The sequence below is a fragment of the Pseudomonas putida genome (genome assembly GCF_030159595.1).
Lineage (GTDB): Bacteria > Pseudomonadota > Gammaproteobacteria > Pseudomonadales > Pseudomonadaceae > Aquipseudomonas > Aquipseudomonas putida_AC.
Map to the genome: position 1 here is coordinate 223354 of NZ_BSKJ01000007.1, position 57042 is coordinate 280395.

Annotated in this window: 48 protein-coding genes and 1 pseudogene (2 of these 49 cut by a window edge); 22 read left to right on the top strand and 27 right to left on the bottom strand. The window is 63.2% G+C overall.

Features of this window, described 5'->3' with window-relative positions; translation table 11 throughout:
- Both QQL85_RS17480 and QQL85_RS17485 read right to left on the bottom strand, forming a co-directional pair.
- Positions 1-701, bottom strand: partial view of an MFS transporter gene (locus tag QQL85_RS17480; protein WP_284354632.1) — the 5' portion only. It extends 628 nt beyond the left edge of the window; only the first 701 of its 1329 coding nucleotides appear in the window; its start codon is at positions 699-701; the stop codon falls past the left edge of the window.
- Between the two features lie 163 nt (positions 702-864).
- Entirely contained in the window at positions 865-1878 is a 1014-nt protein-coding gene (locus QQL85_RS17485; RefSeq protein ID WP_284354631.1) for a GlxA family transcriptional regulator, read from the bottom strand.
- A 270-nt stretch (positions 1879-2148) separates the two neighbouring features.
- Between QQL85_RS17485 and QQL85_RS17490 the strand changes: the two genes are divergently transcribed.
- The 3 genes from QQL85_RS17490 (at position 2149) to QQL85_RS17500 (ending at position 5094) form a co-directional block, all read left to right on the top strand.
- Positions 2149-3072, top strand: coding sequence for a LysR family transcriptional regulator (locus QQL85_RS17490; RefSeq protein WP_284354630.1), 924 nt, complete (start codon positions 2149-2151; stop codon positions 3070-3072).
- Positions 3073-3245: 173 nt separating this feature from the next.
- Complete coding sequence (locus QQL85_RS17495; protein WP_284354629.1) at positions 3246-4481, top strand: aromatic ring-hydroxylating oxygenase subunit alpha; 1236 nt, start codon at positions 3246-3248, stop codon at positions 4479-4481.
- A gap of 121 nt (positions 4482-4602) precedes the next feature.
- Entirely contained in the window at positions 4603-5094 is a 492-nt protein-coding gene (locus tag QQL85_RS17500) for a GNAT family N-acetyltransferase (protein ID WP_284354628.1), read from the top strand.
- 13 nt (positions 5095-5107) lie between these two features.
- Here QQL85_RS17500 and QQL85_RS17505 read toward each other — a convergent pair whose 3' ends face one another.
- A complete protein-coding gene (locus QQL85_RS17505; protein ID WP_284354627.1) occupies positions 5108-6016 on the bottom strand; it encodes a LysR family transcriptional regulator in 909 nt (302 codons plus the stop codon).
- A 93-nt stretch (positions 6017-6109) separates the two neighbouring features.
- Between QQL85_RS17505 and QQL85_RS17510 the strand changes: the two genes are divergently transcribed.
- The 7 genes from QQL85_RS17510 (at position 6110) to QQL85_RS17540 (ending at position 11896) form a co-directional block, all read left to right on the top strand.
- Positions 6110-7057: a ketopantoate reductase family protein gene (locus tag QQL85_RS17510; protein WP_284354626.1), complete on the top strand. Its 948-nt coding sequence runs from the start codon at positions 6110-6112 to the stop codon at positions 7055-7057.
- Positions 7054-7452: a VOC family protein gene (locus tag QQL85_RS17515; protein WP_284354625.1), complete on the top strand. Its 399-nt coding sequence runs from the start codon at positions 7054-7056 to the stop codon at positions 7450-7452. Before QQL85_RS17510 ends, QQL85_RS17515 begins: the two co-directional genes overlap by 4 nt.
- A complete protein-coding gene (locus tag QQL85_RS17520) occupies positions 7449-7904 on the top strand; it encodes a MaoC family dehydratase (protein ID WP_284354624.1) in 456 nt (151 codons plus the stop codon). The genes QQL85_RS17515 and QQL85_RS17520 overlap by 4 nt, the downstream gene beginning before the upstream one ends.
- A complete protein-coding gene (locus QQL85_RS17525; protein WP_284354623.1) occupies positions 7901-9133 on the top strand; it encodes a CaiB/BaiF CoA transferase family protein in 1233 nt (410 codons plus the stop codon). Before QQL85_RS17520 ends, QQL85_RS17525 begins: the two co-directional genes overlap by 4 nt.
- A complete protein-coding gene (aroE, locus tag QQL85_RS17530) occupies positions 9130-9948 on the top strand; it encodes a shikimate dehydrogenase (protein ID WP_284354622.1) in 819 nt (272 codons plus the stop codon). Before QQL85_RS17525 ends, aroE begins: the two co-directional genes overlap by 4 nt.
- A 3-nt stretch (positions 9949-9951) precedes the next feature.
- Positions 9952-10389: a type II 3-dehydroquinate dehydratase gene (aroQ, locus tag QQL85_RS17535; RefSeq protein ID WP_284354621.1), complete on the top strand. Its 438-nt coding sequence runs from the start codon at positions 9952-9954 to the stop codon at positions 10387-10389.
- Positions 10390-10483: 94 nt separating this feature from the next.
- Positions 10484-11896: an MFS transporter gene (locus QQL85_RS17540; RefSeq protein ID WP_284354620.1), complete on the top strand. Its 1413-nt coding sequence runs from the start codon at positions 10484-10486 to the stop codon at positions 11894-11896.
- A gap of 16 nt (positions 11897-11912) precedes the next feature.
- Here the strand turns inward: QQL85_RS17540 and QQL85_RS17545 are convergent, their stop codons facing one another.
- Positions 11913-12680 carry a LysR family transcriptional regulator gene (locus QQL85_RS17545; RefSeq protein ID WP_284354619.1) on the bottom strand — a complete coding sequence of 256 codons (768 nt, stop codon included), beginning with the start codon at positions 12678-12680 and terminating at the stop codon, positions 11913-11915.
- Positions 12681-12802: 122 nt separating this feature from the next.
- Here QQL85_RS17545 and QQL85_RS17550 point away from each other — a divergent pair, with 122 nt between their 5' ends.
- The gene (locus QQL85_RS17550; protein WP_284354618.1) at positions 12803-13534 is read left to right on the top strand and encodes an SDR family oxidoreductase; all 732 of its coding nucleotides are present in this window, start codon (positions 12803-12805) and stop codon (positions 13532-13534) included.
- Between the two features lie 18 nt (positions 13535-13552).
- Here the strand turns inward: QQL85_RS17550 and QQL85_RS17555 are convergent, their stop codons facing one another.
- Both QQL85_RS17555 and QQL85_RS17560 read right to left on the bottom strand, forming a co-directional pair.
- On the bottom strand, positions 13553-14926 hold the full coding sequence (locus QQL85_RS17555) for an 8-oxoguanine deaminase (RefSeq protein WP_284354617.1): 1374 nt from the start codon (positions 14924-14926) through the stop codon (positions 13553-13555).
- Between the two features lie 118 nt (positions 14927-15044).
- Positions 15045-16439 (bottom strand): APC family permease, encoded by a 1395-nt coding sequence (locus QQL85_RS17560; RefSeq protein ID WP_284354616.1) that lies wholly within the window; start codon positions 16437-16439, stop codon positions 15045-15047.
- Positions 16440-16720: 281 nt separating this feature from the next.
- Here QQL85_RS17560 and QQL85_RS17565 point away from each other — a divergent pair, with 281 nt between their 5' ends.
- The 4 genes from QQL85_RS17565 (at position 16721) to QQL85_RS17580 (ending at position 23771) form a co-directional block, all read left to right on the top strand.
- Entirely contained in the window at positions 16721-17563 is an 843-nt protein-coding gene (locus tag QQL85_RS17565; RefSeq protein WP_284354615.1) for a helix-turn-helix domain-containing protein, read from the top strand.
- Positions 17564-17605: 42 nt separating this feature from the next.
- Positions 17606-18988, top strand: a complete 1383-nt coding sequence (locus tag QQL85_RS17570; protein ID WP_284354614.1) for an aspartate aminotransferase family protein — start codon at positions 17606-17608, stop codon at positions 18986-18988.
- Between the two features lie 105 nt (positions 18989-19093).
- The gene (locus tag QQL85_RS17575) at positions 19094-20587 is read left to right on the top strand and encodes an aldehyde dehydrogenase (protein ID WP_284354613.1); all 1494 of its coding nucleotides are present in this window, start codon (positions 19094-19096) and stop codon (positions 20585-20587) included.
- A 295-nt stretch (positions 20588-20882) separates the two neighbouring features.
- Positions 20883-23771, top strand: coding sequence for an HD domain-containing phosphohydrolase (locus QQL85_RS17580; RefSeq protein WP_284354612.1), 2889 nt, complete (start codon positions 20883-20885; stop codon positions 23769-23771).
- Between the two features lie 3 nt (positions 23772-23774).
- Here QQL85_RS17580 and QQL85_RS17585 read toward each other — a convergent pair whose 3' ends face one another.
- The 5 genes from QQL85_RS17585 to QQL85_RS17605 all read right to left on the bottom strand — a co-directional run bounded on the left by QQL85_RS17585 (position 23775) and on the right by QQL85_RS17605 (position 31097).
- Positions 23775-25565, bottom strand: coding sequence for a sigma-54-dependent Fis family transcriptional regulator (locus tag QQL85_RS17585; protein WP_284354611.1), 1791 nt, complete (start codon positions 25563-25565; stop codon positions 23775-23777).
- Between the two features lie 85 nt (positions 25566-25650).
- Positions 25651-26541 (bottom strand): transporter, encoded by an 891-nt coding sequence (locus QQL85_RS17590; protein WP_284354610.1) that lies wholly within the window; start codon positions 26539-26541, stop codon positions 25651-25653.
- A 62-nt stretch (positions 26542-26603) separates the two neighbouring features.
- Entirely contained in the window at positions 26604-27728 is a 1125-nt protein-coding gene (locus tag QQL85_RS17595; protein ID WP_284354609.1) for an NAD(P)-dependent alcohol dehydrogenase, read from the bottom strand.
- 18 nt (positions 27729-27746) lie between these two features.
- Positions 27747-29216 carry a benzaldehyde dehydrogenase gene (locus QQL85_RS17600; protein WP_284354608.1) on the bottom strand — a complete coding sequence of 490 codons (1470 nt, stop codon included), beginning with the start codon at positions 29214-29216 and terminating at the stop codon, positions 27747-27749.
- 168 nt (positions 29217-29384) lie between these two features.
- Complete coding sequence (locus QQL85_RS17605) at positions 29385-31097, bottom strand: FAD-dependent oxidoreductase (RefSeq protein ID WP_284354607.1); 1713 nt, start codon at positions 31095-31097, stop codon at positions 29385-29387.
- A 194-nt stretch (positions 31098-31291) separates the two neighbouring features.
- Between QQL85_RS17605 and QQL85_RS17610 the strand changes: the two genes are divergently transcribed.
- From QQL85_RS17610 to QQL85_RS17620, 3 genes are all read left to right on the top strand, one after another.
- Positions 31292-32068 carry an IclR family transcriptional regulator gene (locus tag QQL85_RS17610; RefSeq protein WP_110742318.1) on the top strand — a complete coding sequence of 259 codons (777 nt, stop codon included), beginning with the start codon at positions 31292-31294 and terminating at the stop codon, positions 32066-32068.
- A gap of 139 nt (positions 32069-32207) precedes the next feature.
- A complete protein-coding gene (locus QQL85_RS17615; protein WP_284354606.1) occupies positions 32208-33260 on the top strand; it encodes a Gfo/Idh/MocA family protein in 1053 nt (350 codons plus the stop codon).
- A gap of 30 nt (positions 33261-33290) precedes the next feature.
- Positions 33291-34106 carry a sugar phosphate isomerase/epimerase family protein gene (locus QQL85_RS17620; protein ID WP_284354605.1) on the top strand — a complete coding sequence of 272 codons (816 nt, stop codon included), beginning with the start codon at positions 33291-33293 and terminating at the stop codon, positions 34104-34106.
- A gap of 106 nt (positions 34107-34212) precedes the next feature.
- On the opposite strand, the gene QQL85_RS17625 is transcribed toward QQL85_RS17620, so the two are convergent.
- From QQL85_RS17625 to QQL85_RS17640, 4 genes and pseudogenes are all read right to left on the bottom strand, one after another.
- Complete coding sequence (locus tag QQL85_RS17625) at positions 34213-35502, bottom strand: MFS transporter (RefSeq protein WP_434482141.1); 1290 nt, start codon at positions 35500-35502, stop codon at positions 34213-34215.
- A gap of 233 nt (positions 35503-35735) precedes the next feature.
- Complete coding sequence (locus tag QQL85_RS17630) at positions 35736-35993, bottom strand: PAAR domain-containing protein (protein WP_284354603.1); 258 nt, start codon at positions 35991-35993, stop codon at positions 35736-35738.
- Entirely contained in the window at positions 35990-36880 is an 891-nt protein-coding gene (locus QQL85_RS17635) for a DUF6708 domain-containing protein (protein WP_284368775.1), read from the bottom strand. The genes QQL85_RS17630 and QQL85_RS17635 overlap by 4 nt, the downstream gene beginning before the upstream one ends.
- A gap of 2 nt (positions 36881-36882) precedes the next feature.
- A pseudogene (locus QQL85_RS17640) lies at positions 36883-37665 on the bottom strand (T6SS effector BTH_I2691 family protein); the annotation flags it as partial.
- A 437-nt stretch (positions 37666-38102) separates the two neighbouring features.
- On the opposite strand from QQL85_RS17640, the gene vasI reads away from it, so the two are divergent.
- The 3 genes from vasI to tssM are packed head-to-tail and all read left to right on the top strand — an operon-like array spanning position 38103 to position 43734.
- Complete coding sequence (gene vasI, locus QQL85_RS17645) at positions 38103-38660, top strand: type VI secretion system-associated protein VasI (RefSeq protein ID WP_284354600.1); 558 nt, start codon at positions 38103-38105, stop codon at positions 38658-38660.
- A complete protein-coding gene (gene tssA, locus QQL85_RS17650) occupies positions 38648-40111 on the top strand; it encodes a type VI secretion system protein TssA (protein WP_284354599.1) in 1464 nt (487 codons plus the stop codon). Before vasI ends, tssA begins: the two co-directional genes overlap by 13 nt.
- Positions 40108-43734, top strand: a complete 3627-nt coding sequence (tssM, locus tag QQL85_RS17655) for a type VI secretion system membrane subunit TssM (RefSeq protein ID WP_284354598.1) — start codon at positions 40108-40110, stop codon at positions 43732-43734. The genes tssA and tssM overlap by 4 nt, the downstream gene beginning before the upstream one ends.
- A 24-nt stretch (positions 43735-43758) precedes the next feature.
- Here tssM and QQL85_RS17660 read toward each other — a convergent pair whose 3' ends face one another.
- From QQL85_RS17660 to QQL85_RS17675, 4 genes are read right to left on the bottom strand one after another with little or no spacing between them, the layout of a single operon-like run.
- Positions 43759-45435, bottom strand: a complete 1677-nt coding sequence (locus QQL85_RS17660) for an FAD-dependent oxidoreductase (RefSeq protein WP_284354597.1) — start codon at positions 45433-45435, stop codon at positions 43759-43761.
- 42 nt (positions 45436-45477) lie between these two features.
- Positions 45478-45798, bottom strand: coding sequence for an NIPSNAP family protein (locus QQL85_RS17665; protein WP_284354596.1), 321 nt, complete (start codon positions 45796-45798; stop codon positions 45478-45480).
- On the bottom strand, positions 45783-47516 hold the full coding sequence (locus QQL85_RS17670) for an FAD-dependent oxidoreductase (protein WP_284354595.1): 1734 nt from the start codon (positions 47514-47516) through the stop codon (positions 45783-45785). Before QQL85_RS17670 ends, QQL85_RS17665 begins: the two co-directional genes overlap by 16 nt.
- A gap of 4 nt (positions 47517-47520) precedes the next feature.
- Positions 47521-48330 carry a shikimate dehydrogenase family protein gene (locus tag QQL85_RS17675; protein WP_284354594.1) on the bottom strand — a complete coding sequence of 270 codons (810 nt, stop codon included), beginning with the start codon at positions 48328-48330 and terminating at the stop codon, positions 47521-47523.
- A gap of 154 nt (positions 48331-48484) precedes the next feature.
- Between QQL85_RS17675 and QQL85_RS17680 the strand changes: the two genes are divergently transcribed.
- Positions 48485-49255 (top strand): IclR family transcriptional regulator, encoded by a 771-nt coding sequence (locus QQL85_RS17680; RefSeq protein WP_284354593.1) that lies wholly within the window; start codon positions 48485-48487, stop codon positions 49253-49255.
- Positions 49256-49399: 144 nt separating this feature from the next.
- On the opposite strand, the gene QQL85_RS17685 is transcribed toward QQL85_RS17680, so the two are convergent.
- The 8 genes from QQL85_RS17685 to QQL85_RS17720 all read right to left on the bottom strand — a co-directional run.
- Positions 49400-50644: an OprD family porin gene (locus QQL85_RS17685; protein WP_284354592.1), complete on the bottom strand. Its 1245-nt coding sequence runs from the start codon at positions 50642-50644 to the stop codon at positions 49400-49402.
- Between the two features lie 192 nt (positions 50645-50836).
- Positions 50837-51880, bottom strand: coding sequence for a polyamine ABC transporter substrate-binding protein (locus tag QQL85_RS17690; protein WP_284354591.1), 1044 nt, complete (start codon positions 51878-51880; stop codon positions 50837-50839).
- Positions 51877-53013, bottom strand: a complete 1137-nt coding sequence (locus tag QQL85_RS17695; protein WP_284354590.1) for an NAD(P)/FAD-dependent oxidoreductase — start codon at positions 53011-53013, stop codon at positions 51877-51879. Before QQL85_RS17695 ends, QQL85_RS17690 begins: the two co-directional genes overlap by 4 nt.
- Positions 53010-54368 carry an NAD(P)/FAD-dependent oxidoreductase gene (locus tag QQL85_RS17700; RefSeq protein WP_284354589.1) on the bottom strand — a complete coding sequence of 453 codons (1359 nt, stop codon included), beginning with the start codon at positions 54366-54368 and terminating at the stop codon, positions 53010-53012. The genes QQL85_RS17695 and QQL85_RS17700 overlap by 4 nt, the downstream gene beginning before the upstream one ends.
- Entirely contained in the window at positions 54365-54655 is a 291-nt protein-coding gene (locus QQL85_RS17705) for a (2Fe-2S)-binding protein (protein ID WP_016714352.1), read from the bottom strand. The genes QQL85_RS17700 and QQL85_RS17705 overlap by 4 nt, the downstream gene beginning before the upstream one ends.
- A 14-nt stretch (positions 54656-54669) precedes the next feature.
- The gene (locus tag QQL85_RS17710; RefSeq protein WP_016714351.1) at positions 54670-55464 is read right to left on the bottom strand and encodes an ABC transporter permease; all 795 of its coding nucleotides are present in this window, start codon (positions 55462-55464) and stop codon (positions 54670-54672) included.
- Between the two features lie 4 nt (positions 55465-55468).
- Complete coding sequence (locus QQL85_RS17715; RefSeq protein ID WP_284354588.1) at positions 55469-56338, bottom strand: ABC transporter permease; 870 nt, start codon at positions 56336-56338, stop codon at positions 55469-55471.
- Positions 56335-57042 carry the 3' portion of an ABC transporter ATP-binding protein gene (locus tag QQL85_RS17720; protein WP_284354587.1) on the bottom strand. 312 nt of this gene lie beyond the right edge of the window, so 708 of the gene's 1020 nt are visible here — the last part of the coding sequence; the start codon falls outside the window, past its right edge; its stop codon occupies positions 56335-56337. Before QQL85_RS17720 ends, QQL85_RS17715 begins: the two co-directional genes overlap by 4 nt.

Here is a 57042-nt window from a genome sequence, read left to right on the forward strand (position 1 = left end):
GCATTTTCCTCGGGCAGGTTGCGTAAGGAAAAGTCATTGCCGTACACCGCTTTGATCACCTGTTCCGCTTCTGCGTTACGGCCTTTGCTGAGTAGCCAACGTGGCGATTCGGGGGTGCCGATACGTATCACGAGCAGGGCCAGGCCGATGCTTGCGGAGCTGGCCAACACCAGGCGCCAGGCGTCCTCGGCCCCGCTGCGCAGCAGCAGCTCGCCAACGATGTAGGCCGCTGCGGCACCGGCAAACCACAGAATGGTGAGCATGGCCAGGCGAGGGCCGCGGTACTTCCTGGGCATGAACTCGACCAGCAGTGAGGTCGCGACCGGGTACTCGATGCCCACCGCAATGCCGATGACCAGCCGCAGCAGGAAAATGGCCAACGCCGAATCGGCCCAGAACTGCCCTAGCGATGCGACGATGAACAGCGTGGGGCCAACGAAGAACAAGCGCTTGCGGCCAAGGCGGTCGGTCAGCCAGCCGCCAAGGAACCCACCGAAGAAAATGCCGATCAGGGCCGAGGCAGCGATCAAACCCTCCCAGAAACTGTTCAATGACAAGGCAGTGCTGATGTGCGCCAGGGCGACGCCGATGATGCTCAGCACATAGCCATCGACGAACGAGCCGCCACCGGAGCGCAATGTGAGCAGTTTGTGGAACCTGTTTAGCGGTACATCTTCGACTGAAATAGTAGGACTTGTCATTCTTGTCTCCCGATAGGGTTTTCGAGCAAAGGGGCAGCGCGGCGCCCAAAACGGAGCCGTGAAGCCATCTCGAAAAACCCGTGATCGATGGCTATACGATTATTTTTATTGTGCGTGCCGGTGACGGCGTGTTCAGAAACCTTTCGCTCTCGCTCCTTGTCTTTCAGATTTCATAACGCACTTCTTTGGAAGGTGGGTGGCCGAAGAACGCACTGTATGACCTGCTGAAATGGGTGCACGACACAAAACCGCAGGCAATGGACACATCGAAGATCGATGCAGTGGAGTTCTGGATCAGGCGCCGCGCTTCGGTGATGCGCAGCTGGAAGTAGTATTTTTGCGGGGTGGTATCCAGCTGGTCCTTGAACAGCCGCTGGACCTGGCGTACGGACAAACCGACAGCCTGGCACAGTTGCCCGGGCGACAGCGGCTCCTCCAGGTTTGCCTCCATCAGCTTGATGATTTCGCGCAGGGGCCGGCTGACCTTGGGTTGCAGGGGCCGTTGAACGCTGCGGAACCTGCTTTGATCATGGTCCAGCGTGTCGAGTACCGCATCGGCCAGCGATTGACTGCAGCCGATGTTCAGCCACTGCAGCATCATTTCGAAGGCGCCAGCTGGCGAGGCGGCAGTCAGCCGGTCTCGATCGAGCACCAGGGCATCGTGGGTGACCACGGCGTGTGGCAGGCGCTCGGCCAAGGCAATGCGCTGTTCCGGGTGGATCGCGCAGCGGTAGCCATCGAGCAGGCCGGCACTGCCCAGGTACCAGGCGCCGTTCCATAAGCCGCCGAGCACCACGGGGAACCTGGCCAGCCGTTTCAGCAGCGCGGTCAGCCAGCCGGGCACTGTGCGAGCGGCACGCAGGCCTCCGCAGACCACCATGATGTCGAGGTCGCACAGGCGTACATCGGTCAGCGGCGTGTCCGGCCGGATGGGGATGGCCAGGTCGCTCATCACTTCGTTGTGGTTGTGGCTGAAGGTGTGAACGCGGATCGAGCCGGGGGCGATCAGGTTGGCAGTAACCAGCACATCCAGGGCCTGGGTGAAACTGGGCAGGGAGAAATTTTCCAACAGCAGAAAACCAACCCGTGAAGGTGCGGGCCGCGCCACCGATTGCGCCATGAAACCCAGGTTGCGCTCTTTGAATGTGTGGCTGAATGCTCTTGTCGTTATTGTCATGGGTCACCCAGGCGCTGGCGTACAGGTCGGGGCTAATGTAAGAGCGTGCTGGATATAAAGTCCAACGACATTTGTACAGTTTGAACAATAACTTCATGTTATTGCTGGGTTGGCGATTGCTCGCATAACCCAAGGTTATGCGTAAAGTAATTTAAGTGTGGATGTGTTTTTTCGGCTGTTGTGTACGATTCAATTGTCCAGTACGCGGAATGAGGAGCGCACATCAGGATGTCGCAGCGGCAAGTTGATCCCGATACCGTGTTACTTCGCATGCCTTCGTTGCGTGCTGTTAAAGCATTTGTTGCCGCTGCCAAGTACCAGAGTTTTACTCGGGCTGCAGAAGCGCTGTGCGTGTCGCAGGCGGCCATTAGCCGCCAGGTGCGCGAGCTGGAGACCCACCTGAGTGCCCGGTTGTTCGAACGCGTGGGCCGCACGGTTGAGCTGACGCCTGCCGGTTCGGTATTTTTCGAGGCGTCGCAGTTGTCGTTCGTGAATATTGCCCAGGCGGCGGAGCGCATTCGGCGTACCCCCCAGGAAAAACATGTGCTGACCATTTGTTGCTCCCCGGCGTTTTCCGCATTCTGGCTGTCACAGCACATCAATGCGTTTCGTGCCGACAACCCGGATATCGAACTTAACCTGATCACTACGCAGAACTTCCAGACGCGTGAGCCGGGTGTGGAACCGGACGTGATCATCTCCAAGTTCGCCAATGTGGGGGAGGCCTACACGCTCTACCCGTTGTGCCATGACGTGATTTACCCGGTGTGCACCCCTGAATACCTGCGGCAGCACCCCGAGATTGGCACGCTGGAGGGCCTGTGCAACAGCGCGTTGCTGGACTTGAGCCCCTACGGCCGGGCGGGTGTGGCCGAGCATGTGGACTGGCGTGTGTGGCTGGCCTTCCACAACGTGGATATCGGTGAGCGTGGTGCTGATAGCCCGCCGTTGTTCCACGCCAACGACTACAGCCTGATCATCAACATGGTGCTGGCCAACCAGGGTATAGCACTGGGCTGGAACCAGTTGGTAGCCGGCCTGGTCGACCAGGGCCGGCTGATCAGGCCGGTGCGTGAACACATGACGTTGCGCAACAGCCTGCATTACCTGGCCTGCCGGGAAAAAGCCGATGACGACGCCACTGTGCGGGTGCGGGACTGGATACTTTCAACGTTTGCCAGATCGGTACTTTGAAACGGCCACATTGATGCATGACTTTGCATTATGCGTTTGGTGTTGAAAATGTCGTTTGTCGTGGATGAGGGCGTGGCTTAACGTGCCGTGAAGTTGCTGGGCGTGAGTTAAAACAACAAAGGTTCGGTCATTGCCATCCATTGTCAAGAACCGTGGGTGGCTGGAGGATAATAATGAATAGCAATGAAACCGTCATGGGTCTGATCAAGCAGCGTAAGCCGCGACATGTTTTGCCGCGTGAATTGTATCTGGACCCTGAAGTGTATCGTCAGGACCTGGAGCAGATCTGGCACAAGGACTGGGTGTTCGCTGGCCATACGTTCGAGATCCCCAAGGCCGGCCAGTATTTCACCCTGCAGATTGGCGACTACCCGGTAGCGGTCGTACGTGGCAAGGATGGCGAAGTGCGCGCGTTCCACAATGCCTGCCGCCATCGCGGAGCCAAAGTGTGCGAGCACGCCAGCGGTAAAGTGGCCAAGCTGGTGTGCCCGTACCACAAGTGGACATTCGAGCTGGACGGCAACCTGATCTACGCCGGCAACATGGGCGCGGACTTCGACAAGACGCACTACAACCTCAAGCCCGTGCATGTCGAAGTCGTTCACACCTACATCTATGTGTGTGTGGCGCAACAGGCACCGGACTTTGGCAGCTTCCGCGCGGCGGTCAGCCCGTTTATCGCCCCGCACGGCCTGGAAAACTGCAAGGTTGCCTTCGAGTCCAACCTGATCGAGAAGGGCAACTGGAAGCTGGTGTTCGAAAACAACCGCGAGTGCTACCACTGCGACGGCACCCACCCAGAGCTGCTCAACTCGTTCGTCGAGAACCTGTCGGTGGCCGGCGTGGGCGGTGATGATGACCCAGAGCTGGTGGCCCACTGGACCCGCTGCGAGACAGCCGGAATGCCCAGCCGTCTGGTCATGGACCCGCTGGGGCGTTTCCGCATGACCCGCATTCCGCTCTCGGCTGGCGCCGTCAGTTACACCATGGACGGCAAGCCTGCCGTCAACGGGCGCCTGGACACGAGTGGTGAGGCGGATATCGGCGCGCTGCTGTATTTCAACTACCCGTCTACCTGGAACCACTTCTTGGGCGACCATGCATTGAGCTTCCGCGTGCTGCCGATTGGCCCCGCAGAGACGCTGGTAACCACCAAGTGGCTGGTGCCGGCGTCGGCAGTGGAAGGGGTGGACTACGACCTGGATCGCTTGACCAAGGTGTGGCTGGCGACCAACGACCAGGACCGCCGCCTGGTGGAGGGCACGCATGCGGGGGTGTCGTCGCCTGCCTATGAGCCAGGGCCGTTCTCGGAGAATGCCGAGAATGGGGTATGCCAGTTCGATGACTGGTATTGCGCGACCATGCTGGAGCGGATGAGTGGGCGTGTGCCGTTGAAATCGGTGGTTTGATCGTAAAACCGATGGGGCCGTAATGCGGCCCCATTGACCCATTCTGCCTCAGGCCCGATAACGCCAGTACACCTTCCTGATTTACCATGGCAGACGCTTTTACGTTTCCAAGGAATCAGCCATGAGTACCCCCCAGTTCCGTACCCCCACCGTCGCAGATGCAGAGCGCTGCTACGCCATTGAAACAGGCGCCTACGAAGGGGATGAGGCGGCCACCCTGGAGAAGATCCGCACCCGCATTGCACAGTATCCACAAGGCTTTCTCATCCTGGAAAACGCGGGTGAGATCGTCGGTTTCATCAACAGCGGTTGCGCCCACGAAGTTGTCATGTCTGATGAAGACTTCAAGGAACTGGTCGGCCATGACCCGGCAGCGCCAAACGTGGTGATCATGTCGGTGGTGGTGGACCCGGCACACCAGGGCAAAGGCTACGCCAAGCGGCTGATGGAGGAATTCATCGCCCGTATGAAAGCGTCGGGCAAGCAGACCATTCACCTGATGTGCAAAGAGCAGCACGTTGCGCTGTACCAGAAGCTGGGTTACCAGTATGTGCAGCCGTCACCATCAGAGCATGGCGGCATGGCTTGGCATGAGATGCTCATGACTCTGTAACCGCGCGCACGCCTCAGGCCTGGCGGCCGAACAGGCTGTGGATCACCTCCCGCAGCCAGCGGTTGCCACTGTCCTGGTGGTAGCGGGCGTGCCAGTGCTGCTTCACCGTGAAACCCTCAACCGCAAACGGGCAGTCGTGCACTTGCAGGTCGTGCATGTCGGCCAGGGTCTGACCGATATGCCGTGGCAGGGTTGCGACCAGGTCCGTGGTGCCGACGATCATCCCCAGCCCGAGAAACCCGGGTAGCTCCAGCACGATGCGACGTTCGATGCTGGCGCGGGCCAGCCCCGCTTCCAGCAACTTCTGCCCAGTCCCCGCGCTGATCTGCACATGGCCCTCAGCGTGGTAGCGGGCCACGTTCATGCCGCCTTCCAGCCGCGGGTGCTGGCGGTTGCTCAGGCATACCCAGTCCTGTTCGAACAGGACTTGCTGGTACATCCCGCCACCCAGCCAAGGCACAAAGCCGATGGCGAGGTCGGCTTCGCCCGACTCCAGCGCGCTTTCACTATTGCCATCGATGCGCACCGCCTCCAGGCGGATGCCCGGCGCATGGGTGCGCAGGTGGTTGAGGATGCTTGGCAGCAGGGTGATATGGCTGGCATCGCTGACACACAGGCGAAAGCGCCGTTGTGCAGTGGCGGGGATGAACTGCGGCTCCCAGGCGGTGAGCCGGCGCAGCGATTCGAGCACCTCGCGGCAGGGCCCGATCAACTGGTCGGCGCGCGGGGTTGGGGCCATGCCGCCGGGGGTGCGCACGAACAGAGGGTCGTTCAGTTGCTGGCGCAGGCGAGCCAGCCAGATGCTGATGGTCGGCTGGCTCTGGCCCAACTGTTCGGCGGCGCGGGTAACGCTGCGACAGTGGTAGAGCACATCGAACAATTGCAGCAGCTTGGGCTCGGGCAGGGCGTCGGCAGCGATCATTATTGCAAATCTCAATTAGCGTATTGCAGTCATTGTATAGCGCTAATGAGACCCGCTGCATAAGGTAATCGCAAACCACAGGAGGTCTGCGATTTGAAAATCTGCATTCTGGGAGCCGGGGCCTTGGGCTGCGCCATTGGCGCGGCGTTGAGCGAGGCCGGGCACGAAACCTGGCTGCTCAACCGTGGTCGCGCGCATGTCGACGCCATGAACCTGCACGGGTTGCAGGTGCAGGATGAACGCGGTGAGCGCCAGGTTAGCGTCAACGCCACCACCGACGCCAACGACGTGGGTGTGGCGGACCTGGTCGTGGTGCTGGTGAAGTCGTTCCACACCGCCGAAGCGATGGCCGGGGCCACCGCGCTGCTAGGGCCGCAAACGCTGGTGCTGTCGCTGCAGAACGGCTTGGGGCACGAGGACATTCTGGCTGAGGTGGCCGGACGGGAACGGGTGCTGGCGGGCAAGACCTATGTGGGCGGCGTACTGCTTGCACCGGGTTCGATTCGCGCTGGCGTGGCGGGCAAACACACTTACATCGGTGAGCTCGACGGGCAGCTTTCAGCGCGCGTGCAGGCCATCGCCGAGGCCTTCAACGCTGCCGGGCTGGCCACCACGGTCAGCGACAACATCCTCGGCACCATGTGGGACAAGCTGCTGGTCAATGTCGCCACTGGCGCACTCAGCGGCATCACCATGCTCAGCTATGGCCAGTTGTACAGCGAGCCGCTGCTGGCCAGCACCGCCAAGGCTGCGGTGGCCGAAGCCATTGCCGTGGCCGAGCGCGCCGGTATAAGCCTGAGCCTGACCAGCCCCAACGCAGCGTGGGCCTTGGCCGCCGAGGGCCTGCCACCGAGCTTCCGTACCTCGATGCTGCAAAGCCTTGAAAAAGGCTCGGTCACCGAAATCGACTTCATCAATGGCGCTGTCGTGCGCTGGGGCCAGCGCCACGGTGTCGCCACACCGGTCAACGCCACGTTGCTGGCCTGTATCAAGGGCATCGAACGCGCGATGGCCGATCATCAGAAGAGGGATACCCCATGAGCCAGTCAAAAGCCTACCTTGAACATGTGGCGTTCTGGGTGCAGGACATCCAGTGGCATATCCGCTTCTTCAGCGAAGTGTGCGGCATGACCATGCGCGAGGTGCAGGGCAGCGTCGAGCAACCGGCTCAGTACTGGACGCTGGGTGGCCTGCAGTTCATCCACCAGCCCGACTTTGCCGGCCCTGAGGGGCGCATGGCACACCTGGGCATCATGTGCGAAGACCTGGAGACTGTGCTGGCAACCGCCAAACGTTACGGCGTCATTGAAATGCCCCAAGGCCGCAACTGGCTGCGCCTGCCGGATGGTCTGGCGGTGGAGTTCATTCAGGCGTTGCCGGCGAAGTGTGTTGCCCAGGCACTGGCCATCGATCCGCGTGCAGAGGTGCAGGCATGAGCGTGGTGGAAAGATTCTGGGATGATGCCTGCGAAGGCGATGAGTGCGTCAGCCCGACCTACACCGTAACCCGCGAGCGCATTCTGGCCTACGCCGATCTCACGGGTGATCACACTCCGGTGCACGTTGACGAGGCCTACGCCAACGCCAGTCACTTCGGCTGCCTGGTTGCGCACGGCCTGTTCGGGCTGTCGATCGCCGATGGCCTGAAGACCCAGTGCGAGTACCGCTTCTTGCCGGGCATGTCGCTGGGCTGGACATGGGACTTCGTGTTGCCGATCAAGGTCAACGATGTGTTGCATGTACGCATGCGGGTGGGGGCGATGAGACCGAGCAACAGCCGACCAGGTTGGGGCATCGTGGTGCTGCCGTCGGAACTGGTCAACCAGCACGGCCAGGTCGTGCAGCGCGGCGAGCACCGGTTGATGGTGCCACGCAGGGGGCAGGCATGAGCCAGGCATTGCCATTGGCGGGCATCCGCGTCATCGATTACAGCCACTTCCTTGCCGGGCCCTATGTGGGGCGCTGCCTGGCGGCGCTGGGCGCTGAAGTGATCAAGGTCGAACGGCCAGGCAGCGGCGATGCTGGTCGCCAGCACGCCTTTACCCTGGACGGTCAGCAGAGCGGCTATTTCCTGCAACTGAACATGGGCAAGCAGGGCGTCAGCGTGAACATGAAGGACCCTCGTGGAAAAGCCTTCATGCAGCGCCTGGCCGACTCGGCCGACGTGTTCATTGAAAACTACCGCCCCGGCGCGCTGGACAAGCTGGGGCTGGGCTATGCCGAGCTGTCGGTGCGTAACCCGCGCCTGGTGTACTGCTCGATCTCCGCCTATGGCCACACCGGGCCGGACGCCCATCGCGCGGGTTTCGGGCTGATCGCCGAGGCCAAGAGCGGGATCATGCAGATGGTCGGCGTGCCGGGTGAAGCGCCTCCATTGCTGCGCATCTCGCTGGGCGACATGTACACCGGTATTCACGCTGTAGCAGCGATCAACGCGGCGCTGTTGGGGCGGGTGAGCAGTGGACGCGGCCAGCACATTGACATGGCGCTGTACGACACCTTGGTGTCGATGCACGAGTACGCCGTGCAGTGCTACACGCTGTCCGATGGCACCGTGCTGCCCGAGCAGACCGGCCACGACATGCCCACGTCTACCTTGTACGGCGTGTTCCGCGCCGCTGATGGCGATCTGGTGATCGCTGCGCAGGTCGATGATGCCTGGCAGCGCTTCGCCGCCATGCTCGAAGCCAACGGCGGCCCGGCAGGTTTTGGCAGCGATAACCGCTACCACGACCTGAATGGCCGCAATGCCCACCGCCAGGCGATTCTGGCGGTGGTGCGCGACTGGGTGGGTGCGCGTTCGGTGGCCGAGGTCCTTGCCTTGCTCGACGCCGTCGACATTCCCAGTGCCAAGGTCCAGCGTATCGACGAGGTGTTGGCCGACCCGCAGATCCAGGCGCGCAACATGGTCATCGAACAACTGCACCCCCGCTACGGCACCCTGCGCTTGCCCAATCTGCCGTTCCGATTTTCCGGCTGTGACACCACGATCCATCAGGTAGCCCCGGACCTCGGCCAGCACAACGCCGAAGTGGCCGCAGCGCTTGGCTTCAGCCCTGAAGAAATCACCGCCATGCAGGCAGACGGTGTGCTGTTTACCCACGGAGATGCACGATGAGCGACCGCTACGCAGTGATCGGCCGACCGATCAACCACACCAAGTCACCGCTGATTCATGGCCTGTTCGCTCAGGCCAGCGGCCAGCACCTGGAATATGGGGCTATTGAAGGCTCGCTGGACGGTTTTGAGGCCCAGGTGTTGCAGTTTCGCACTGACGGTGGGCTGGGCATGAACATCACCGCCCCGTTCAAACTGCGAGCCTTCGAGCTGGCCGACCGGCGCAGCGAGCGCGCGCAGTTGGCCCGAGCCGCCAATGCGCTGAAGTTCGAGGATGGCCATATCACCGCTGAAAACTTCGATGGCATCGGCTTGCTGCGCGATATCGAAGACAACCTTGGTGAACCACTGCGCAATTGCCGCGTGTTGATGCTTGGTGCCGGTGGTGCTGCGCGTGGGGCGTTGTTGCCATTCTTGCAGGCTGGCCCTCGCGAGCTGGTGATTGCCAACCGCGACATGACCAAGTCCCTGGCGCTGCGCAACGAACTGGATCACCCGTTGCTGCGTATCAGCCGTTACGAAGCGCTGGAAGGGCACACCTTCGACATCGTGGTCAACGCCACTTCCGCCAGTCTTGTCGGTGAACTGCCGCCGCTGCCTGGCGGGGTGCTGAGCGAAGCGCGGCTGGCGTATGAACTGGCCTACGGCAAAGGCCTCACGCCGTTCCTGCGCCTGGCGCGCGAGGCCGGCGTGGCACGCTTGGCGGATGGTGTGGGCATGCTGGTCGAGCAGGCCGCAGAGGCGTTTGCCTGGTGGCGAGGGGTAAGGCCTGAAACCCGTGCCGTGATCGACCGCCTGACGATTGCGCTGGAGTAGGCCATGGTCGCCAATGTCCTGATGCTGCACGGCATCAACCACAACATGTTCGGCAAGCGTGACCCGCGTCAGTATGGCACGGCAACCCTGGCCGACATCGACCAGGCCTTGCAGGCGCTGGGTGCGGAGCTGGGGGCAAGGGTCGAAAGCTTCCAGAGCAACTTCGAAGGTGCCCTGTGCGAGCGTATCCATCGGGCATTTGACGACCGGGTGGATGCAGTGCTGATCAATGCCGGGGCGTGGACGCATTACAGCTACGGTATTCGTGATGCACTGGCCATTCTTGAGGTACCGGTGGTTGAAGTGCATATGTCGAACATCCATGCTAGGGAGCCGTTTCGGCATCACTCGGTGTTTGCCGACGTGGTGCGTGGGCAGATCTGCGGGTTTGGTGTCGAGACTTACCTGCTGGCGTTGCGTGCGGCCATGCGCATGCGCTAAGCCTCGGCACCGACCTGTGCGGGGGCGGGCATGCCCGCTCCCATAGGGGCTGCTCAAGCCCCATGATTCATTGCCAACCAGAAGGACCTGTACCTTGGCCAATCCGGCAGCCCCCTATACCTCCCGCCAAGCCACCTGCATCGCCTTGCTGGTCGCCATCACCTTCTTCATGGAAAACCTCGATGCCACTGTCATCGCGACGGCATTGCCGCAGATGGCCAGTGATTTCGGCGAAAATGCGGTCAGCCTGAACATTGGCATCAGTGCCTACTTGCTGGCAGTGGCGGTGTTCATTCCGTTGAGCGGCTGGGTGGCCGACCGCTTTGGCCCGCGACAGGTGTTCGCCGGGGCCATTGGCCTGTTCACCGTGGCGTCGTTGCTGTGTGGCATGGCTCCCAACCTGGAGACCTTCGTCGCCGCGCGTGTGCTGCAGGGTATTGGCGGTGCCTTGATGGTGCCGGTTGGCCGGTTGGTGGTGCTGCGTACCACCGAGAAGAAAGACCTGGTGAAAATGCTTGCGGTGATCACTTGGCCCGGGCTGGTGGCGCCAGTACTGGGGCCACCGCTCGGTGGCCTGATCGTCACCCATTGGTCGTGGCCCTGGATCTTCTACCTGAACATCCCCCTTGGGTTGCTGGCCATCGCGGCGGCCTGGTTACTGGTTCCGAATGCACGTTCAGATGAACCGCGCCGCTTCGACACGCTGGGCTTCGTGTTTCTGGCGTCGGCTTGTGCGGCGTGGCTGGTCGGCCTGGAAATGCTTGGCTCGCTGGCCGGAGGCAGCGTGGGTGCCGGGCTGGCGCTGGTGTCGCTGGGTGGTGGGCTGACCTGGTTGGCGATCCGTCACTGCCAGCGCCATCCTGCACCGCTGTTGCCACTGGCAACCCTGACGATCCCCACGTTCAGGGTGAGCATCGTGGGCGGTACCTTGTTCCGGCTGTCGATCAGCGCCTTGCCGTTTTTGATCCCTCTGCTGTTGCAGATCGGTTTTGGTCTGTCGCCAGTGGATGCCGGGCTGCTGGTACTGGCGATCTTCGCGGGCAACCTGGCGATGAAGCCGTTCACCACCCGCTTGCTGCGCCGTTATGGCTTTCGCCGGGTGTTGCTGGTCAATGGCGTGATTGGCGTTGGCTGCATTCTGGCGTGCCTGGGCTTGCAGCCAGGCATGCCGTGGTACTGGATGGCGGCGGTGCTGTTCGTGGGTGGGCTTTCGCGCTCGATGCAGTTCACCACCTACAACGCTGTAGGTTTCGCTGAGGTGCCCAAGCAGCAGATGGGCGAGGCTTCAACGCTGTTCAGCATGTGCTTCCAGCTGGCGATGGCCTTGGGTGTGGCGGTGGCGGCGCTGTTGTTACGCGTGGCGATGGTGGTGCGCGGCGGTGAAAGCGCGATGACAGTCAGCGACTTCCATTGGGCGTTGATTGGCATTGCGTTGATTGCTTGTGTGGCGTTGGTGGATGCGGTTCGCTTACCGGGGAATGCCGGGGAGCAGGTGTTGCGCAGCTGATGACTGGCACGCGCGGCTACAAGGCATCGCGCAGTTGTATGACCCCATCAAGCGCCAGCGCCTGGGCCGAGTAGCACAGGCCGATACGCCGGCGCAGGTCCAGTTGTGGCATAGGCTCGATGCGCACGCCACGGTGCTCGACAGCCAGTGATTCCGGCACGATAGCGGCGCCCAGGCCTGCGGCGACCAGCTCCAGGGCCAGGGCGAAGGTATCGGCCTCTGCCACCACAATGCTGTTATAGAACGGTTGCAGGCGCTGGTGACTGGGCTGTGCCGGGCAGGTAATCCAGGGGACGTCGGTTGTTGCCTGCTGCGCAGTTACCAGCACGAACGGGTCGCTGTGCAACGGCAGGAACAACTCATCCTCACAGCGCAGCTCCTCGCTGGCCAACCGCACCGCGCCCATGCAGCCGGTCACCAGTTGCAGGCGCACCGGGGGCAGGACGGCTGCCGCTGCCAGCACCACCTTGCCCAGCACTGCCGCGCTCACATCCTGCTCGACACCAATCTGCAACGGCGCGCGTTCACGATCCCCTTTGAAGCGTCCAAGCAGGCGGTTGGCATCAGCGACCATGCGCTGTGCCTCGGGGTACAGCGCCCGGGCATCCTCGGTTACCGCCACGCCCCGCGCCTGGCGAACGAACAGCGTGGTGCCCAGCGTTTCTTCCAGTGCCTTGATGCTGCCGGAAAGCGCCGGTTGGCTAAGGTGAATCGAGCGCGCGGCGGCGCTGATGTTGCGCGCTTCGAACACGGCGATGAAGGCACGAAGCTGGCGATAGTCCATAGGGTACCCATAATTGATGCTGATGGCTGCGAAAGGAATTTCCCATTTTTCGCAAGAAAAACGGGCTTCTATACTCGCTCTACTTCTTACCCATAGGCAAATTGGATAACAGGATGGTGACCATGACCAACACCCATAAACCCTTGGTAGTCATTACCGGTGCCAGCTCCGGCATCGGCCTGGCCACCGCCAAGTTACTGTCCAGCCGTGGCCACGCCTTGTTGCTGCTTTCGCGTCGCCTGGCGCCGATGCAGCAACTGCAGCTGCCAAACACGCTGGCGCTGTCGGTTGATATCACCGACCGCACTGCCGTGCTGGCCGCCGTCGCTGAAGCCGAAGCGCGCTTTGGCCGGGTAGACGCGATCATCAACAATGCGGGGGTGATGCTGTTGGGCAACATCACCACCCAGGACCCGGAGCAGTGGGACCGCATGCTCGACGTCAACGTGCGCGGGCTGCTCAATGGCATTCATGCCGTGGCCAGCGGCATGGTCGAGCGCAAGCACGGCACCATCATCAACGTCAGTTCCGTGGCGGGGCGCAAGGCGTTTCCCAGCCATGTCGCCTACGTCGGTACCAAGTTCGCCGTCACCGGCCTGTCGGAAAACCTGCGTGAAGAACTGGCGCCGAGCAACGTGCGGGTGATCACCATCGAACCGGGTGCAGTGGACACCGAGCTGCTCAGCCACACGACCGATGACGCCATCAAGGCGGGCTACAACGACTGGAAGCAGGAAATGGGCGGTGTACTCACGGCCGAGACCATTGCCGAGACCATCGGCTTTGCCTACGGCCAGCCGCAGTCGGTGTGCATTCGGGAAATCGTGGTGTGCGCTACCCGCCAGCAGGCGTGACGGGTAACGCGTGGTGCATTACGCGCCGCTGACCAACTGGTGTGCCAGCTGGTTGTGGCGCTCCAGCACGCGAGGTAGGTCGACGGTGGCCAGTTGGCCATCCTTTACCACCACACGGCCGTTGATCACGCTGGTGTGCACCTGGGTCGGGGTGCAGAACACCAGTGCTGCCAGCGGGTCGTGATGGCCGCCGGCATAGGCCACATGGCCCAGGTCGAAGGCGACGAAGTCGGCGGCCATGCCGGGTGCCAGTGCGCCGATGTCATTGCGGTTGAGTACTTTGGCACCCCCCAGGGTGGCGATCTCCAGTGCTTCGCGTGCGGTCATCGCGTCGGGGCCAAAGCCCACCCGTTGCAGCAGCAGGGCCTGGCGTACTTCACCGATCATGCTGGCGCCGTCGTTGGACGCCGAACCATCGACCCCCAGGCCGACCGGCACGCCGTGGTCGCGCATCTTGCGCACTGGGGCGATGCCCGAGGCCAGGCGCATGTTCGAGCAAGGGCAGTGGGCGACCCCGGTGCCGGTGCGGGCGAACAGCTCGATGCCGTGCTGGTCGAGCTGTACACAGTGGGCGTGCCAGACATCGTGGCCGACCCAGCCGAGGTCTTCGGCGTATTCGGCGGGGGTCATGCCGAACTTCTCGCGGCTGTAGGCGATGTCGTTGACGTTTTCGGCCAGGTGAGTGTGCAACGACACCCCGTACTGGCGTGCCAGCACCGCCGCTTCGCGCATCAGGTCGCGGCTGACCGAGAACGGTGAGCAGGGCGCCACCACGATACGGCGCATCGAGCCGTGACTGGCATCGTGGTAATCCTCGATCAGGCGCTGGGACTCCTTGAGGATGTCGGCTTCTCTTTCCACCACTGAGTCAGGCGGCAGGCCACCCTGGCTCTGGCCTACGCTCATGCTGCCGCGCGCGGCGTGGAAGCGCATGCCGATCTCGGCGGCGGCATGGATGCTGTCATCGAGCTTGCAGCCGTTGGGGTAGATGTACAGGTGGTCGCTGGAGGTGGTACAGCCGGACAGGATCAGTTCGGCCATGGCGGTCTGGGTCGATACCGCGATCATCTCAGGGGTCAGGCGCGCCCAGATCGGGTAAAGGTGGGTCAGCCAGTTGAACAGCTCACCGTCCTGGGCAGCAGGCACCACGCGGGTGAGGCTTTGGTACATGTGGTGGTGGGTGTTGACCAGGCCTGGGATGACCACTTTGCCGGCCATGTCCAGGATGACATCGGCCTGTTGTGGCAGGGTATCGCTGGGGCCGACCTGCTTGATCAGGTTGTCTTCGATGAACAGGCCGCCGTGCTTGATCTCGCGGCGTTCGCCGTCCATGGTGACCAGCAGTGCAGCGTTTTTGACCAGTAACGTTTTTGCAGCATTCGTAGATGACATGGCTAAAGCCTGCGCAATACGCATCGGCGATTACCGATGTCATAGGCGCAGGGCATTGTAAGCAAGGTTTTTGTGGATTGTATACAGCCTGATGGGCTTGTGCCGGGCTCTTCGCAGGTTACTCAGCCATCTGCAACTCCGGCAGCTTCACCCGAAACGCCCGGGTAAGTCCCATCAGCACCATCAGGCCCATGCCCATCCAGCACAGGCCGATGGTGAACGACAGGCTGGTCAGGCTGCTCCACAACCACAGCGTGCTGAGAAAGCCCAGGCCGGGAATGGCGCCATACAGCAGGCAGTTGCGGCCACCGCGTAGTTTCTGGTCGACGAGGTAGTGCTTGACCACCGCCAGGTTCACCGCCGAGAAGGCGAACAGGGCGCCAAAGCTGATCATGTTGGCCACGGTGTCGAGGGTGATGACCAGGGCGATGAGCGACAGCAGGCTGACCACCAGAATGGCAGTCGCCGGCACGCGCTTCTTCGTCACCAACTGGCCGAACGCGCGCGGCAATGCGCCGTCGCGGCCCATGGCGAACAGCACGCGTGACACGCTGGCCTGGGACACCATGGCCGAGGCGAAGCAGCCGGCCACATAGGTGGCGGTAAAGGCGGTTACCAGCAGCTCACCGCCCACCCGACGCATCACGTCCACCGAGGCCGAGTCCGGGTCGACGAAGCTGCCCCAGTCGGGGAACACCATCTGCGCGCAGTACGACACCACCAGGAACAACAGGCCGCCGATCAACGATACGGCCAGGATCGCTACCGGAATGCGGTAGGTCGGGTTGCTGGTTTCCTCAGCCATGGTCGACACCGCGTCAAAGCCGAGAAACGACAGGCACAGCACGGCGGCGCCCGTCATGATCAACGGCACGTTGAAGCCTTCATGATGGAAGGGGGCCAGCAGCGACACCGGCTCCGCCTGCCCGTTGAGCTTGAGCACGGACAGGGCGACGAAGACGATGATGAACACCAGCTGCGCCACCACCAGGATCCAGTTGACGCGGGTGATCGATTCGATGCCGATCAGGTTGAGGAAGGTGACCAGGGCAATGGAACCCGCCACCCACACCCAAGCGTGGATCGCCGGGAAGTATTCCGACATGTAGATGCCGATCAGCAGGTAGCTGAGCAGCGGCAGGAAGATGTAGTCGAGCAGCAGCGTCCAGCCGGTGATGAAGCCGATGTGGCTGCCGAAGGCCTTGCGTGTGTAGGTGTAGACCGAGCCGGAGTAGGGGTGGGCCTGGACCATGCGGCCGTAGCTGTAGGCGGTGAGCAGCATGGCGGCGAGGGTGAGCAGGTAGGCGGTGGGCAGGTGCCCTTTGGTCATCTGGGTGACCAGCCCGTAGGTGGTGAAGACGGCCAGGGGCACCATGTAGGCCAGGCCGAACAGCACCAGGGCGGTCATGCCCATGGACTTGCGGAAGCGGCCGGTGCTGGCGCCGGGTTGTGAGGGGGCATGCGGGGCAGGGCTATTTGAGGGGCTATGGGCTGTACTTGTTGTTGTATGCATTGCTAACTCCTGGAAAGGGATGCAGGGCACCGCAGTACGCGAGCAGGCTCGCTACCGGTGGGTGTTGTGCAAGGAGGTCGAGCGCAAGGCTCGCAGCGCTGGGGCGGTTTGATGCTCCCACACCCTGTGGGTGCCCGGAATCACCCTTTGGGGTGAGGGTGGCAGCCCTTGCCCGACTCACCCCAACGGGTGATTTCGGTACCTGCAGCGGCATGGGAGTATCTGGTCGACAACGCACCGCACTGGCGGCGGTGCCACTCAATAGAAACGGCAGGCCCACAGTGACTAATCAATTGCTTTCAGAACAGTGGTTCGAGCACCTGGCCAAGGTCACCGAGGCGATCGGCCGGCCGGGCTTTGCCGCCAACCTGTTTGCCGCACTTGGCGTGATCCGGCCGATCCAGGCGACCACGGTGTACCTCTACCCGCACGACGGCATGCCTTGCGCGCTGTTCGAGCAGGACGACAAGGCGCCCTGGCAGCCCGAGGGCAATGTCAGCCGCTACCTGTCGGGCTTCTACCTGCTCGACCCGTTCTACGGTGCGTGTGTGGAGCAGGTTGCGTCCGGCTGCTATGGCCTGTTCGAAGTGGCCCCCGACCACTTCGAGGTCAGCGAGTACTACCAGTCGTTCTACCAGCACTCGCACCTGGAGGATGAGCTCAACTACATCCTGCAGGTGGCGCCCGGGCAAAGCCTGGCGGTGTCGCTGGCCTTCACCGACAAGCTCGATACGCAGGCCCGCGAATTGTTCGGGCGCGTCACGCCGTGGGTGCTGGCGGTACTCGGCAAGCACTTTGCCGGGCTGGACAGCCGCGCCGGGCGCTTCGAGAACATCCTCGAACAACGCATCCACGCCGCGCTGAACAACTTCGGCAGCTCGCTGCTGACCGAGCGTGAATGCCGTATCGCCCAGCTGATTCTGCGTGGCCACTCGACCAAGTCGCTGGCCGAGCGCCTGGGCGTTTCGGAAGACACCATCAAGTCGCACCGCAAGAACGTCTACGCCAAGCTCGACATCGGCACCCAGTCCGAGCTGTTTTCCCTGTTCATCGACGCGCTGGCCAATGCCCAGGGCGTGCTGGGCAAGGACCCGCTGGAAAGCTACATGGGCAAGCTGCGCTGAGCGCTGGCTGCCCTGCAACCCCACCGCAAAGGAAAACCAACAATGAACGCGCCTTTCGCCCCGCAACGCCAGACCCGTGACTACCAGGCAGCCGATGCCGCGCACCACATCCATGCCTTCCTCGACCAGAAGGCGCTGAATGCCGAAGGGCCGAGGGTGATCGTCGGTGGCGAACGCTTGCACCTCTGGGACAGCGAGGGCAAGCGCTACCTGGATGGCATGTCTGGCCTGTGGTGCACCCAACTGGGCTACGGGCGCCGCGACCTGACCGTTGCCGCCGCCACGCAGATGGACCAGCTGGCCTACTACAACATGTTCTTCCACACCACCCACCCGGCGGTGATCGAACTGTCCGAGTTGCTGTTCAGCCTGCTGCCGGGGCACTACAGCCACGCGATCTATACCAACTCTGGCTCCGAGGCCAACGAGGTGCTGATCCGCACCGTGCGCCGCTACTGGCAGGTGGTCGGCCAGCCGAGCAAGAAAATCATGATCGGCCGCTGGAACGGTTACCACGGCTCGACCTTGGCGGCCACGGCGCTGGGCGGCATGAAGTTCATGCATGAAATGGGCGGGTTGATTCCGGACGTTGCACACATCGATGAGCCCTACTGGTATGCCGAGGGTGGTGAACTGAGTCCGGCCGAATTCGGCCGCCGCTGCGCCTTGCAGCTGGAGGAAAAGATCCTCGAACTGGGTGCCGAGAACGTTGCCGGCTTCATTGCCGAACCGTTCCAGGGCGCGGGTGGCATGATCTTCCCGCCGGAAAGCTACTGGCCGGAAATCCAGCGTATCTGCCGCCAGTACAACGTGCTGCTGTGCGCCGATGAGGTGATTGGTGGCTTTGGTCGCACCGGCGAGTGGTTTGCCCATGAATACTTCGGCTTCGAACCCGACACCTTGTCGATCGCCAAGGGGCTGACCAGTGGCTATGTGCCCATGGGCGGCCTGGTGCTGAGCAAGCGCATTGCCGAGGCGTTGGTAGAACGCGGCGGGGTGTTTGCCCATGGCCTGACCTACTCCGGCCACCCGGTGGCGGCGGCGGTGGCTATCGCCAACCTGAAGGCGCTGCGTGACGAAGGCATCGTGCGCCAGGTGAAGGATGACACCGGGCCGTACCTGCAGCGCATCCTGCGTGAGGTGTTCGCCGACCACCCGCTGATTGGCCAGGTGCAGGGCGCCGGACTGGTGGCAGCGCTGCAGTTCGCCGAGCACAAGCCGACGCGCAAGCGCTTTGTCAACGAGAATGACCTGGCCTGGCAGTGCCGCACCTTTGGTTTCGAGGAAGGGGTGATCATTCGCTCGACCTTGGGCCGGATGATCATGGCGCCGGCTTTGATCGCCAATCACAGTGAGCTGGATGAGCTGGTGGAGAAGACGCGGATTGCCGTGGACCGCACGGCCCGCTTGGTCGGCAAACGCTAACCCGCAGTCCGGCAGTGGACAGTGGTCATTGTGGGAGCGCGCTGCTTGCAAGGGCGGCGCGGCCTCTTCCAAAAAAGACTGCTACAACGGTCATCAGGAGTACAAATGTACACCCTCGAATTCTGGCAACAACGCGCCTCGGACCTGTATCTGCCATCCCAGGCACTTATCAGCGGCAAACCCGTCAACGCACAGGGCGGCGCCACCTTCGCCGCCATCAACCCCGCCACCAACGCCGTACTGGCCCAGGTCACTGCCTGCGGCCAGACCGAGGTCGACCGTGCAGTGGCCAGTGCCCGCCAGGCCTTCGAGCAAGGCCCGTGGCCCCGCATGGCCCCTGGCGAGCGCAAGAAGGTGCTGCTGCGCCTGGCCGAGCTGATCATGACCCATCGCGAAGAACTGGCCCTGCTGGACTCGCTGAACATGGGCAAGCCGGTGATGGATGCCTACAACATCGACGTGCCGGGCTCGGCCCATGTGTTCGCCTGGTACGGCGAGGCACTGGACAAACTCTACGACCAGGTGGCACCTACTGCGCCTGACGCATTGGCCACCATCACCCGGGAAGCACTCGGTGTGGTTGCCGCCGTGGTGCCCTGGAACTTCCCGCTCGACATGGCGGCCTGGAAGCTGGCCCCGGCGCTGGCTGCCGGCAATAGCGTGGTACTCAAACCCGCTGAGCAATCCCCGTTCTCGGCCCTGCGCCTGGCCCAGCTGGCGCTGGAAGCGGGCTTGCCGGAAGGCGTGCTGAACGTGGTGCCGGGCCTGGGCGAGCAGGCCGGGCAGGCGCTGGGCCTGCACCCGGACGTAGACTGCCTGGTGTTCACCGGCTCTACCCAGGTGGGCAAGTACTTCATGCAGTATTCGGCGCAGTCCAACCTCAAGCAGGTGTGGCTGGAGTGCGGTGGCAAGAGCCCTAACCTGGTGTTCGAAAACTGCCAGGACCTGGACCTCGCGGCGGAAAAGGCGGCCTTCGGCATTTTCTTCAACCAGGGTGAGGTGTGTTCGGCCAACTCGCGGCTATATGTGCAGCGCTCCATCCATGATGAATTCGTCGAGCGGCTGCAGGCCAAGGCCCGACAGTGGTTGCCGGGTAACCCACTGGACCCGGCGAGCCGCGCCGGGGCCATTGTCGATGCCGAGCAGACGGGGCGCATCGAGGCCGCCATTACGCGTGCCGGGCAAGAGGGCGCACGGTTGGTGTGTGGCGGCCGGCGTCTGACCATTGAAGGTTCGGACAACTACATCGAACCGACCATTTTTGCCGGTGTCGATGGCCGCATGCGCCTGGCGCGGGAGGAAGTGTTCGGGCCGGTGCTGGCGGTCAGTGCCTTCGACACGGAAGCGCAAGCCGTGCGTCTGGCCAACGACAGCATTTATGGCTTGGCGGCCTCGCTGTGGAGCGATGACTTCAACCAGGTTCACCGCGTGGCACGGGCGTTGAAGGCCGGTACGGTGTCGGTGAACACGGTTGACGCGCTGGATGTGACGGTGCCGTTCGGCGGGGGCAAGCAGTCGGGGTTTGGCCGCGATTTGTCGTTGCATTCGTTTGACAAGTATTCGCAGCTCAAGACCACCTGGTACCAGTTGCGCGCCTGATCATCTGATCATGCACCGTCTTGCCTGCTTCGCGGGCAAGCCCCACACAGGTCCTCCACAGTTCTTCTGGCCTGTGGGAGTGGGCTTGCCCTCGAAGAGGCCCTGACAAGCGCTGAAAACGTTTCTTTAATTTTCTCTTTTGTCCCGGCAGAACTGCCAGCCGCACTCTACACTCCTGCCAAGATGGGCCAGGGCTAATTGCCACCATTCGGCCTGTCACGCTGCCTGCGAATGGCTTCGGCCCGCATGATCGTCCTGGCTGCTCCCTCAATTTGCCTCACATGGAGTACCTGGAATGGGCTGCGTGTCGACGGGTCGTGTTGCTGATAAAGCCAGGCGTGGCATCTCGCTGCAATGGCTGGTGGCGTTGGCCATTGTGCTGGGCATGCTGCTGCTCGGTGCCGCATTGGCCTGGCAGGGCTATCACGGTATCCGTCAGACGCTGGTCGCAGCCGCCGGAGATGCTGCCCAGCAGGTCGGCAAGACCATCGACGAACGCGCCCGGCGCCTGATAGACCCGGTACAAAGCAGCATCCGCCTGCTGGCTCACAACCCTACTGCGCACACCCAGGCACAGCGCCTGGAAAGGTTGCCGCAACTGGTCGAGACACTGGACGCCAACCGCATGCTCAGCGCCGCCTACATGGGCTCCCCCAACGGCGATTTCCTGTTGGTGCGCCGGCTGCGTGACCCACAGCTGCTGCAGCGCTTTGCCGCGCCGCCGGGCACGGCGTTTCTGGTGCAGAGCGTCAGCCGCGGCGAGAGCGGGGTGGTGCAGGGCGAGTGGCGCTACTATGACCGGGCGTTGAACCTGTTGCAGGCCCAGGCCAAACCCGAATACCGCTACGACCCGCGCACTCGCCCGTGGTTCTCCGAAGCCAGCGCACAGTCCGCTACCGTGTTGACCCCGCCCTATGTGTTCTTTACCACCCGCGAGATCGGCCTGACCCTGGCCCAGCGCAGCGTCGACGGCGGGTCGGTCATTGGCATGGACGTTTCGGTCAACGACCTGGCCAGCGAAACACAGGGCCTGCGTATGACGCCCGGTACTGAAATCGCCGTGCTCGACGAGCGGGGCAATGTGGTGGCCTACCCGGACTTGCAGCGGGTAATCGTGCACGAACGCCAAGGCGTGCGCCTGTCGCGCATCGACGAGCTTGGCGTAGCAAGCCTGCAGCACCTGTACGCTGACCTGCCGCAAGGCCCCCAGCCACAGCCCTATCAGGTGGACGGCCAGACCTGGTATGGCATGCGCATCCCGCTGACTACGCTCGCCGGGCAGGACCTGCAAGTGCTGATGGCCGTGCCGGGCCATGAGCTGCTGGCCGGTGCGCGCCAGGTGTTGTTCGAACAGGTGCTCTGGACCGCTGTGCTGATGGCGGTGCTGCTGGTGCTCGGGGGCGTGCTCGGCCGGCGCATCGGTCGCCCGCTGAAGCAGCTAGCCAAGCAGGTGCAAGGTCTGGCCGGCTTCGATTTCAGTCGCGAAGTCGGGGTGAAGTCGAGGGTGTCTGAAGTGCGCGAGCTGAGCCAAGTGCTAAGCCGGATGTCTGGCACCATCCAGAGCTTCCAGGCCATCACCCTCACGCTCAGCCGCGAGCGCGATCTGGATCGCATGCTCGACGGTGTACTGACCCATTTGGTGCACGCTGCCGGGGTCGAGGCCGGTGTGGTGTACCTGTTTGACGCCGACCATGGGTTGCTGCGGCTGGCGGCCGCATGCCGTGGCGAGCAATACCCGGCCGAGTTGGCGGTGGACGAGGGGGGCCGCCACACGCTGGCTGCGCAAGTCACCCAGACCCTTGGCCTGCACGAGCGCAGCCTGGCCGTGGTGTTGAATGACCGCAGCCAGGCGCAGCTGGGCATTCTGGTGCTGCAACTGGATGAGGCGCAGGCGCGCGACCAACTGGGCCAACCGTTCCGGCAGTTTGTTGAAGAGCTTTCTGGCGTAGCGGCAGTGGCCATCGAGACGCGCCAGATGGCCGAAGCCCAGCAACGCCTGATGGATGCCATGATCAAGTTGCTGGCTGACGCCATCGATGCCAAAAGCCCCTATACCGGCGGCCACTGCGAGCGGGTGCCGCAGTTGGCGCAGATGCTGCTGGACCAGGTGGTGGCCGCCGACAGAGGTCCCTATGCCAGCTTCAACATGACCGAGGCCGAGCGCTACGAATTCCGCGTGGCGGCCTGGCTGCACGATTGCGGCAAGGTCACCAGCCCCGAATATGTGGTGGACAAGGCGACCAAGCTGGAGACCCTGTACAACCGTATCCACGAAGTACGCATGCGTTTCGAAGTGCTGTGGCGCGATGCCGGGCTGGTCTACTGGCAGGGCCTGGCCAGCGGTGCCGACCCACAGGTGCTGCAAGCCGCGCTGGCCCGCAGCCAGGCCCAGTTGCAGGATGACTTCGCCTTCGTCGCTCAGGCCAACATCGGCGGCGAGTTCATGCAGGATGCCGATATCGAGCGCCTGCAGCAGATCAGCCAGCACCGCTGGCAGCGCCACTTCGACAACCGCTTGGGCATCTCGCGTGATGAAGCGGAACGCTACACCGGCGTGCCGCAACCGGTATTGCCGGTAGACGAGCCGCTACTGGCCGACCGACCCGAGCATCGTGTGCCCTGGGGCGAACGCAAGCCCCCGGTGACCAAGGGCGATCCGCGCAACCGCTGGGGTTTCGACATGCGCCTGCCAGCCCACGCCAGCAACCACGGCGAGCTGTACAACCTGTCGATCCGGCGCGGCACGCTGAATGACGAGGAGCGCTTCAAGATCAATGAGCACATCGTGCAAACCATCATCATGCTCAGCTCGCTGCCGTTTCCGCGTCAGATGAAACGCATACCGGCCATCGCCGGCAACCACCACGAGAAGCTGGATGGCAGCGGTTACCCGCGCCGTCTGGGCGAGCATGACCTGGGTATTGCCGAGCGAGTAATGGCCATTGCCGATATCTTCGAAGCGCTGACGGCGGCTGACCGGCCATACAAACCGCCGAAGACGTTGTCTGAATCGGTGAAGATCATGGCGCTCATGGCCCGCGATCGGCACATCGACGGGCAACTGCTGCAACTGTTCCTCAGCAGTGGGGTGTATCGCCAGTACGCCGAGCGTTTCCTGCGCGCTGAGCAGATCGACGAAGTGGATGTCCCTTACTGGCTGGCACAGATGCGCTGCCCGGCCTGAGCGCTAGCGCGAACCCAGGCGCTTGTACAAGGTGGTGCGGGAAATGCCCAGCGCCTTGGCGGCGGCACTGACATTGCCCTCATGGGCCAGCAAAGCGCGCTCGATAACGTCCTGAGTGGCGTCTGAAAGCGAGCGTGGCGCAACGCCCGCCTGGCCTTGCACGTCGTCTGGCAGGTGCTGCACGCCTATGCAGGGCTCACCCGAGGCCAGCACCCCGACCAGGCGTGCCACGTTGTCCAGTTGCCGCAGGTTGCCTGGCCAGTGGTAGGCCTGGAGCCGGCGCCTGGCCTCGGCCTCCAGCGGCGGGAAACCCGGGCGCTGGAAGAAGGCATCGATCAGTGGGTGCTTGTCCAGCCGCTGCTCCAGGCCGGGCAGGGCGACACGCAGGCCGTCCAGGCGGTAGAACAGGTCTTCGCGGAAGCCGCCGCTGGCCACCAGCGCGCCAAGGTCTTTGTGCGTGGCCGCGACAATGTGTGCCTTGAAGGGCGCTGCCGTGGTGCTGCCAATGCGGGTGACCTGCCGTTCCTGCAGTGCCCGTAGCAACCGGCTTTGCAGGGCCAGCGGCATATCGCCTATTTCGTCGAGCAACAGGATGCCGTCCCCGGCCGACTCCAGCAGGCCCATGGCACCACCTTTGCGGGCGCCGGTGAAGCTGCCTTCGGTGTAGCCGAACAGCTCGGCTTCGATCAGGCTTTCGGGCAGGGCCGCGCAGTTGATCGCGACGAACGGGGCCTGTGGGCAGCAGTGTGCATGCAGCGCCTTGGCGAACACCTCCTTGCCGGAACCTGTTGGCCCGGTGATCAGCACCGGCAGATTGCCGGTCACGGCCTTGCAGGCATCTTCGAAGCGGGCATTGACCCGCCGATCGCTGCCCAGCGCTGTGTGACTGGCCCGAAGCGGCCGAGGTTTGGCGGCAGGCGGCGCCAATAGCCGGCCATACAGGCGTGAACCATCGGCCAGGGCCAGTAACTGCGGCGAACCGTCGAGGCTGTTGTGGCCGGGGCGGTCAAACAGGTGCTCGAGGGTCAACCCTTCAGGGCGGTAGTTGGGCACCCCCAGCAGTTGTTGTGCGGCGCGGTTGGCTGCGTACACCGTGCCATCGTCGTGCACGGCCAGCAACGCCTGCAGCGGCGAGCCTAGCAGCCTGGGGTCATGTTGCAGTTCCAGGATGCGGCAGCCCGGCAATGCATGGAAGAAATTGTTCTCGGTGGCCAGCGCTGCATGCTTGAGGCGTTCGAGCATGGTCCCGGCATTACGGGTGCCGATACCGGTCAGGTCCAGCGCTCCCAGCAGCTCGCCATTCACCCCGCGCAGCGGCACGCTGACGCAGAAAAACTGGGCAAACTCCTGCAGGTAATGCTGGTTGCCGGCAACGATCGCCGGCAGGCCATCCATCAGCGTACAGGCCGGGGCGGTGGTGCCGACGTCCACCTCGCTGACCCGGCGCCCGGCGTGCAGGGCCGACAGCGGGCTGTCGATGCTTGCCGGCTTGCGCGTTTGCACAATGCGGTTTTCCGGGTTGACGCAAAACAGCATCCAGTGGGAGTCGCCAATCAGCTCCCACAAGCGCTCCAGCTCGGGCTGCACGCAGGCGGCCAGTTGGGTGTCTGCGTCGGTCAGTGCCTGCACATCCAGCTGCCCGCGCGCCAGGCGTGGTTGCCAGGGGCTGAGCCCGGCAGCCCTGGAACGCTCCCACGAGCGCTCGATAGGCTCGGGCAACAGACCGGCGGGCAATGGCAAACCGTCGGCAAACTGCTGGCGGGCGCTGTGCAGCTGGAGTTGTAGGCGATCCATGGGTACACCTTGTGAGGGTTGACGGCACGCTACTGACTGCGCACGTTGCGCCGCTGCCAGCAGCGCGTCAAGGCTGCAGGGCCAATCAGAACAGCAACAGCGCTCGCAGGTTGACCCCGGTGTCTTCCTGGAAACCGCCGATCACGCGGGTGTCGTGGGTCAGCTGGCCGCTCAGTTGCACGGTCTGGCCGACCATCTGCTGGAACTCCAGGCGCACTTGCTGCACTTCGGTCTTCTGCCGGGTGTAGTCGCCTGACAGGTGCTGCTTGCCACCCTCGCTGGCTGAGAAGCCCAGGGCCAGGCGCTGGGCCGGGTTGAAGTCATAGCGCAGGTTGGTCTGCAGCTGGTAGGTCGGGTCCTGGCGCAAGGTCTGGCTGCCGCTGCCGGCCTTGTCGTTGCTGCCGTAGAACACGGCATCGGCATACCACTCCATCGACCAGCGGCCCCACAGCGGCTCCACCCAGCCCAGTTGCAAGTCGCCTTTCCAGCGGTTTTCGCCCAGGTTCACACCGGCATCGCGGTCGTACTGCCCCCACGGCAGGTACAGCAGCGGGGTGATGCCGAAGTAGCGGCCACTGGCACCCACACCCGGCTGGTTCACCAGCCAGAACGTGGCGCCGATGATCGGGTCGGCCATGCCGCTGTTGCTGCCCAGCGACTGCCCGCCCACCTTCACGTCGTAGACATGGCCGAAGGGCAGGAGTATTTGCGGGTCAACCGTGATGCCGCCGATTTCGGTGAAATGAATCAGGCGCAGGATGCTGATGTTGGAGCGCAGGCGGGTGCTGTGTGTGGCGTCGGGCGCGCCATCACCATTGAAGCGGTCGGCGCGGCTGAATTGCTGATACCAGGCCGCGACGTTGGTGCCCGGCGGCAGCGCGGTGTAGTCACCGGCATTCACATCCACTGCCAGGGCCTTGGCCGAAACCAGCGCGCAGGCCAGTGCGCCCCAGGCAAGGCTGGAGATTCTAGTCATGTCAGGGTTTCCCTTGTTCTTGTTATGGGGTGAGGGCAGCGTGTGGCTGCCCTCTGAGGGCATTATTTCTGGATGCGGATGATCGGCTTGAGTGTCAGGCCCTTTTCACTGTCCTCGGCGGCCTGGTTGATCTGCTCGAAGTCGTAGAAGCGCACCAGCTTGTCGAAGGCGAAGCGGCCTTGCAGGTACAGGTTGACCAGCTCGGGGATGAACTTCTTCGGCACGCTGTCACCCTCGACGATGCCGCGGATGACCTTGCCGCCCAGCAACAGGTCGTTGACGTCGAATTGCGCGGTGGTGCCCAGTGGCGGTGCACCCACCACCCCCAGCGCGCCCCGGCTGCCAAGGGCATCCACGGCCTGGCGCAACACTTCCGGGCGCCCGGTGGACTCCAGGGCGAACTGCACGCCGCCGCCGGTTATTTCACGGATGGCCGCCACCGGGTCGGCCTCGCGGCTGTTGACCACATGGGTGGCGCCTAGCTCCAGGGCCAGGGCCAGGCGCGAAGGCACCACGTCGACCGCGATGATGGTGGCGGCGCCTGCCACTTGCGCGGCCAGCACGGCCGACAGGCCCACCGCACCGCCGCCAAAAGCGGCAAAGGCGCTGCCGGGGGTGACTTTCAGCGCGTTGATCACCGCCCCGGCGCCGGTCTGGATGCCGCAGCCCAGTGGGCCGAGCAGCTCGATGGGCGCCTCCTTGGGCACGCGTACGGTGTTGTTCTCGCGCCCCAGTGCGTAGGTGGCGAACGACGACTGGGCGAAGAAGTGGTCATTCAGGGCCTGGCCCTGTTCATCTTGCAGGGCATGCTGGCCTTCGGGGCCGGCGCCACTGAAGTTGCGCCCGAAAAAGTCCTGGCAGTAGGCCGCCTGGCCGGCGTCGCAGGCCAGGCAGTGGCCGCAGTAGCCGTAAGTCATCACGACGTGGTCGCCCACGGCCAGGTTCTGCACCAGCGGGCCAACGGCCTCGACGATGCCCGAGCCTTCGTGGCCCAGTACTGCGGGCAGTGGCACGGGGTAGTACTGATCGCGCACGATCATGTCGGTGTGGCACATGCCCGTGGCCACGATGCGCACCAGCACCTCGTCACCTTGCGGTGCGCGAATGCGTGCCTGCTCCAGCACGAAGGGGGCGCCTTTGCCACGGGTGACGGCAGCTTTAACAGGGCGCAAAAGGGGTGTTGTCATTGTTATTGTTCTCCGGGGTTACAGGGGGTAGGCAGGTGCTTCGCCCTTGAGGGTCAGCCATTGCCATTGGGTGAACTCTTCCCAGTTGGCGGCGCCACCGATGCTGGTGCCGTTGCCGGATGCACCGACGCCGCCGAAGGGGTTGATGACCTCGTCGTTGACGGTCTGGTCGTTGATGTGCAGCAGCCCGGTACGCAGTTGCTCGCCCAAGCGCAGGGCACGGCCAGTGTCGCGCGACAGGATCGCCGCGCTCAGGCCGTAATCGGTGTCGTTGGCCAACTCCACCGCCTGCTCGTCAGTGTCGAACGGCACCACCACGGCCACAGGGCCGAAGATCTCTTCATGAAACGCCGGGTTGTCACGCTGCACATCGCTGAGCACCGTCGGCTGGAAGAACAACCCGTCAGCCAAACCACCGGTTGCCAGCGTGGCACCGGCAGCGTGTGCGGCCTCGACGATACGCAAAGCGTTGTCGCGCTGGGCAGCGTTGATCAGTGGGCCGAGGTGCACCTGGCCACTGGCCGGGTCACCCACGGTCAGGCTGCGCGCCTTGGCCACCAGGCGCTCGACGAAGGCGGCATAGATGCCGCGCTGAACCAGCAGGCGACCCGTCGACATGCAGATCTGCCCTTGGTGCAGGTACACCCCCCAGGTGGCGTTGGCGATGGCCAGGTCCAGGTCGGCGTCGTCGAGGATGATCAGCGAGTTCTTGCCACCGAGTTCCAGCGAGACCTTTTTCAGGTGGCGCCCGGCAGCCTCGCCAACCTTGCGGCCGGCTGCGGTAGAACCGGTGAACTGGATCATCGCCACGCTGGGTGAAGCGGTCAGTGCAGCACCGGCTTCTGCGCCGCCAGGCAGCACATGCAGCACACCCGCCGGCAAACCGGCCAGCTCGAAAATGCGGGCAATGACATGGCCCCCACACACTGCGGTGCGCGGGTCGGGCTTGAGCACGACCGCATTGCCCGTGGCCAGTGCCGGGGCAACCGCGCGCATGGCCAGGTACAGCGGGAAGTTGAACGGCGAAATCACCCCGATCACGCCCAACGGACGGCGCCGGGCGATGCTCAGGCGGCCGGCGGTGGACGGCAGCACTTCGCCCTGGCTGCGCGAGGGCAGGGCACAGGCTTCGTGCAGCGACTTGAGGGTGATGGACGCTTCAAAGCCGGCTTTGGCCTGGGTGGAGCCGCTTTCGCGGACGATCCAGTCGGCGATTTCCGCCTGGTATTGTTCGGCGATGGCGGCGGCCTTGCGCAGGACTTTGGCACGGTCGTCGTAGGGCATGGCATACCAGCCGCGCTGGGCCGTGGCGGCCACACGGGCGCTTTGTTCTACCTGCCTGGCCCCGGCGTTGGCCAGGGCACCCAGTGCCTGGCCATTGCCGGGTGAGGTGATTGCGGTAGCAGGCAGTTCGCCGGGTACCCAGGTACCGGTGAACAGCCGCTCATTCCAGAGTTCGTTGGGCAGTAAGGTATTCACGCAAAGCATCCTGTGTGTTGTTGTGTTCACGGATGCTTGTTGCAGGGGGCATGCCAAGGCGGTGCGGGTGCACAATACCGGGCTCCGGTGCGCTGGACTGTTCACAACCTGAACAATGGCCAGTTTTCGTGATGTTCAGTTTCTGGACACTGTCAGGCCATTTCACCTCACATCACCTCACTCATACCCCTGCACCCCGGCAATGTGCCGCCCGGCCACGTAGCCAAAGGTCAGTGCTGGCCCCAGGTTGATGCCGCCCGACGGGTACCAGCCACCAAACACACTGGCCATGTCGGTACCCGCCGCATACAGGCCAGCGATTGGCTGCCCGGCTTCATCCAGCACCCGGGCACTGCCATCAGTGCGCAGCCCGGCAAAGGTACCAAAGCAGCCAGGTTGCACCTTCACCGCATAGAACGGCCCGTGCTCGATGGGCGCCACACAAGGGTTGGGGCCTTTGTATTGCGGGTCGCCCTGTTTACGGTTGAATGGCGTTGAGCCACGACCAAATGCCGGGTCCTGGCCATTTCGCGCATGTTTGTTGAAGTCGCTGACCGTGGCACGCAACCCGGCCGGGTCAATGCCGCAGGCGTCCGCCAACGCTTCAAGCGTGACACCCCGCTTGAGATAACCGCTGCGCACATGCGGCCACACCGGCAGTGGTGCCGGGCGGGCATGGCCCAGGCCGTAGCGGCGCAGGAAGCGATGGTCGCAAACCAGCCACGAACACACCTCTTCCTCCTGCGGTACCGCTGCCACCATGGCCGACACATAGTCGTAATAGCCATGTGCTTCATTGACAAAGCGCTTGCCGTTGGCCAACACGCCGATGATGCCCGGCTTGCCGCGTTCGATGATGTGCGGAAAGTGGCCGACGCTGCCATCGCGGTGCGGCACCTGCGAAACCGGCGCCCAGGCCACTGGCGATTTCAGGTCGGTGGCGACCACGCCACCGGCTGACTCGCCCAGGCGCAGACCATCACCGGAACAACCCTGTGGCGGCAGGGCCAGGTTGTCGTGGCCGCTGGCGTCGCGCGGGAACAGCTGCCGGCGCCGGGCGTTGTCGTTGGGGAAGCCCCCAGCCGCAAGTACCACGGCCTTGGCCCGGATCTGCTGCTCGCCCTTCAGTGTGCTTACCAGCACCCCGCGTACCTGCCCATCTTCAACCAGCAGGCGTGTGGCCGCCGCCGATTCCTGCAGGTGCACACCCAGGTCCTGTGCCGATTTGGCCAGCCGCGCCACCAGTGCCACGCCGTTGACCAGGTGCATCGCTCGACCATAACGCGCCAGGTGATACAGGTGACGGCCAAAGCGCTTGCACACATGCAGCAAGGCCTTGGGCGAGCGGGTCATGTTGAGGAAGGCAGCAAGGTCGGCCCCGGCCATGATCGGCATGCCCATGAACGAGGTTTCGCGCAGGGTCTTGCGCAGGCGTGGCAGCAAGGGGCCAACCTCACGGGCGTCATAGGGCGCGGCGATCACCTGGTGCCCGCCCTGGGCTGCGCCCGGCGTGTCGCCATGCATGTCGGGGATGCCGTTGCCGTCGGCAAACTGCAACGCCGTGTGCTTCTCGAAAAACGCCACCATGTGCGGGCAAGCCTCAAGGAAGGCATCGACGCGCTCGGCGTTATAATTCGCCCCCAGCTCATTGCGCAGATACGTCCGTGGTTGCTCGATGTCCTCCACGATGCCGGCCCGCTGTGCCAGCGGGTTGCGCGGTACCCAGGCCCAGCCGCCGGACCACGCGGTGGCGCCGCCAAACACGGACTCCTTCTCTACCACGATCACCTTCTGCCCATGCCAGGCAGCCGTCACGGCCGCAGCCAGCCCGGCGGCGCCGGAGCCTATGACCAGTACATCGTATTCGGTATCCAGAGCAGCAGAGGGCATCGCGGCGTTCCTGTGTTGTTATTAGAACAAGGTTCCACATTTTTATCGGCAGCGCCTCGGCCTGCAAGGGCATGGCAGCTTGGGCAGGCAACAACTGGGCGATAACCGGACACTTCAGCGCGCTTTCGCTGCGGCTGCTATCGCTTATATGGAATCATCTTCTAGAATTCGCAAAAAATCAGGGACCTGTAGTCATGGCTGGTAGTCAGATCGAACGCGCCTTCAGTCTTGTAGAAACCCTTACCGGCGAACCCCTGGGGCTGCCGTTGCAAACCCTGGCCGAGCGCCTGGATATTCCCAAAAGCGCGGCCCACCGCATGCTTACCGAGCTGGTGCGGCTGGGCTATGTGCGGCAGAACCGGGACAACAGCCGCTACCAGCTGTCGGCCAAGTTGGTGGCGCTGGGATTCCGTTACCTGTCGAGCAACGGTGCCGACATCATCCAGCCGATTCTCGACCGCCTGGCCCAGGACAGCGGTGAGCTGGTACGCCTTGGCGTGATCGACGGTGCCCGCCAGACCTGGATCGCCAAGTCCCAGGGCGCCCGTTCCGGGCTGCGCTACGACCCGGACATGGGCCGCGATGCGCCGCTGTTCTACACCGCTTCCGGGCATGCCTGGCTGGCTAGCCTGGACGATGAGCAGGCGCTGCAGATGGTGTTGCGCCAAGGCATTGCCGACCCTGCACAGTTCGGCCCCAACGCACCGCGGTCTACTGACGAGTTGCTCGCCTACCTGCACCGTGCCCGCGAGCGTGGTTATGCCTGGGTCGAGGAAACCTCGGCCATCGGCACCTCGGCCCTGGCTGCCGTGGTGCGCCGCCCGCACACTGACGAGGTGATCGGCGTATTGAGCATTGCCGGGCCCAGTGCTCGGATGGCGCAAAGCCGCCTGGCAGAGCTGGCGCCGCTACTGTTGGCCGCAGCGCAAGAGCTGTCGGCGGCCAGCCGGGCAAGCGAATTGTTTGCCTGACACGCATTTCCGGTCGATTACCGAACAGCTTGTCCTGCAGGTTCTTCTGAAAAGCTGAACTTGGTTCTAAATTGTGCTGTATGGATTGTGGAATCAAATTCCATAATCCATACAACAACAATGACAAGAGGACAGGCTGTTGAACGCACCCCTTCGTATTGCCTTGATCGGCGCCGGCATCATGGGCCGCCAGCACTACCAGCACTTACGCAATGTGCCGCAAGCCCAGCTGTGCGCAGTGGCTGACCCCGGCCCGCAGGCCGAGGCCTTTGCCGCCGAATGCGGCGTGCCTTGTTTTGCCGACCACCGGCAGATGCTGGAGCGCGTACGCCCCGAGGCAGTAATCGTTGCCAACCCGAACAACCTGCATGTCGCTACCGCCCTGGATTGTGTCGAAGCCGGTGTGCCGGTGCTGGTCGAGAAGCCGGTGGGCGTGCACCTGGATGAGGTTCGCGCATTGGTAGAAGCATCGCGCCGCTGTGGCGTACCCGTTTTGGTTGGGCATCACCGGCGGCACAATCCGCTGATCGCCAAGGCGCATCAGGTGATTGCCGACGGCAAGCTGGGCCGGCTGATCAATGTCACCGCGCTGTGGCAACTGCAAAAACCCGACAGCTACTTCGAAACGCCATGGCGCCGCGAGCCGGGTGCCGGCTTCTTGCTGACCAACCTGATCCACGACCTCGACCTGCTGCGCCACCTGTGCGGCGAGGTGGTGCAGGTGCAGGCGTTCACCCGTAACGATGTACGTGGGTTTGCCAACGAAGACAGCGCGGCGGTGCTGTTGCAGTTCGCCAACGGCGCATTGGGCAGCCTGACCGGCTCCGACGCGGTGGCCGCGCCGTGGAGCTGGGAGCTGGACGCTGGCGAAAGCCCGGTGTACCCGCGCCAGGATGGCCAGCCGTGCTACCTGCTGGCCGGCACTCAAGGGGCGCTGAGCATTCCCCAGCTCAAGCGCTGGCACTACGCCGAGGCGGGCTCGGGCTGGCACACACCGTTGCTTCAAAGCGAGGAAAGCATCCCCGCTGGCGAGGCTTTGACCTTGCAGTTGCAGCATTTCGTGCGGGTTGCCCGGGGTGAGCAGGCGCCATTGATCGATGCTGCCGACGGTGGCCGCACGCTGGCGCTGATCGAAGCAATCCGCCTGGCAGCCGAAAGCGGCCGGACCTGTGCGCCCGAGCACATTGCCTAGTACGGCCTTCACAATTTCAGGTGACCATAAATGACTGATCGAATTTTCTCCCTCGCGGCTTTGACGGTTCTGGAGCTGTCCCCGCCGGACATGGTCGAGGCGGCAGCCCGTGCCGGTTACAGCCATGTTGGCCTGCGCCTGGTGCCAGCCACCGAGCAGGAGCAGCACTTCCCGCTGGTGGCTGATGCCAACCTGCGCCGGCAGACCCAGGCGCGCCTGCGCGACACCGGCATCAAGGTGCTCGACCTGGAAATCCTGCGCTTGAAACCGGAGACGTGTGTGGCCGATTTTGAGGCAATTCTGGCGGTAGGTGCCGAGCTGGGTGGCACTGAACTGCTGGTGGCTGGCAACGACCCGGATGAAGCACGCCTGACCGAGCGTTTTGCTGCCTTGTGTGAACTGGCGGTGGGGTATGGCATTCACCCGCACCTGGAATTCATGCCCTGGACCGACGTGCGTGACCTGCGCCAGGCCATGCGGGTGGTAGCCAACGCCGACCGCGCCAACGGCTGTGTGCTGGTGGACGCGTTCCATTTCAACCGCTCCCGGTCTTCACTGGGTGACCTGGCGGAACTGGCGCCGCAGCGCATGCGCTATGCCCAGCTGTGCGACGTTGCCGGTCCGGTACCGGCCGACATGGATGAGATCCTGCGCCAGGCGCGTAATGAGCGCCGCTTCCCGGGCGATGGCGATGCCGATCTGGTCAGCCTGCTGCGCGTCTTGCCGTCAAGCGTACCGCTAAGCCTGGAAATTCCCACGCGGCAGTTGCTGGAGCAAGGCATCAGCGGCGAGCAGCGCGCGCGCATGGCACTGGAGAAGGCCAAGGCGGTGTTGGCCGCAGTCTGATTCCGAGCGGGCAGCGCGCTCACACAGACGGCGCGCTGTCATGGCCTGATCACAAGACCAAAAAAAGGGCCCGCAAGGGCCCCGTAGAGGAAAGTGGCTCGCGTACTCAGACGCTCTCGACCTTGCGCGGTGCCATGAAGTACATCCACACCAGCGCCAGGAAGTACATGGCCGGAATCATGGTAAACAGCACGGCATAATTGTTGTGGGTAGCGGTCAGTACGCTGCCGACGATCTGCGTCATGAACATTCCGCCAACTGCCGCACACATGCTGCCAAAGCCGAACACCGTGCTGACCAGGTGCTTTGGCGTGTAGTCCATCACCAGGCTCCAGATATTCGCTGTCCACGCCTGGTGTGCGCCCACCGCCAGTGAGATGGCCGCCACCGCGGCCCACAGGCCACTGGCGTTGGCGGCAAAGATGACGCTGAGCATGGTGCAGGCAAAGATCAACATGGATACCAGTCGTGCCGTGGTGGCACGCACGCCACGGCCGATCAGCCACGACGACAGGATGCCGCCGCCGATGCTGCCAAAGTCCGCGGTCAGCCAGATGATGATCAGCGGGATACCCATTTGGGTCACGTTGATGCCCAGGCTGTACTGCTGGTTCAGGAACGGCGGCAGCCAGTACAGATAGAACCAGAACACCGGGGCGGTAATTGCATAGGCCACCGCGAAAGCCCAGGTCCCGCGCAAACGCAGGATGCGGCTGAACGGCACGCGGGTCGGCTCGGGCTCGTCATCCTGCTGGATGTACTGCACCTCGCTCTGGCGCACGCTGGGGTGGTCTTCAGGGTTGTAGTACTTCAGCAGCCACAGCACCACCCACACCAGGCCCAGGCTACCCATGGCGATGAATGCGGCCTGCCAGCCCCACACGGCCAGAATCAGCGGCAGCAGGGCCGGGGTAACCATGGCGCCGACATTAGTGCCGGCGTTGAACAGCCCGGTGGCAATCGCCCGCTCACCCGCCGGGAACCACAGCCGTACAGTCTTGACGCAGGCCGGGTAGTTGGCGGCCTCGGTCAGGCCGAGGATGAAGCGGCAGACCATGAAGCCGGCGGCCGAAGTCGCCAGGCCATGAGCACCGGTGGCCAGGCTCCACAGCAGCACGGCGAAGAAGAAGGCGCGTTTTACCCCAACTTTGTCGATCAGCCGGCCCTGCAGCAGAAAGCCGATCGCGTAGCCGACCTGGAACCAGAAGTTGATGTTGGCGTAATCCATCGCCGTCCAGCTCATTTCCTTGGCCAGCACGGGTTGCATGATGCCGAGCGCGGCACGGTCGATGTAGTTCAGGGTGGTGGCGAAGAACACCAGGGCAAGCATGCCCCAACGGGTTTTGCCGACGCCGAACGCGCCGCGAAGCTTGTCGCCGATCGAACCCTGGGGCATCCGGGGTGCGGCGGGGGTGGTCTTGGTGTGGTTCATAAACTGCTCGTTTCTTGAAATTGTATTCAGCTGCGGTGCTACGCGTATGTGGCCGGTTCCCAGGCAGGGGGGGCACGCAAGGCCGGTGCATGGTGCGCAGTGAAGGCGGCAGCGTCAATTCACGAGACGGGCTACTGTTCGGTTATCGAACGGTTGCGAGGTGCAAAAGAGGCTGGCCAGGGTGCTGATGGTTGTTGTCAGTCGATGAGCCAACCTTGATCCCCCTCGACTAGCGTTCCTCCATGGCTGGTAGTGTCCCCCTCTCTTGCTGCGGGTTGGCCCTCGATGATCGTGCAAGCAGCGCCCGTTTCGATGACGGCGCCACAACTGATGCGGTCGCCCACTCGCGCAACGGCTCTGCCATCCACGAATGTTGCGCTTGCACCGGTTTGCACGGTGCCTTCGCCATGGATGGGGCAGCTGTGACGATGGCCTACCAATACGATGGGTTTCATTTGCGCTTCCTTTTGTTGGGTTTAGCAGGGGCTTCTTCGAAGGCAGCAGGGGGCGGTGGCGCTGCTCGAACGTTGAACAGGCGGCAGATGCCGTACCAGCAAATGGCGACCGTCAGGTTGTAGGGAAACAGCACGGCCCAGAAAGGCAGTTGCCAGTTCTTCTTGCCCTGCATTTCACCTGGTTCACCGGTTCGCCAAGGGGCGTAGTGGCGCCAGGCTTCAGCCGGGGTCAGGCAGATGGCATGCAGTGGCTTGTGCCACCAGTTGGGTTCGCCGGGTGGGGGGAGTTTGTCGGGGCCGTGGGCCATGAAGTGGCGCAGGTATTCCCAGACTTCGGCGACGTGTCTGACGTCGGACTCGGTGGGCTCGTTGCTGTCGACCCACAGGCAGTCTTTTTGGTGGAGGCTGCCGTCTGCTCGGCGCGGGGCGAAGGCGAGGGCGTAGCTGGTGCTGAAGGATGAGCCGCCGTTTTCGGTGCGTTTGAAAAGACCCCCGCCGGTGTTGCTCCACTCAAAGACGAATACCTTGCTCAAGCGCTGATAGTAGATTTTTTGAGTTGAGCGGTTGAGGCAAATGGTTGATAAGCCCTTTATAAAGAAAATTCGATAAGCAAGGAATGGAGTGAATACAAAGGGCGTTATTAGAAACAAGATCAATAATATGATGTCTTCGTTGTAGATGTCCAGGAAGCTGGGGTAGAGGTAAGGGTAAGTGCCCATTAGTAGGGTGATCGTCATTGCGCAATATAATTTCCCCATAAATACGGAGTCTGTTACCCATGGGTTCCTAAGGCATAAAGTGTTATCGGATATATTTGCCAATTGTCCCCTAATTGCAGGGTTGTGCCCAGAGTCCGACAATGAGTTGAATATCCAGAAGGTTGCCATGATCAGTGCTCCAGGCGAAAAATTGAAAAAATCTCATTGTCTTGATCCAATCCTTGATTGGCGCTGTAAGTTAGATGCAGTGAGACATGATTTTGGTTGGCCAGTGTGTTCTCGAAATGCAGAACCAAACCAGCACTTGTGATGTGGCCGCTCGGGGCGATTGGAAACACGTCCATTCCTTGGCTATCACGGAGGATACCCAAGCTTCCTGACCATTCGCTTACGCCAAGCACAAAGCCTGGCAGCAGCACGGTGAACTCAATGGTTGGTTGAGGTGTGGCTACTTCGTTATGTGTGATAGCGGTCCAGTTGGGCGGAGACCAGTGATCATTCTGATGCCATCGGGTGTCGACTTTAGTTATGCCGAGTGATACAGCCTGCTCGGCGGATAGTAGCTTGGGCCCGTAATGTTCGTTGTGCCAGGCTTTGATCTCGGCTTGTAGTGAGTCGTAAACAGGAAGTTTTTTCTGATAGTCCAAGACAATGTCAGGACGCACCTCTCCATCGTTGATGCGATTACCGAAAATGCTGCGTGCGGCCCAGAGCTCAATTGGGCTGTGAAGGTGCTCATGTGCCTTAGCGTGCAGGTACAGGCCTCCTGCAATGATGGCTACGCCTACCAGGACCAGGGCGGCTGCGGCCCATCCGGCAAAGGGTACCAATGTTGTCGCGCCCGCAACGGCAAGACCTGCTTCAAGGGTGACAGCAGAGCCAATGGCCATGGTAAACCCACCAGCAATTGTGTATCTGCCAGCTGTAGAGTTACCGTTATCGAACTGGCGTAACCCGTATTTTTAGACATCGGTACATAACTCCCTGTTGCTCTGTAGGATGTTTGGGTGTGAGTTGTGTTTAATCTGTTGTTGGTCTTGTAGGAAGTTTCTTACATATGTTTATCTGGCTGGGTAGGTTGTCGTTTTTCTATAAAAACCATGCATGGGTAAGTGCTGTCTGGTCGAGCATGAAGATGTAAGTAAATATTTGTTTGTGTGCATTCGTCGCTATGTATTAGTCTCCGTTCGGATTTGTTCGGACTGGCTTTGTTCATGTGTGTGAATTGATGTGTTTTTGTAGGAAAGTTGGTGCGGCTATATAGGGCATCTGTACTGTTTTGGAGAGTGAGCTCAGGATGATTAACCGTTGTGTATATGGCGCCGGTCTCTCGTTGCTGTTTTGTGTGCAGCCGGTACTGGCAGGCCCCACACGGGACTGCCCCCGGATTGTGTCCAACGTCGAGCGACTGGCCTGTTTCGACCAGGCAGCGGGCACTCCGGCATACATGACGGAACGGCAGTGGTCTGCACCAGAGCAGCAGGCCCCAAGCGTGTTGCGCGTGATGGCAAATGAAGCTGAGCGGGCTCCGGATGACCTGACGTTTCACATCAGTGGCCGAGCCTGGGACGGTGCAGGCGCTCCAGAGCTTGTGATATCGGCGCCCGCCATTGCATCGGGTAACGAGCGTACTTACCTGGCAATCAGTTGCATCCAGGCCATCTCCCGGCTGCAACTGATTGCCAAACGCCCGATAGACGCAAGCTGGGTCAAGGTCCGGCTGTCGGGGCAGGGCTGGTCTACGCGTGAAACCCCCTGGCAGGTGATGGAGAACGGGCGGGTGCTCGATGCCGGGCGGGGTTTGCCAGCGATCGAGCAGATCAGGAAGCTGATCGGAGCGCATCGCATCGACGTTGTGAGTGAGCACAGCGAGCTCGACGGGCTGACCTTTGATGCACAAGGGCTGGCCCCATTGATCAGCCAGGCGCGAAGCACATGCCGGTGGTAGCGCAGGTGCCAGGGGGCGATGTCCCGCGACTGTTGGCTCCGATCGATCCGGCAGTACCGGCTGGCCTGTTCGATGTCGAAGACGAAACCTATCAGGCCATCGACCAGGAGATGGTCAAGCTGGGTGGGCTGCAGGAGGCCTCGATCGACTGGGTTTACATCGAAGAGGCGTCCTGCCAGTACCTGAGCCAGCAATGCAAGCACTTGCGAATCGTCGCGCACCTGAGTGCCGCATGGCTGCGCAGCGGTTGTTGGGAGCGTTGGGGAGATACCTTGGCGTTGCTGGCCGGCATGACCGATTGCTATTGGGAGTCTGCCTACCCCAAACCAGGGCCGACAGGCTTCCTGGCAAAGCGCAAACTGGTCGGTTTGGTGATCAACCGCTTGACCGAGGCGCTGCCGCGTATTGACCGTTTCACTTATACCCCTGCCCGTGCAGCGGCAGCGCAGGCGGCATTGAAACACCTGCAACAACAGGACGCGGCACAGCTGGAGGCAGCTGTTCTCGACGGACTGGAGCGCGAGATGCGTAAACACACTGAACTTGCCAGCGGTGCCGGCGAGGGTGTTGTGTCAAAGACGCTGACTGCAAGCGTGAAACCGGCGCCGTTGGCCGATGTCATCACCTCGCCCATGCCGCGTGTGTCGATGGGCAATGAACGTGAGACACGACGTGCCGTACTGGCCATGGCCGAGCTCGTCAACCAGCAGGATCCTTACGACCCTACCGGCTACCAGTTACGGCGTTTCGGTTTGTGGGCACACATTCAGGCGGCGCCTCAGGCCAGGCAAGGCACCCGTACGGAATTGATGGCGGTGCCACTGGATATCACGCGGGTCTATGAAGAGGCCATTGCCAGTACGGCGATTGATCCCGCTTTGCTTCAACGCATCGAAAAAAGCGTGGCGGCGTGCCCCTTCTGGATTCGTGGCAGCTTTCTGGCTGCAACCGTCGCCACGCGCCTGGCGATGGGCGATGTGGCTGAGGCCATCCGTTGCGCGACCGCCCGGTTCGTACAGCGCATGCCGGCGCTTCAGCAACTGTGCTTCAGCGACGGATTGGTGTTTGTTGATGACCAATGCCTGGCTTGGCTCAAGGGCGCGCAAGGGCCTTCTGGCCAAGGTGTACCCCCCCAAGAGTTTGGTGGCCTGCACGAGGAGCTGGTCGGCCAGTTGGAAAATGGTGGCGTAGAGCCGGTTCTACTAAGGCTGCAAGCGCTGCAAGCGGACCTTGGTGCCCCTCGAGAACGCTGCCATACCACCATGATCGCAGCCGACTTGCTTGCCGCGCGGGGTGTGTCCTGGCTGGCTCAGGACTTGTGCGCCAGCGTTGCCCGAACGATGCAGCAAACCACTGCCAGTGCGTGGGAGCCAGAGGTATTCAAGCGGCTTCAGCAGTACGCGGCATTCCCAGCACTGGCTGATCAAAACAAGGACCAGGAGCCTCGATGAATCATCTATGGAAGCAATTCAAAGGTTGGGGCTTACCGTGGGTAACGCGCATTGGCCTGGCGCTGCCGCTGTTGCTTGGGTTGGCGGCCGTGCTGATGTTGGTCGCCATCTGGTGGCTCGGCCCGCAATGGACGTGGCGTGAGCAACAGCCACTGGCAAGTGTGGCGCACCGCAGCGTGGCAAGCCTGGTACTCATGCTCGTGCCGCTAGTTGGCTGGCTTGTGGTGCTGCGTACACGCTTTCGCCGATTGCAAGCGGAACGCCGGCAGGCACTGGCCGTCGAACAGGATCGCGCGCTGCCGTTGGTGCAGGCGCAAGAGAAGGCGCTGAGCCAGGGGCTTGACCGCTACCTTGACAATGCAGGTGGGCGACGCGCGTTGTACCGGCTGCCCTGGTACCTGGTGATGGGCGATGAACAGTCTGGTAAAACCAGTTTCATCGACTGCACCGATCAGCGTTTTACCCTGACACGCATCGATCAGGTTCACGCACGAGGCCGACAGGCTGACGCGCTGGCCTACCCGGTGGGCTGGTGGGTCAGCGACGATGCTGTGCTCATCGACCCGCCCGGTGCTTTCATCAGCCAGAAGCCACTGGCGGGCTCGGCAGCCAACGCCCCCTCCGAGTCAGAGCCCTCTGTGCCGCCGGGGACCCAGGCCAGGTTGTGGGGCCATCTGTTGGGCTGGCTGTTGCGAAATCGCAGCCAGCGGGCGCTCAACGGCTTGGTGCTGGTGGTCGACTTGCCGGCGCTGCTGCATGGCATGCCTGAGCAGCGTACTGCGCTGGCCTACACCTTGCGCACACGCCTGTACGAAGTGAGCAGCCAACTGGGCTCGCGCTTGCCACTCTATGTGGTACTGAGCAAATTCGATTTGCTGGACGGTTTCGATCAGTTCTACAGCAAGCTCTCGGCCGCCAGGCGTGAAAACCTGTTGGGGTTCACCTTCAAACTGGATGCGGTTGACGCATTCGACGCCTGGCTGGATGAGTATGATGAGCACTACGGCCGGTTTCTCGGCTCGTTGCAAGAGCAACTTATCGATCAACTGGATGTACTGGTGAAGGCTCCACCGTGTGGGCGTCTGTTCTCGCTGTATGCACAGCTGATCGGGTTGCGTCCCATACTGCTGACATTTCTGCGCGAAACGCTGGTGAGTGACCGTTACTCCACGCCTGCTCTGGTACGCGGTGTGTATTGGTCGTCAGTGGTGCAGCAAGGCGAAATGCGCAACGCATTTGTCCGTGAAGCAGCACAGCCCTACAAGACGAAACTTCCGCTGCGTGAAGGCAAGGCGCACGGCAAGGCGTTGGCCTATTTCATCCAGCACGCCTTCAGGCGGGTTATCTATCAGGAGGCCGGCCTGGCAGGCGACAACGTCCGGGTGGCGCGCAGCAAGCGTCAATTGCTGTGGGTCGGCTCGGGCGTGGGTATCCTTGCGTTCAGTGTCGCTATCGCGAGCTGGCAACGCTATTTCGATATCAATGGCTCCAAGGCTGCCAGCGTGCTCGCCAAAAGCCAGGAGTACAGCCATCATCAGGTCGATCAGCGTCTTGACCCGACCGGGCGCAACCTGTTGGCGCCACTGGACCAGATCCGCGATGCGGTGGCGGTGTTTGGTGGTTATCGCGTGGCATGGCCAGGGGTTGCCGATCTTGGCCTCTATCAAGGGCGCAACATTGGCCCCACGGTTGACGAAGCTTACCTGAGCTTGTTGTCCAGGCGTTTTTTGCCGGCCTTGGCCAGCGGCGTGATCGATGCCATGAGCGCAGCACCGCCAGGCAGCGAGCAACAGATGGCCGCGCTCAGGGTTTACCGGATGATCGAGGACCGCCGCAGTCGCCGGCCCGAATGGGTCGAGGACTGGATGGCGCGTCAGTGGCAACGGGCGTTCCCTGGCCAGGGGCAGTTGCAGCGTGACCTCATGCGCCATTTGAAGTACGCCCTGGCCTATGCCGATACCGACTTGCCGCAGTACCGTGAGCGTGTCAGCGAAGTGCAGCAGGCGTTGCGTAAATTGCCGTTGCCACAGCGGGTTTATGAGGGGCTGAAGCAACAGGCTCACGAGCAATTGCACACTGGCCTGAACCTGCGTCACCAGGTGGGCCCTGCATTCGATGTCGTGTATCAGCCGTCTTTCGGGGCCAGGCAAGGGGAAGAGGATGTACAGCTGTCCCCCATGCTCACAGCCAAAGGCTTCAGGGAGTACTTTGAACCGCGCAGCCAGCGGTTCGCTGAAATGGCGATGGTCGATCAGTGGGCGCTCGGGGAGCGCGCCCAACTCGACTATTCCAGCGTTGATCGAGATGCGCTGACCGAACGGTTGCACAACCTTTACAGCGCCGATTACGTCGACAGCTGGCGTCGCGCCCTGAACGCCTTCACCGTAACGGACTTCCGTGATCTGGACCACGGTGTCACGGTCCTGGAACAATTGACTGGCCCATCAGCACCTTTGCAGCGGCTGCTGCTTACGGTCTGGGATAACACGTCGCTTGTGCCACCAGCCGTTGTCGAGGCACCGGGCGAGGTGAGTTCGTTGCGGCCAGCAGCCGGCAAACCTGAGCAGCAGCAAGCACAGGCCATCCAGCGGGCTTTCGCAGGCCTGGGCGCCATGTTGCAGGTGACGGGAGACAAACCGAGCTACTACGACGAAACCCTGGGTGCCGTAGCGGCGGTGCTGGACTATGCCAAGGCCGTCCAGGACAGCCCGGACCGTGGCAAGGCTGCACTGCAAGCCGTGCATCAGCGCTTCTCGATGACAGGGCAGGACCCGATTGGCACCCTGCAACGCGTTGCCACGGGTTTGCCGGAACCGATCAACCACCAAGTCAGAAAGCTTGCCGACCAGACCGCCCAAGTGCTGAACGTTGAAGCACTGCGCGAACTGGAGCGACGTTGGGATGCTGAGGTGTACAGCTTCTTCCAGCAACGTCTGGCAGGCCGCTACCCCTTTGTGGTGAGGGCACCTGATGCTTCACTGGATGACTTCGAAGCATTCTTTGGGCCCAAAGGGCGCCTGCAGCAGTTTAATGATCAGTATCTCAAGGTCTTCCTCAAGGACAACCTTGAGGCCTTGCAGTCTGGTCCGCACGGGCGGTCCTTGATTCGTCCCGACGTGATTGAGCAGCTTGAGCTGGCCGAACGGATTCGTGAAACCTTCTTCGATCAACGCGGCAAGCTGAGTGTGCAGTTCAGTATCGAGCCGTTGGGGCTCAGTGCGAACCAGCGTACCAGCCTGCTGGACCTGGATGGGCAGTTGATCGCCTACACCCATGGGCCGACCCAGATCACCGGTATCGTCTGGCCCAATACCATGGGGCAACAGGTGCGCAGCAACCTGACGTTGCTCAGGCAAAACGGCAATAGCAGCAGCCTTGAGTACCGTGGACCCTGGTCGATGTTCCGCTTGCTCAGCCGTGGCTCGCTCAATGGGCGGACGGCAACCAGCGTGGACCTGAGCTTCAGGACGGGTGACGGTGTGATGCGCTATCGGTTGAATGCTGAAAAAGCCTTCAATCCCATTACCCAACAACCGTTCAAAGGTTTCCGCTTGCCACGCGGGTTATTGCAACCGTCACCCAGGGTTGCTCAGTTGGAGCAACCGCATGGGCAGCTTTTATGACGTCATGTCTCGTGGTGGTCATGCTTAGCGCAAACCGCTCAATGCTCTACCGGCGAGGTACCCAAAGGTCATCCCCGGCCCAAGGGTAATGCCACCGCTCGGGTAGTGCCCACCCATCACGCTGTGCATGTCGTTACCCACCGCAAACAGCCCGGGTATCGGCTGCCCTGCGTGGTCCAGCACACGGGCCGAGGCGTCGGTGCCCAGGCCGGCGAAGGTGCCCAGGCTGCCCGGCAGCAGCTTCACGGCGTGAAACGGCCCATGCAGCAAGGGCCGCAGCGTCGGGTTGGGGGTTTGCAACGGTTCGCCCTGAGCCCGGTTGTAGGTCGATGCGCCACGCTGGAAAACGGGGTCCTTACCTTGGGCTGCATGCTGGTTGAAGTCTTCCACCGTGCGCTGCAGCTGCGCGGCATCGATCCCGCAGCGCTGCGCCAGTTCCGCCAGGCTGGCGCTACTGTGCAAGTAGCCACTACGTTGATAGAAACGGGTCGGGAACGGAAAGGGCTTGGCCCAGCCAATGCCGTAGCGACGTTGTGCTGCGTGGTCGCAGACCAGCCAGGCTTCAGGTGCTTCGCCGTGCGGTGTAGCGGCAAACAGTGCGTTCATGAAGTCATGGTAGCAATCGGCTTCGTTGACGAAGCGTCGGCCATCGCGACGTACCGCGATGAAGCCAGGTTTGGCGCGATCGATCAGGTGCGGGAAATGGCCGAAACTGCCATCGCCGCGTGGCACCTTCGATACAGGTGCCCAGGCGCCAGCCTGGGCCAGTGCCGTACTGACCAGGCCACCCGCTTGTTCACCCAGCCGCAGGCCGTCGCCGCTGTTTTCCCTGGGTGCTGCGGAGTAGTGCTGGTCACCCTGCGGCGCATGCGGCATCAGTTGCGCGATGCGCTGGCGATCATGCGGGAAGCCACCGCAGGCCAACACCACACCACGGCGTGCCTGGATGACCTGGCCGTCGGCAAACAGTGCGCCACTGACCCGGCCTTCGCCCAGCAGGTGGCTGGCCGGTTTGTCGGTCAGCAGTGTCACATCAAGGTCGAGGGCGCTGCGCAGCAGGCGCGCCACCAGCGCGTTGCCATTGACCAGTTGCAGGCCGCGCCGGTGCAGCAGCAGGTCGCGGGCATGGCGCAGCAGGCGTTTGCCCACATGCAGCGCCGCCTTGGCCGAGCGGGTGGCATTGAAGAAGGCGGCCATGTCGGTGCCACCGGCAATGCCCATGCCGGCCAGGCTGACGATGTCCAGCGGCGGGCGTAACCTGTGCAACCAAGGCCCGAGCAGGCGCCCGTCATAGGGCAGCGCACACAGCGAACGACCGCCGTGTGCGCTGCCATCGCCTTCATGCATGTCGGGCATGCGGCTGCCGCTCTGGAACTGTACGGCAGTGTGCTGCTGGAAAAACGCCACCATTCCCGGGCCATGGCGCAGGAACGCGCGTTGACGCGTGTCCAGCTCGTGGGTGTGGGTTTGCGTGCGCAGGTAGCGCTTTGGGGCATCGTCGGTTTCGATGATGCCCTCGGCAATGGCCAGCGGGTTGCGCGGTATCCACAACCAGCCCCCCGACCAGGCGCTGGTGCCGCCCAGCTGACTGGCTTTTTCCGCAACGATCACATGCAAGCCGTGATGCGCGGCGGTTACGGCGGCCGCCAGGCCCGAGGCGCCGGAGCCAATGACGAGTACGTCACATTCGAGGGGTTGCATGAAGGGGGTCCGCTCAGGCGTTGGTAGAAGATGGCGCGCGCTTTACTGCAGCGGCGAAAAGCCGGTGGGCCGCAGCAGCCGCGATTGCAGGCGCACAACGGCCCCCAGCTCGCGGTTAAGCCGCGAAAACGCTGCCCAGCGCGGGTCCGCCGCCATGGCTGTGCGCCGTGCGATGCGATCGTCGAGGCTGGCATAGCCCCAGATGTGCACCACCTGGTTGACGTCACCGAATTCGCTGGTGAAAAAGCCGACCAGGTTGCCCAGGTGTTCGCTTTGCACTTCCAGCGCATGGCTTTGGTACAGGGCTAGCCAGTCGGCCATTTTCAGTGGGTCGAGGGTGTAGGTTCTCAGTTCGTAGTACATGCCGGGATCTCCGTGTGGGTGGCCGGCGCCTGCAGGCGCGCGGTGATGTGGTTGGCAGCGAGCCAGCCGAAGGTGAGGGCAGGGCCCAGGGTGATGCCGGGGCCGGGGTAGGTCCCCTTCATCAGTGAGTTCATGTCGTTGCCGACCGCATACAGCCCGGCAATTGGCTGGCCGCTACGGTCAAGCACGTTGGCATCGGCGTTGGTTACCAGGCCACGCGCCGAACCGAGGTCGCCGGTGTGAATGCGGATGGCGTAGAACGGCCCGCTGCTCAAGGGCGCCAGGCAGGGGTTGGGCGTGTGTTGCGGGTCGCCCATGTAGCGGTTGTAGCTGTTGCCGCCTTTGCCGAACGCGCGGTCGATGCCATTGCGGGCATCGGTGTTGAACTGCTCAAGAGTTTGCGCGAACACTTGCGGGTCGAGGCCGATGGCCTGGGCCAAGGCTTGCGGTGTAGCGGCCCGGTACAGGTAGCCGGCGTCGATCAACGCCTGGTTGTTCACAGGCTTGGGCCGCGCCAGGCCGAGCCCATAGCGGTTCATCGCCTCGGCATCGCAAACCAGCCAGCAGCTGGCAATGCCGTTGGCGAACATGGTCTGCACGAAGTGGTGGTAGGAGTCGGACTCGTTGACGAAGCGCCGTCCGGTCGGGTCTACCGCAATCACGCCAGGCTTGGCGCGGTCGGTGACCAGGTGCGGGAAGCGTTCACGCCCGCCACCTGCATGGCGCCGTTCGGAAACCGGTGCCCAGAAGAAGTTGGCCGCCAGGCCTTCGCCCTCGGCTGCCGACACTGCCTGACCAAGGCGCAGGGCGGCACCGTCGTTGCAGGCGGGTGACATGGTCAGGTGCGGCGCTTGCTGGGCGGGGCGGTAGCTGGCGGCCAATGCGCCTGCAGCGAACCCGCCCATGGCGCACACCACGCCGCCACGGGCCTGTACCCGCTGACGCTGGCCCTCGTGCAGTACAACCACGCCGGTGACCACGCCGCGCTCGACGATCAGCTCTTCGGCTTCGCTACGCAACCACAGCTGCGTGCCGTGGGCGAAGGCGCTGGTGGCCAGGCGGGCGATCAAGGCGTTGCCGGTGGTAAGCCGAGTGCCACGCGGGTGCTGCAGGCGGTCCCGCGCGTAGCGCGCCATCAGTTTCAGACAATGCCACAACGCGCTAGGCGAGCGGCGAATGCTGAGGAAATGCTGGATATCCACGCGGTTCACCATCATGCCGCCGAACAGCAACATGCCGGGCGGTGGCATCTGCAGGTCCTTGAAGCGCTGGCCGAGGTGCTTGCCGTCGTACTCGACCATTTCCAGTGCCCGGCCGAACTGCGTGGCGCCGGGCGCATCCGGGTAATAGTCGGGCGAGTGCGGGCGCAAGGCATAGCGCAGTTCGGTGTGTTGCTCCAGCCAGCGCAGCGCCTGGTGCCCATGCTCGATGAAGGCGTCGCCCAGCGTGGGGTCGTAACCGTCACCGATCACATGCTTGAGGTAGGTGCGCATGGCCTCGGGGGAGTCCTTGGCCCCGGCGTCGCGGGCCTGATCGGTGCCGTACAGCCACACCGCACCGCCGGAAATCGCCGAGGTGCCGCCAAAGTGCTCGGCCTTTTCCACGACCAGCACCTTCAGCCCGCGGCGGGCCGCCGTGGCCGCCGCGGCCAAGCCGCCGGCGCCACTGCCCAGTACCACCAGGTCAACGCTGTGTTGAGTGTGTTCAAGCATCGCCATGGCCTCAGATCTCCAGCGGCGTCACGCCCATGAAGGCGCCAAGGTGGCCGAGTTGGGCGTAGGCCATTTCCGGGCCCGTCTGGATCGCGCAGCCTACTTGCCGCGCGCGGTTCAGCAGTGGGGTGATCTCGGGCGAGGTGACCACGTCGGCGACCAGGGTGTCGGGCTGCAGGGTAGCCAGCAGGGCGGCGGGCAATGGCAGCTCCGCGCTTGTGCCCATGCCGACCGGGGAGGCGTTGGCCACCAGGTCGAAGTCTTCCAGCCCACCGAACTGCGTGCTGACCGTAAGCCCAGGGAAGGCATTGCCGAGCAGTTCGCACACCGCACCCACACGTGCTGTGCTGGGGTCGCTGAGGGTAATGCTGGCAATACCTGCCTCGCCCAGTGCATAGGCGATGGCACTGCCAACACCGCCACAACCGATCACCAATGCCCGCTTGCCCGTCGGCTCGAACCCCTGTTTGCGCGCAGCCCCCAGGAAGCCGGCGCCGTCCACGTTGTCGCCCAGCAAGCGCCCGTCACGCTCGCGGCGTATCACATTGACCGAGCCCAGCGCCGCTGCGCGTGCGCTCAGGCCGTCCAGGCGGTTGGCCAGGGCCTGCTTGTACGGCACGGTGACCACGCAGCCGCGCAGGTTTTGCCAGCCGCGCAGCGCGCCGGCAAAGCTGTCCAGCGCTGCCTCGTGCAGGTCGACGGGCAGCATGGCGAGGTTGCAGTTGTTATGGGTGAACCAGGTGTTGAAGTTTTCCGGGGATTTCACCTGGGCGATGGGCGAACCGACGATAGCGACCAGTTCAGTTGAACCACGCATCATGCTGACCTCCTTATTGGCGTTGTTATGGCGATAAGGGTGAAGCAGAGGGGCGTGGGTAACAATGCGCTAATCGGTGGTTTGGTGCGATAATCGCAGTCATGATCCGGTTATCGCAGTGGCCGGCTGTTTTTCTCCCCGCTTGCGAGTTGAATGCATGAATACACCCGCCATTCACCCCCGTGACCTGATTGCCGGCTTGCAGAAAGGCCTGGCGCTGATGCAACTGTTCAGCGCCGAGCAACCACGCCTGAGCGTGCCGCAGGCGGCCAGGCTGTCTGGCCTTACGCCCAGCGCCGCACGGCGCTTTTTATTGACCTTGGTGCATGAGGGCTTTGCTGAAACCGACAGCCGCGAGTACTGGCTGACGCCCAAGGCATTGCGCCTTGGCCAGGCGTATGTCGACTCGGCGCAATTGCCGCGCATGCTGCGGCCGATCGTCGAGCAGGTGGCACGGCAGACCCAGGAGCATGTATCGGTGGGTACCCGCGATGGCGACGAGATCATCCACCTGGTGCGCAGCCGCTACAGCCATGTGGCGTCGTTGTCGATCAGGCCCGGCTCGCGGGTGCCGATGTACTGCACGGCGGGGGGGCGGATATGGCTGGCCTGGCTGGAAGAAAACGAGCGGGATGACTACTTCGTACGCAACCCGCTGCGGGCATTGACGCCCTATACACAGACTGACCGTGGGCTGCTGGAGGCGGAGTTGCTGCGGGTGAAAACGCAGGGCTTCTGCATTGTCGACCAGGAATATGAGATGGGTATGCGTGTGCTGGGGGTACCGCTGCTGGATCGGGCCGGGCAGTTGAAAGCAACGCTCACCATTACGACCCATGCTTCGCGCCTGAGCGTGGATGAAATTCGGTTGCGGTATCTGCCGACGCTGTATGAGGCGCAGGCGCTGCTACGGCCGGTGATGGATTGAGGCTGCATGGCAGGGACCCAGTGGGAGCGGGTTTACCCGCGAACACCGGCGTAGCCGGTGCCATGTGCCGCGTTGGATTCTTCGCGGGTAAACCCGCTCCCACAGGAGATTTCAGCATCTGTGGGGAGCGGGCAGTACATGCCCTTAGAAAATATTGAGCGGGTACTCGGTAATCACCCGCACTTCATCAATCTGGCCACCACGCTCCGAGCTGCGGTAGCTGGCCTGGCGAACGCGGAACGACAAGTCCTTGGCTGCGCCGGCCTGTACCACATAGCGTACCTCGACGTCGCGCTCCCAGGCCTTGCCATCCAGGTCGCCGCCCGTGCCGCTCTTGAAGTCGGTACCTTTCACATAGCGGGTCATGAAGCTTAGCCCTGGCACGCCATAAGCGGCCATGTTCAGGTCGTAGCGGGCCTGCCAGGACTTTTCGTTCTCGTAGTCGAAGTCAGAGTACTGCACCGAGTTGGCAAAGTTGTAGACCGCGTTGCCGTCCGGCCCGTACACATAGTCGCCGGTGCCGGTCACTTTCTGGTAGGCCACGGTGAAGGCATGCGCCCCCAGCGTCCAGGTACCGCCCAGGCTCCAGATGCGGTTGTCCAGTTCGCCGCTGCGGGCCTGGCCGATGCTTTGCGTGTCATAGGCGTTGAAGTCGAATTTCAGCGACTGGCCGGCACCCAGCGGCAACAGGTAGCGGGTGTTCATGTAGTACTTGCGAAAGTGCTCGGCAGTCTTGGCGTAATACAGGCTGCTGGACAGCCGATCATTGAAGTTGTACACCCCGCCCAGGTAGTCCACGGCGGTCATGCGCCCGCTGTCGCGGGATGACTGGTTGCGGTTGGTCAGGCTGGTGAAGTGCCCCGCGTCCAACTGCAGATTGCGGATTTCCTTGCTGGTGAGCGAGAAACCGTCGACGGTTTCCGGCAGCAGGCGGCTGTCGGAGGTGGCCAACACGGGTACGGCCATGACTTGCGTGCCGTACTTGAGCACGGTGTTGGACGCGCGCACTTTCAGCGCTGCGCCGGCTTTGCTCATGTCCTGCTTGGCGCCATGGCTGTCCTGCTCCAGCAGGCCCGTACCGCCCCCCGTGCGGCCGTCACCCGTGTCGAGCTTGAAGGCGTACTGGCCGATCAGGTCGATGCCAAAGCCTACGGTGCCTTGGGTAAAGCCGGACTGAAAGGTACCGATAAAGCCCTGGGCCCATTCCTCGCCGTAGTTTTGCCGTGCGCCGCTGGCGCGGTTGTCACGCTGCATGTACATATTGCGTGCCTTGATCGACAGTTTGCTGCCTTCGATGAAACCTGCCGATTCGGACTGCTCGCTGGCTTGCAGCAAGGGGCTGGCAGACGCCAGCAACAGGGCGGTGACGCCAAGTGTGTTGATGCTCATTTCATGCTCCGTTTGCTTGTTCTAGTTAGGTGGCAGCGTGATGCAAGGGGCGCCCGAGCCGTTTTGCAGGCGTGCAGAAGCCCTGTCCGCGTCTTTGCAGGGCAGAGCATTTACGTTTACTGATGGCTCAAGCGGGTGGTGCGCCCGCTGGCCGGCACCCGAGGTGTCGGCAGCGGGCCTGGTGGCCTCGGCCTATCGCTCGATCTGGCGATTCCAGCGGGCGTTCCATTCCGGACGTTGGGTGTTGACCTGGTCCCAATCGATGGTCACGGCCGTTTGCAGGTAGGTCTGCATGGCCTCGACCTGGCCACGCGTCTTGTCGCTGGTCGGGGTGTTGGGGTTGGACGGGATCTGGTCACCCAGTTCCAGGGCCGGTGCCTGCGCCTCGGGGCTCAGCAGGAATTCGGCGAGCTTTTGCGCAAGCTCCGGCTGGTCGTTGTTGGCGGTGACGCACTCGGCCTGGTTGAGTACCACGGCGCCTTCCTTGGGCGCTGCGTACTCCACCTGGATGCCTTTGAGCTTCAGCGCTGTCACCTGGGTGGGGGTGAGCGGGAAAAGCGCGGCTTCGTCGGTTTGCACCATTTCCGAGAGCTTGGCCGAGTTGGGGATGTATTCCAGCACGTTCGGGCCAACGTTCTGCTTCCAGGCAGCGAAGCCCGGGTTGACGTCGGTATCGCTGCCGCCGTGCAGGCGGTTGTACATCAGGAAACCGTGCAGGCCGAAGGTGGACGAGGCCATCGACTGGAACACCACCTTGTCTTTGAAGCGCGGGTCGGCCAGGTCATTCCACGAGGTGGGTGCGGCCCAGCCCTTTTCCTTGAACAGGCGGCTGTTGTATGCCAGCCCGGTTACCCCCAGGCTGACAGCGGCGGCCTTGTCCTTGATCAGGGCTTTCTCCGGCAGCTGGGCGAGGGTCGGGTTGGGCGTGAGCGTGCTGCACAGCCCCATGCCGATGGCGCGGTACATGATGCCGTCATCCAGCACCATCACATGGATAGACGGTTTGTTCGGCGTGGCCTGGACTTTGGCCAGGATATCGGCCGACGTGCCGGGCACGATCACCACCTTTACCCCGTTGGCCTTCTCGAACTGGGGCAGGATATTGTCGCTGAACAGCCGCTCCATGGTGCCGCCGTTCATGCCCAGGTACAGCGTGGGTTGGGCCATGGCGGGCAGGCAGGCGAACAGGCCGGGCACGGTGCAGAACAGGGCGAGCAAACGTTGCTTGTGCGTCATGACAGGTTTTCCTTGTGGTGGTGGTTGGGCTGAAAACGGTTGATGGAAAAGGCCGCCAGGCTGATGGCCGGCGCGCCCAGCAGGATGCACTGCGCGAGCGCTTCGCCAGCCGCTGGGCCAATCTGGAAACCCGCACCGGCGAAGCCGAAGCCGTGTAGCAGGCCGGGTTGGCGCAGGCTGGGGCCAAGCACCGGTTCGTCGTCGGGCAGGTAGCCTTCGGTGCCGCTCCAGGTGCGGATGGCCTGGGCGCCGGCCAAGGCCGGGTACAGCTCGGTGGCGTTGCGCAGGATGTCTAGGACGGCGGCCTGGCCCGGGCGCGCGGTGGTCGAGGTCAGGGCAAAGCCGCGACCGCCGCCGAGCACGCAGTTGCCGCGCGCCACCTGACGGGCGTAAATACCGCCGCCTTCGACCCCGGTGCTGGCGGTCATGAACAGCGGCAGTGGCTCGGTGACCAGCATGGCCGGGTGGGCGGCGGTCAACGGCACCGGTTCACCGAAGTGCTCGGCCAGCTGCGCCGACCAGGCGCCAGCGCAGTTCAGCAGCCAGGGGGCCTTGAAGCACTGGCCGTTGCTGGTGTGTACGCTGAAACGTTGGCCGTCGTGGTCTACCTGCAGCACCTTGCACTGCTCATGCACATGGGCGCCGCTGTGCCGGGCCGCCTGGGCGAAGGCGGGTGACACCAGGCGTGGGTTGGCGTGGCCATCCTCAGGGCAGTACGAGGCGCCGACGGCGATGTCGCCCACCCAAGGGAAGCGCTGGCGCAGTTCGCGGTGCTCCAGCAGTTGCAGGCGCAGGTCAAAGGCCTGGGTACGATGGGCATAGGCTTTCAGGGCATCGAAGTCGGGTTCGCTGCGCGCGAGCTTCAGGTGGCCGCTGCGGGCGTACTCGCCGTCGATGCCGATCCATGCGCGCAGCTGCCCCCAGATGGCATGGGCGCGCATCGACAAGGGCAACTGGGCCAGCGAGCGGCCCTGGCGGCGCACGCCGCCATAGTTCACCCCGCTGGAATGCGAGCCACAGAAGTCGCGTTCCAGCAGCGCCACCTGCTGGCCAGCGCGGGCCAGGGTCAACGCCGCGCTGCTGCCGACGATACCGCCGCCGACGATGATGGCGTCCACTTCAATCAGCGTCATGGCTTTATCTCCAGGCCGAAGGGCAGGGGCTTGACCGGTGCCTGGCCACGCAAGCGCCCGACCTGGTCAATGGGCCGGCCGCTTTCGCAGGCGATCAGCTCGGCGGCAGCAGCGCCGCACACACGGCCTTGGCAACGGCCCATGCCGACCCGGCACATGGCCTTGACCCGGTTGATTTCCCAGTGACCGGCGCGCACGGTGGCGCGGATTTCCCCGGCGCTGACCTGCTCGCAGCGGCAAACGGTCAACAGGTCCGAGGCTTGGCTGGCCCATTGTTCGGGGAACGGGAAGGCGTGCTCCAGGCCCTGACGAAAGCGCTGCAACGTGGCCAGGCGTTTTTCCAGTTGTCGCTGGCGTTGCGGGTTGCCAGGCTTGCCGAGGTCGGCCAGCAACGTCAGGGCAGCCAGTTCGCCGGTCATTTCGGCGCCGTCCGCACCCAGAATGCCGGCGCCGTCGCCTGCCAGGTACACGCCGGGGCTGCTGGCGCGGCCTTGAGCGTCACGTACCGGTAACCAGGCGCGGTTGAGGGCGCTCCAGGCAAACTGGCAGCCCAGCAGGTCGGCCAATTGGGTTTCGCTGCGCAGGGCGTGGGCGAATGCCACGGCATCGCAGGGCAATTGATGCTGCTGACCGTTATGTGACCAGCGAACGCCGCTGGCGCGTTGCTCACCGTCGATGCCGTGCAGGGTTACGCCCTGGTGCACCGGTACCCCTTTGCGGGCAAGCCAAGCGCGGTAGTACAGGCCTTTGGCAAAGGTGCCCGGCTGCAGCAGCAGGCGTGGCAGGGCATGTACCTGGGCACTGAATGGCGAGGTGTCGAGCACTGCGCTGACCGTGGCGCCGGCCTTGGCATACTGGTAAGCCACCAGGTACAGCAGCGGCCCGCTGCCCGCCAGCACCACCCGCTCGCCGATGGCGCAGCCCTGGAACTTCAGGGCGATCTGTGCGGCGCCCAGGGTATAGACCCCGGGCAAGGTCCAACCGGGGATCGGCAATACGCGGTCGGTGGCGCCCGTGGCGACGATCACCTGGTCGAACGCCAGGCGGTCTGCCTGCTGGCCCTGTTGCAAGGTGTCCAGCACTTGCTGCTCGGCGTTCCACACCAGGGTGTCCGGGCGGTAGTCGACCTGCCCGCGCAGTTGTTCAAGGGTGTTGTGCAGGGCCTGTGCCTTGCCGGCCTCGAAGCCGTACAACGCGGTGGCCGAGCGGCGAAAGTTGGCCGGCTGCTGGCGGTAGATCTGCCCACCACCACGGCTGGCTTCGTCCAGTAGCACCGGGCGCACGCCATGGGCCACCAAGGTTTGCGCGGCGCGGATACCGGCGGGGCCGGCACCGATGATCACGACTGCACTCATGGCCGGCGCCCCGGGTCGCGGGTGATGCACTGGCCGGCTTCCAGAAAGGTCGAGCAGGCGCGCACCCGACGGCCGTCCTGCAAGCGTACCCAGCAGTCCTGGCAGGCGCCCATCAGGCAGAAGCCCGCGCGCGGTTCGGCGCTGAAGTCGCTGCCACGCAGGTGCGTGGCGTTGGTCAGTATGGCGGTCAGCAGGGTGTCGCCGTTCATGCCCTGGGCTGGCTGGCCGTCGAGCAAAAAGGGCAATGGCTCGCGGTCGTGCTCGGCCACGCGCTTGAACAGGGGCATAGGGGCACTCCTTGTCATTGCTTGCCCACCAGTACGCGGTCCAGGCCGTATACCCGGTCCAGGGCGACCATGGTCAGGGCAGTGACGGCGATCACCAGTGCCGAAACGGCAGCCATCATCGGGTCGATCGACTCGGTGGCGTACACATACATGCGCACGGGCAGGGTCTGGGTGGCGGGTGAGGTGACGAAGATCGACAGGGTGACTTCGTCGAAGCTGTTGATGAACGCCAGCAGCCAGCCACCTGCCACACCCGGCAAGATCATCGGCAGGGTCACCTTGCAAAACAGCGTGACGCGGCCAGCCCCCAGGCTCTGTGCAGCCTGCTCGGCGCTGCGGTCGATGCCAATGGCGGCAGCCAGTACCAGGCGCAGCACATAGGGGGTAATCACCACCACATGGGCGAACACCAGCCAGGCGAAGCTGCCATTGACCCCAAGCAAGGCGAACAGCCGCAGCAGGGCCACACCCAGTACCAGGTGCGGGATGATGATGGGTGACAGCAGCAGGCCGTTGACAAAGCCCTGACCCGGGAAGCTGTAGCGGGTCAGCGCGAGGCCTGCGGGCACGGCGATCAGGGTGGCCAGCGAGGCCGCCAGGGCAGCGAGTTTCAGGCTGTTGTAGAACGCGTCAAGGAAGTCGGCGCGCTCGAACACGGCGCTGAACCAGCGCAGCGAGAAGCCGGCGGTGGGCAGGCTCAGGGTGTTTTCCGGGGTGAATGCCACCAGGCACACCACCACCAGCGGGGCGAGCATGAACAGCATCACCAAGGCGTGAAAAGACAGGGCCAGCGGGCCGTTACGGGTCATAGGTTCAAACTCCAAGTGCGCGTTTGTAGCGGCGTTCCACCAGCCGGTTCCAGCTGAGCATCACCAGCAGGTTGATCAGCAACAGGGCAACCGCGATGGTGGCGCCCATTGGCCAGTTCAGTTCAGCCAGGTACTGGTCGTAGATCATGGTGGCGACCATCTTCAGTCGGCGCCCGCCCAGAAGGCCTGGGATGGCGAACGAACTGGCGGCCAGGCCGAACACGATCAGCGTCCCCGACAGCACACCCGGCATGATCTGTGGCAGCACGATGCGGCGGAACACCGTCCACTGGCTGGCACCCAGCGACAGCGCGGCCTGCTCGGCAGCCGGGTCGAGCTTCTGCAGCGAGGTCCATACCGGGATGATCATGAACGGCAGCATCACATGGACCAGGCCGATGATCACTGCAAACGGGGTATACAGCAGCTTTACCGGCTGCCCACCGAGGGCGCTGATGCCTTGGTTGATCAGGCCGTCAGAACCCAGCAGCAGGCTCCAGCCGAAGGCGCGGACCACCACCGAAATCAGCAACGGGGTCAACACCAGGATCAGGAAGATCGAGCGCCACGGCGCACCCATGCGGCTGAGCACCATGGCCTCGGGGATACCGATCAGCACACACAGCAAGGTGACCAGGGCGCTGATCCAGAAGGTGCGGAAGAAGATCTCGTAGTAGTAGGTGTCCGTCACCAGGCTCAGGTAATGGCTGAGCGTGTACTGGCCAGCCTGGATACCCGTGGTGTAGTCGAACGCGTTGAACGACAACAGCACGGTCAGCCCCAGCGGCATCACCAGCAAGGCCAGGAACAACAGCAGGGCCGGGCCGCTCAGGCCGTAGCCCCAGGCCTTGTTGCGCAGTTTTGCCGTACTCATGCCGCCACCTCGGCCGCGTTCAGCACCCGCAGCAGGGCATCGTTCCAGTCCAGGCCGACCTGCGCACCTTCGTCCAGCGGTGCGCTACCATCATTGGCGCGGACCACGGCCAGGTTGCCCAAGGCAGTATCAACGCGGTACAGCCACTGGCTGCCGAGGAAGTAGCGGCAGCTGATGCGCCCTGCCAGTTTGCCGCTGCCGGACGGGCCGAGGCTGATCTTCTCCGGGCGCAGGCTGAGGGTCAGTGGCCCCTGGGCAGCCGCCTGCGGTTGCCCGCCGGGGCCGGTGACACCGCGCAGGCGGTTGGCCTTGCCGACAAAGTCGGAAATGAATGGCGTGCCCGGGTGTTCGTAGAGGCGGTAAGGGTCATCGACCTGGGTGATGCGCCCGGCTTCCATCACGACCACCCGGTCGCTGATCGACAAGGCCTCGGCCTGGTCGTGGGTGACCATCAAGGTGGTGATGCCAACCTCGTTCTGGATACGGCAGATCTCGAACTGCATTTCTTCCCGCAGGTGGGCGTCCAGGTTGGACAGCGGCTCGTCCAGCAGCAGCACCGGCGGTTCGATCACCAGCGCACGGGCCAGTGCCACACGCTGGCGCTGGCCGCCGGACAGTTCCCGGGGGTAGCGTTCGGCGTGTTTGTCCAGGCGCACCAGCGCCAGGGCTTGATCAACGCGGCGGGCGATGTCAGCACTGGCCAC

Bases quoted from the DNA above. Each gene is read 5' to 3' on its own strand.
- QQL85_RS17485 (WP_284354631.1), bottom strand. From the start codon at position 1,878: ATGACAATAACGACAAGAGCATTCAGCCACACATTCAAAGAGCGCAAC.
- QQL85_RS17490 (WP_284354630.1), top strand. From the start codon at position 2,149: ATGCCTTCGTTGCGTGCTGTTAAAGCATTTGTTGCCGCTGCCAAGTAC.
- QQL85_RS17495 (WP_284354629.1), top strand. From the start codon at position 3,246: ATGAATAGCAATGAAACCGTCATGGGTCTGATCAAGCAGCGTAAGCCG.
- QQL85_RS17500 (WP_284354628.1), top strand. From the start codon at position 4,603: ATGAGTACCCCCCAGTTCCGTACCCCCACCGTCGCAGATGCAGAGCGC.
- QQL85_RS17505 (WP_284354627.1), bottom strand. From the start codon at position 6,016: ATGATCGCTGCCGACGCCCTGCCCGAGCCCAAGCTGCTGCAATTGTTC.
- QQL85_RS17515 (WP_284354625.1), top strand. From the start codon at position 7,054: ATGAGCCAGTCAAAAGCCTACCTTGAACATGTGGCGTTCTGGGTGCAG.
- QQL85_RS17520 (WP_284354624.1), top strand. From the start codon at position 7,449: ATGAGCGTGGTGGAAAGATTCTGGGATGATGCCTGCGAAGGCGATGAG.
- QQL85_RS17525 (WP_284354623.1), top strand. From the start codon at position 7,901: ATGAGCCAGGCATTGCCATTGGCGGGCATCCGCGTCATCGATTACAGC.
- aroE (WP_284354622.1), top strand. From the start codon at position 9,130: ATGAGCGACCGCTACGCAGTGATCGGCCGACCGATCAACCACACCAAG.
- aroQ (WP_284354621.1), top strand. From the start codon at position 9,952: ATGGTCGCCAATGTCCTGATGCTGCACGGCATCAACCACAACATGTTC.
- QQL85_RS17545 (WP_284354619.1), bottom strand. From the start codon at position 12,680: ATGGACTATCGCCAGCTTCGTGCCTTCATCGCCGTGTTCGAAGCGCGC.
- QQL85_RS17550 (WP_284354618.1), top strand. From the start codon at position 12,803: ATGACCAACACCCATAAACCCTTGGTAGTCATTACCGGTGCCAGCTCC.
- QQL85_RS17555 (WP_284354617.1), bottom strand. From the start codon at position 14,926: ATGTCATCTACGAATGCTGCAAAAACGTTACTGGTCAAAAACGCTGCA.
- QQL85_RS17560 (WP_284354616.1), bottom strand. From the start codon at position 16,439: ATGCATACAACAACAAGTACAGCCCATAGCCCCTCAAATAGCCCTGCC.
- QQL85_RS17570 (WP_284354614.1), top strand. From the start codon at position 17,606: ATGAACGCGCCTTTCGCCCCGCAACGCCAGACCCGTGACTACCAGGCA.
- QQL85_RS17575 (WP_284354613.1), top strand. From the start codon at position 19,094: ATGTACACCCTCGAATTCTGGCAACAACGCGCCTCGGACCTGTATCTG.
- QQL85_RS17580 (WP_284354612.1), top strand. From the start codon at position 20,883: ATGGGCTGCGTGTCGACGGGTCGTGTTGCTGATAAAGCCAGGCGTGGC.
- QQL85_RS17585 (WP_284354611.1), bottom strand. From the start codon at position 25,565: ATGGATCGCCTACAACTCCAGCTGCACAGCGCCCGCCAGCAGTTTGCC.
- QQL85_RS17590 (WP_284354610.1), bottom strand. From the start codon at position 26,541: ATGACTAGAATCTCCAGCCTTGCCTGGGGCGCACTGGCCTGCGCGCTG.
- QQL85_RS17595 (WP_284354609.1), bottom strand. From the start codon at position 27,728: ATGACAACACCCCTTTTGCGCCCTGTTAAAGCTGCCGTCACCCGTGGC.
- QQL85_RS17600 (WP_284354608.1), bottom strand. From the start codon at position 29,216: ATGCTTTGCGTGAATACCTTACTGCCCAACGAACTCTGGAATGAGCGG.
- QQL85_RS17605 (WP_284354607.1), bottom strand. From the start codon at position 31,097: ATGCCCTCTGCTGCTCTGGATACCGAATACGATGTACTGGTCATAGGC.
- QQL85_RS17610 (WP_110742318.1), top strand. From the start codon at position 31,292: ATGGCTGGTAGTCAGATCGAACGCGCCTTCAGTCTTGTAGAAACCCTT.
- QQL85_RS17620 (WP_284354605.1), top strand. From the start codon at position 33,291: ATGACTGATCGAATTTTCTCCCTCGCGGCTTTGACGGTTCTGGAGCTG.
- QQL85_RS17625 (WP_434482141.1), bottom strand. From the start codon at position 35,502: ATGCCCCAGGGTTCGATCGGCGACAAGCTTCGCGGCGCGTTCGGCGTC.
- QQL85_RS17630 (WP_284354603.1), bottom strand. From the start codon at position 35,993: ATGAAACCCATCGTATTGGTAGGCCATCGTCACAGCTGCCCCATCCAT.
- QQL85_RS17635 (WP_284368775.1), bottom strand. From the start codon at position 36,880: ATGGCAACCTTCTGGATATTCAACTCATTGTCGGACTCTGGGCACAAC.
- tssA (WP_284354599.1), top strand. From the start codon at position 38,648: ATGCCGGTGGTAGCGCAGGTGCCAGGGGGCGATGTCCCGCGACTGTTG.
- tssM (WP_284354598.1), top strand. From the start codon at position 40,108: ATGAATCATCTATGGAAGCAATTCAAAGGTTGGGGCTTACCGTGGGTA.
- QQL85_RS17660 (WP_284354597.1), bottom strand. From the start codon at position 45,435: ATGCAACCCCTCGAATGTGACGTACTCGTCATTGGCTCCGGCGCCTCG.
- QQL85_RS17665 (WP_284354596.1), bottom strand. From the start codon at position 45,798: ATGTACTACGAACTGAGAACCTACACCCTCGACCCACTGAAAATGGCC.
- QQL85_RS17670 (WP_284354595.1), bottom strand. From the start codon at position 47,516: ATGGCGATGCTTGAACACACTCAACACAGCGTTGACCTGGTGGTACTG.
- QQL85_RS17675 (WP_284354594.1), bottom strand. From the start codon at position 48,330: ATGATGCGTGGTTCAACTGAACTGGTCGCTATCGTCGGTTCGCCCATC.
- QQL85_RS17680 (WP_284354593.1), top strand. From the start codon at position 48,485: ATGAATACACCCGCCATTCACCCCCGTGACCTGATTGCCGGCTTGCAG.
- QQL85_RS17685 (WP_284354592.1), bottom strand. From the start codon at position 50,644: ATGAGCATCAACACACTTGGCGTCACCGCCCTGTTGCTGGCGTCTGCC.
- QQL85_RS17690 (WP_284354591.1), bottom strand. From the start codon at position 51,880: ATGACGCACAAGCAACGTTTGCTCGCCCTGTTCTGCACCGTGCCCGGC.
- QQL85_RS17695 (WP_284354590.1), bottom strand. From the start codon at position 53,013: ATGACGCTGATTGAAGTGGACGCCATCATCGTCGGCGGCGGTATCGTC.
- QQL85_RS17700 (WP_284354589.1), bottom strand. From the start codon at position 54,368: ATGAGTGCAGTCGTGATCATCGGTGCCGGCCCCGCCGGTATCCGCGCC.
- QQL85_RS17705 (WP_016714352.1), bottom strand. From the start codon at position 54,655: ATGCCCCTGTTCAAGCGCGTGGCCGAGCACGACCGCGAGCCATTGCCC.
- QQL85_RS17710 (WP_016714351.1), bottom strand. From the start codon at position 55,464: ATGACCCGTAACGGCCCGCTGGCCCTGTCTTTTCACGCCTTGGTGATG.
- QQL85_RS17715 (WP_284354588.1), bottom strand. From the start codon at position 56,338: ATGAGTACGGCAAAACTGCGCAACAAGGCCTGGGGCTACGGCCTGAGC.